A 54119-nucleotide genomic window follows, 5' to 3' on the forward strand; every position below is an offset into this window, starting at 1 on the left:
GCCTCGCGCTCCCGCCTGCCCCAACCCGTCTGATCCCCCATTTCATGCTTACTTCCGTTCTCTCCTGGATCTGGATCGGCAGCGGCGTGCTGCTCATCCTGCTCGTGCTGCTGCACAGCCCGAAGGGCGATGGCATGGGAGGGCTGGCTGCCAGCGGCAGCTCGATGTTCACCAGCGCCAGCAGCGCTGAAGCCACGCTGAACCGCTTCACCTGGACCTGCCTGGCGATCTTCCTCAGCCTGGCGGTGATCCTGAGTGCTGGCTGGCTGCGCTGACGTGCATCGGCGCCAGACTTCGCGCCATGCAAGAGCCAAGCGGTTCGAATGAAACAATCATCATGAAAAAACCCCCGCCGCAGCGGGGGTGAACTGTTGATGGTTGCGGAGTCGTCGATCAGTAGTCGAAGTCACCGCCGCCCATGCCGCCACCGGCAGGAGCTGCTTCCTTCTTCTCAGGCAGATCGGCCACGATGCACTCGGTGGTGAGCACCATGCCAGCGATGGAGGCAGCGTTCTGCAGACCGGAGCGGGTCACCTTGGCGGGATCGACAATGCCGGCAGACAGCATGTCGACATACTCGCCGTTGGCTGCGTTGTAGCCCTCGTTGAAGGGCTTGGCCTTCACGTTTTCTGCCACCACAGCACCGTTGACGCCAGCGTTCTCCGCGATGCGCATCAAAGGAGCGGTCAGGGCCGCTGCCACGATGTTGGCACCGATCAGCTCTTCGCCGCTGAGGTTGCCAGATGCCCACTGCTCCAGGGCAGGAGCGAGATGGGCCAGGGTGGTGCCGCCGCCAGGGACGATGCCCTCCTCAACAGCCGCCTTGGTGGCGTTGATGGCATCTTCGAGGCGAAGCTTCTTGTCCTTCATCTCGGTTTCGGTGGCTGCACCCACCTTCACCACAGCCACACCACCGGCGAGCTTGGCGAGACGCTCCTGGAGCTTCTCTTTGTCGTAGGTGGACTCGGTTTCGTCCATCTGCTTCTTGATCTGCTCGCAGCGCGCCTTCACGGCCACCTCGTTGCCTTCGGCCACGATGGTGGTGGTGTCTTTATTGATGGTCACGCGACGGGCGGTGCCCAGCATCTCGAGCTTGGCGTTCTCGAGCTTGAGGCCGGCGTCTTCGGTGATGAGCTGGCCATTGGTGAGCACAGCCATGTCTTCGAGCATGGCCTTGCGGCGATCTCCGAAGCCGGGAGCCTTCACGGCAGCCACATTCAGCACGCCACGCAGACGATTCACCACCAGGGTGGCGAGCGCTTCCTTCTCGATGTCCTCAGCGATGATCAGCAGGGGCTTACCGGTGCGAGCGATCTGCTCGAGCACGGGCACCAGATCCTGCACCAGACCGATCTTTTTGTCGGTGAGAAGGATGTAGGGCTCGTCGAGGACGGCTTCCATCCGCTCCGTGTCGGTGGCGAAGTAGGGGGAGATGTAGCCCTTGTCGAAACGCATGCCCTCGGTGACCTCCAGCTCGGTGGTCATCGACTTGCCCTCTTCCAGGGAGATCACGCCTTCCTTGCCGACTTTGTCCATGGCGTCGGCGATCATCCGACCCACTTCCTCATCGTTGCCGGCGGAAATGGTGCCCACCTGGGCGATGGCGTTGCTGTCGCTGATCGGCTTGGCGTGCTCCTTGATCTTGCCAACGAGGAAATCGGCAGCCTTGTCGATGCCCTTCTTGAGGGTGATCGCATTGGCACCGGCGGCCACGTTGCGCAGACCGGCCTTCACCATGGCGTGCGCCAGAACGGTGGCGGTGGTGGTGCCGTCTCCGGCGGCGTCGTTGGTCTTGGAAGCAGCCTGACGAATCAGGGCCACACCCGTGTTCTCGATGTGATCTTCCAGCTCAATCTCTTTGGCGATGGTGACGCCATCGTTGATGATCTGGGGAGCACCGAACTTCTTCTCGAGCACCACGTTCCGACCCTTCGGACCGAGGGTCACGGCCACAGACTCGGCCAGAATGTCGATGCCTTTCTCGAGCGCGCGACGGGCGTTCTCGTTATAGATGATGCGCTTGGCCATGGGAGGCGGAAATAAAAGAGGATGTGAAAACGGTCAGTCAAACGATCAGGCCTTCGCCGCGAGGGCTAAGCCTGTGGGGCAAAACCCTCAGTCCACGACGGCGAGAATGTCTTTTTCAGACAGCAGCACATACTCATCGCTGCCGAGCTTGATGTCGGTGCCGGCGTACTTGCTGTAGAGGACCTTGTTGCCCACGCCCACTTCCGGGGCTTGACGGGAGCCGTCGTCGTTGCGCTTGCCGGGACCCACCTGGACCACCTCGCCCACCTGGGGCTTTTCCTTGGCGGTATCAGGCAGAAGGATGCCACCGGCGGTCTTCTCCTCCGACTCAGACACTTTGACGAAAACGCGATCTCCAAGGGGTTTGACGGTGGAGACGCTGAGGGAAACAGCTGCCATGGGTGAATGCAGGAGCAGGAACAGGAGGCGCGAGGCGCCACGGGCCGGCACGAGCTGGCACTCGGGGCCGACGAGTGCCAACCTATGCCTCTGATCCAGGCCTCCGCCAGCACCTCGGCGTGCGGGTGACCGAACCCAGCCTCGACCGCCATTGCGGTGGTATGGTTGCGCCGCTCAGGAAGGGAATGCCTCCAGGGCATTGATCTTGCTCTCCGTTCCCTCGAACTCCTCCTTTCTTATGGCCGCTGCTGCTCCCGCCTCCGCCGGTACCAAGGGTGTTGTCCGTCAGGTGATCGGCCCGGTTCTGGACGTGGAATTTCCAGCCGGCAAGCTGCCCAAGATTCTGAATGCGCTCCGGATTGAGGGCACCAATGCCACCGGTCAGCAGGTGGCACTCACCGCCGAGGTCCAGCAGCTGTTGGGTGATCACCGCGTCCGCGCCGTGGCCATGAGCAGCACCGACGGGTTGGTGCGTGGCATGGAAGCAGTCGACACCGGTGCCGCCATCTCGGTTCCCGTTGGTGAAGCCACCCTCGGTCGCATCTTCAACGTGCTTGGCGAACCCGTTGATGAACAGGGTCCGGTGAACGCCACTGCCACAGCTCCGATTCACCGCGAAGCTCCCAAACTCACCGAACTCGAAACCAAGCCCAAGGTGTTCGAGACCGGGATCAAGGTGATCGACCTGCTCGCGCCCTATCGCCAGGGCGGCAAGGTGGGCCTGTTCGGTGGTGCCGGTGTCGGCAAAACCGTGCTGATTCAGGAGCTGATCAACAACATCGCCAAGGAGCACGGTGGTGTGTCCGTGTTCGGTGGCGTGGGTGAGCGCACCCGCGAAGGCAATGATCTCTACGAGGAATTCAAGGATTCCGGTGTGATCAACGCCGACGACCTCTCCAAGTCGAAGGTGGCTCTCTGCTACGGCCAGATGAACGAGCCCCCCGGCGCTCGCATGCGCGTGGGCCTGTCGGCTCTCACCATGGCTGAGCACTTCCGTGATGTGAACAAGCAGGACGTGCTGCTGTTCATCGACAACATCTTCCGTTTCGTTCAGGCTGGATCCGAAGTGTCCGCCCTGCTGGGTCGCATGCCTTCCGCTGTGGGCTATCAGCCCACCCTCGGCACAGACGTAGGCGCCCTGCAAGAGCGCGTCGCTTCAACTGTGGAAGGTTCGATCACCTCGATCCAGGCGGTCTACGTCCCCGCTGACGACCTCACAGACCCGGCACCGGCCACCACCTTCGCCCACCTCGATGCCACCACGGTGTTGAACCGTGCCCTGGCTTCCAAAGGGATTTATCCGGCTGTGGATCCCCTCGACTCCACCAGCACCATGCTGCAACCGGCTGTGGTGGGTGATGAGCACTACCGCACCGCCCGTGCTGTGCAGTCCACCCTGCAGCGCTACAAGGAATTGCAAGATATCATCGCGATTCTGGGTCTGGACGAACTGTCCGAAGACGATCGCCGCACCGTGGATCGCGCCCGCAAGATCGAGAAGTTCCTCTCCCAGCCCTTCTTCGTGGCTGAGATCTTCACCGGCATGCCTGGCAAGTATGTGAAGCTCGAAGAAACCATCGCTGGCTTCAATCAGATCCTGGCCGGTGAGCTCGACCACCTTCCTGAACAGGCCTTCTATCTCGTTGGCAACATCGACGAGGTCAAAGCCAAGGCTGAGAAGATCAACGCTGAATCCAAGTGATCGGTCGGGGGGTGTGATGCACACCCCTTGATTGCGATCCCTCGCCTGCTCACCCCTCCGATTCAAGGTTCATGTCACTCACCCTTCGCGTTCTGGCCCCAGACCAGAACGTTTTTGATGGACGTGCTGATGAGGTGATCCTCCCCAGCACCACCGGTCAACTCGGCATCCTCCCCGGCCATGTGTCGTTGCTTGCGGCACTGGATGTGGGAGTCTTGCGCGTCCGCGACACCAATGGCTGGCAATCCATCGCGTTGATGGGAGGCTTTGCCGAAGTGGAAGCCGATGAAGTGACGGTGCTCGTGAATTCGGCCGAACTAGGCAGCAGCATCAATGCCAGTGAAGCTGAAGCCGATCTGGAGCAAGCCCGAGCGGCCGTGACTCGCATGGAAGGTCAGTCACCGTCTCCAGAGAAGGTAAAGGCACAGCAGACCCTCGATCGAGCCCGCGCCCGCGTTCAGGCAGCCAAATAAAGTCCAATCTCCCTCCGGGGAGATTTTTTTTGCCCTTGGGTCGCGATCAGCAGTTGCGATCAGCCATTAAAAAACCGCCCGAACGGGCGGTGATGACTTGGTCGATGTATGCCCAAGAGGCAATGGCAATCCAAACTCAAGCGGTACCGCAGAAGGTGACTTCAGGGAACTTGAGCTTGGCCTCTTCGAGGCTCTTGCCCTTGCCCTCTTCCTGCCAGTAGTTGATCACCTCGGTGGCCTTGTTCAGGACCTCGACACGCTCGTTGTCCGTGATCCAGCTTTTGCCCTCCAGCTCGGTCTTGAGGGTTTCCCAGGCGTCCTCGCGAGGCCAGAAGAAGTAGGAGGTGAGTGGGCTCGGACCACCGCCCACGATCTGGTCAACGGCCAGAGCGACGTTGTCGGGAAGCCAGAGGATCTTCAGCAGAAAGCGCCCCTCGTCCGCTTTGGGGGTGTAACCGGAGGGAACACCATCGGCATCAATCGTGGCGGACGCCAGTGCCGCACTGCCTCCCCGCATCACCGGACGGCCTTCCGTGGCCTCCTGAGCCTGCTCGGCCGCCGCAGGTTCGGGAGCCGATTCGACTGCTGGTGCTGCGGTCGCGACCTCCTGGTCGGCTGCAGCGCCTTCGGAAACCGTCATGGTGTCAGCGCTCAAGAAATCAGGACAAACAACTAACCTACCAGCCACCCGCAATCACCCTTGCTGAACCGTCCCAAGGATCGGCCCCGCTGCCTTCTTCTCTTTGACATCGATGGCGTGGTCCGCGATGTGGCCGGCAGCTATCGGCGCGCCCTGCAGGCGACCGTGGAGCACTACTGCGGCTGGCGACCGGAGCCAGGAGTGATCGATGCCCTTAAAGGAGAGGGGCGATGGAACAACGACTGGGATGCCAGTCTGGAGCTGCTGCGACGGCGCCAGGATCAGGCTGGTGGGAACAACGCCTTCACCCTGCCACCCAGACCGGATCTGGTGGAGGTGTTCAGCCGTTTCTATTTCGGCGACCAGCCGGATGGCGATCCCCGTGCCTGGACCGGTTACATCACCGATGAACCCCTGCTGGTGGAACGGCAGTTCTTCAGCAACCTCACAGCGATGGCCGTGACCTGGGGCTTCGTGAGCGGCGCTGAGCCCCCCTCAGCCCGTTTTCTGCTCAGCCAGCGGCTGGGGCTGGAGTCTCCACCCCTAATCGCCATGGGCGATGCCCCCGACAAGCCGGATCCCACTGGCCTGCTCCGCCTGGCCCAGAGCCTTCTTCAGGCGCCCCTGGGTGCCGGCAGCCCCCCGATCGCCTACCTGGGCGACACCGTCGCCGACGTGCAGACGGTGGTTCAGGCACGCGAACGTTGCCCAGACCAGACCTTCGTGAGCCTGGCGGTGGCACCACCCCATCTGCATGGAGCGGAGCAGACCTCAGCGCGACGCCACTACGAACAACGCCTGCAGGATGCGGGTGCGGATCGGGTGCTGCCCAGCACCACGGCCGCCCTGGCCTGGTGTCACGCTCTGGAATCGCCATCAGCGCCATGAACGGAATGCCTTGGAGCGTGTTGCGCAGGGAGTGGTCCCTGCTGATCGGCACCGTCCTGCTGGTGACTCTGGAGGTCAGCCATGTTCTGGACTGGTTGGTGCTTCAGAACTCCGCGCTGGTACTGGGCGGGCTGCTGCTGCTCAGCCTGAGCGTGCTGTTGCTCGCCCGCCGAATCGCCCACCACGCCGATCACCTGGCGGAACACCTCGGCGAACCCCTGGGAACCCTGGTGCTCACCGGATCGGTGATCGTGATTGAACTGGCCCTCGTCTCCAGCACGATGCTCACGGGTGAGCGCAACCCCACCCTGGCGCGCGACTCGATGTTTTCCGTGCTGATGATCGTGCTCACCGGCGTCAAAGGGATCAGCCTGATCCTGGCGGCACGGTTCCAGAAACAGGGCCGCACCGTGCCCATGCAGCTGGAAGACATGGCCTCGCTGAATCAGGGCGGTAGCAGCGCTTACATCAACCTGATCACGACCATGAGTGTGCTGGTGCTGATCCTGCCCAACTTCAGCACCGACAGCAGCGAGGCCAACTACTCCGTACCGATCAACTGGCTGCTCACTGCAGTGTCTTTGGGGCTCTATGCCGCGTTCCTGCGTTTCCAGGTGGGCAGTTATCGCAACCTGTTCATGGAGATGCCTGAGCAACTGGCCCTCAGCCGGGAGACAACGTCCCAGGCGCCTGAGGGTGGATCCGGATCCAGCCCTGCGCTGCATCACGGTCTGCTGATGCTGATCGGCCTGGTGGTGCTGGTGCTGATCGCCGAATCCATGGGTCTGCTGATCGAAACCGGAATCACCGATCTGGGGCTTCCCAGCTCCCTGGGCGGGCTGCTGGTGGGTGTGCTGGTGGTGGCTCCAGAAGCGCTCAATGCCTTTCAATCCGCCAACCGCGGCGAGGTGCAGCGCTCCCTCAACACCCTCTACGGCTCATCACTGTCGACGCTCTGCCTCACCGTTCCAGCCGTGCTGATGCTCGGCGAATGGATTCACACCGATGTGGTGCTGGGGCTCGAACCGATGGAATCGCTGCTCCTGGCCCTGACGCTGGTGCTGGTGCGCCCGATCAGCGGCAGGGTGAGCGAATTGGATGGCCTGATGCTGCTCACCGTGGGGGTGGTGTGGGTTGCCCTGCAGGTTGTGTGATCGCCAGATGGTGGAATCGCCCCTCAGCGCTCCATCGCCGCCAGGCTCTTGGCGGCTGCGGCCGTGAGCACCTCATAGCCGCAGGCCACCTCAGCGCGATCGCGCACGGCCACGTCATCTTCAATGCGGATGCCGATGCCCTTCCAGCGCTCCTCGATCGCCGGCTGCCCCTCCGGCACGGGCAAGCGATCGCTCACGTAAAGCCCCGGTTCCACCGTGAGCACCATGCCCGGCTCCAGTTCCACCGGATGCTCACCGAGGCGATAGGCCCCCACATCGTGCACATCCAACCCGAGCCAATGGCCGGTGCGATGCATGTAGAGGTGGCGGTAGGCGCCCTGCTCAATCACGCCATCGACCTCGCCACACAGCAGACCGAGCTCCAGCAAACCCTCCACCAGCTGCCGCAGGGCGGTCTGATGCACATCCTCCGCGGTCGCACCCGGTTGCACCGCCGCCACTGCGGCCTCCTGGGCCGACAACACGAGTTCATACAACTGCCGCTGCTCCGCACGGAAGCGCCCGTTCACTGGAAAAGTGCGGGTGATGTCGCCGTTGTAGTAATCGGGAAGGGAACAGCCCGCGTCGATCAGCAACAGATCCCCGTCGCGCAAGAGATCCCGATTGTCGATGTAATGGAGCACGCAGGCATTGTCGCCACCGGCCACGATCGAGCTGTAGGCCGGCCCGCGGGCCCCGGCAGCGAGAAAATGCTGTTCGATCAGGGCCTGCACCTGTCGTTCGCCCATCCCCGGCTCCACAGCAGCGCGGGCCAGCTCATGGGCCTCCGCCGAAATGCAGCAGGCCTGCCGCAGACGCACCAGCTCCTCCGGCTCCTTGCGCAATCGCAGCCGATGCAGCATTGGGCAGGGAGCCACCAACCCGAGGGCAGCCGCACCGCTGCGCGGCGCCCGATCCAGCTGCTGGGCCCAGGCCTTCAGCACCAGGGGTTCCACGGCGGGGTGCCGCCCGACCCGAAAGGCGATGCCCTCCGCACCCTTGAGATACTCCGGCAGCCGCTGTTCCAGCTCATCACGGGGGTGGGCGATGTCCGCCCCGTAGTGCTCTACCGCTCCTTCACAGCCCCAGCGCCGCCCGGTCCACACCTCGGCGCCGGGCTCGCGCGGATTCACAAAAAGCACGTAGCGCTCACCCTCCGCGCGGTGGGGCAACAGCAGCGCCACGGCATCGGGTTCGTCGAATCCGGTGAGATACCAGAAGTCGCTGTCCTGCCGGAACGGCCACTCGCAATCGGCATGGTGGGTGACCAGCGTCGCCGCTGGGATCACCGCCGCCGCACCACCGAGCTCAGCGAAACAGCGCTCACGTCGCTGGGCATGACGCTGCTGGTCGATCACGGCGGAGACAGAGTGACAGGGAACCGTCAGGATGGCAGGCAAAGCACCCCGGCATGACCACCGACTTGCTGATCCTGCTGTTGATGGTGCTGGTGGTGCTGGCTGGATCCGCCGTCTGCTCGGGGGTTGAAGCGGCCCTGCTCACGGTCAATCCCGTGCGCGTGCACGAGCTGGCCGCACGGACAGGCCCGCCAGCGGGGGCACGACGGCTAGCCCAGTTGCGTCAACGCCTCGGCCGCACCCTCTCGGTGTTGGTGATCGCCAACAACGGCTTCAACATTTTCGGCAGCATGATGCTCGGCGGCTACGCCGCCTGGGTGTTTCAGAAAAACCAGTTCAGCGACGTGGCCCTGCCGCTGTTTTCAGTGGCCCTCACCGTGCTGGTGATTCTGCTGGGTGAAATTCTTCCCAAGGCGATCGGCACCCGTCTCGCCCTGCCCGTGGCCCTGGCCAGTGCGCCGGTGCTGCACTGGCTCGGGGTGCTGATGCGCCCCCTGGTGCTGCTGCTGGAGCGCTTGCTGCCGGCGATCAGTGAAGAGAACGAAATCAGCACCGACGAGAACGAAATCCGTCTCCTGGCACGCCTCGGCTCTCAGAAAGGACAGATCGAAGCCGATGAGGCGGCGATGATCGCCAAGGTGTTCCAACTCAATGACCTCACCGCCAGGGATCTGATGACCCCCCGCGTGGCCGCACCCACCCTGGAGGGTGCGGCCACGCTCGAGGCCCTCCGCCCCCAGCTGCTGGCAAATCCCTCGGCCTGGTGGGTGGTGCTCGGCGCCGAGGTGGATCGGGTGCTCGGGGTGGCCAGCCGCGACCAGCTGCTGAAAGCCCTGCTGGAGCAACGCGGTCAGCTCAGCGCCGCTGATCTCTGCGAGCCGGTGGAGTTCGTGCCCGAAATGATTCGGGCCGACCGCTTGCTCACCAGCTTCCGACGCGACAACAGCGGTGTGCGCGTGGTGGTGGATGAATTCGGTGGCTTTGTGGGCGTGATCGGGGCCGATGCGGTGCTGGCGGTGCTGGCCGGCTGGTGGCGCAAGGGTGCGGGCGTGGGGATACCGGAATGAAAGCCAGCGATCCCAGCCATGGCAGCGAAAGGAGACCATCCACCCTGAAACGCTGCCTGCAGCTGCTGGAGCAGTGGCGTGCGGAGCTGCACCTCACCCCGAGGGAAACCACGCTGCTGGCCGGCAACCTCAAGGCGCTGGAACGCCAACTCGATCGGCTGGCTCAGCGACGGCTGCGGGTGGCGGTGTTCGGGCGCGTGGGTGTGGGGAAATCGAGCCTGGTGAATGCACTGGTGGGGGAGGCCGTGCTGGCCACCGACGTGGCCCATGGCTGCACCCGCCAACAGCAGGCCGTGCCCTGGCCGATCGCTGTGCCGGGGCTGACGGGCGTGGATCTGGTGGACACCCCAGGCATCGATGAGGTCGCCGCCGCCGGCCGAGCCCGGCTGGCCGCTCGGGTGGCGCTGCAGGCCGATCTGGTGCTGTTGGTGCTGGATGGCGACATCACCCGTGTGGAACTGGAGGCCCTCGAGACCCTGCGCGACGGTGGCAAACCCGTGCTGCCGGTGCTCAACCGCAGCGATTGCTGGCCCCCACACGAGCTCGACGCCTTGCTGCAGAGCATCCAGCAACGGCTGCCCAAGGGAATGGTCCCCCCCGTGGCGGTGGCCGCCGCACCTCGAGAGGCGGTGCAGCTGGAGGACGGCCGGGTGCGCAGTCGTGCCGTGACCGCCCGGATCACGGCACTGGCCACAGGCCTGCAGCAGTGGCTGGAGGCCCAGGGGCCGGCCCTGCTCGCCCTCAACGCCTTGCGCCAGGCGGAACGACTGCAACAGGCGCTTGAGGCTGGTCGCCTGAAGCGCAGGCGTCAGGCGGCCCAGGGGCTGATTGGTCGCTACGCCGCCCTCAAGGCGGCGGGTGTCGCCGCCAATCCCTTGGTGCTGCTGGATCTGGCCGGAGGTCTCGCCTGCGACACGGCCCTGGTGGTGCAGCTCTGCCAGCTCTATGACCTGCCCATGGGGGGACCCGCCGCCCGCCGGCTGCTGCAGCGGCTCTCCGGCCACAACGCCCTGATCGGCGGGGCCCAACTGGGCATTCAGGTGGCCCTCAGCGGCGTCCGCCAGCTGCTGCTGGTGGCGGCCCCATTTACGGCCGGGCTCTCCCTGGCGCCAGCGGCACCGGTGGCCATGGCCCAGGCGGCTCTCGCCGTCCACACCACCCGCCGCACCGGACGACTCACTGCTCGCTGGCTGCTGGAGCAACGGGGCCGAGGCCGGCGGAGCCAACCACAACCCACCAGCCTGCTGAAACGGCTCGCCTGGCAGGACGCCACGCTGGGGAGACTTCTGATGGCGTGGCCCCAGCGCCAGGATCGGGGAAGCCTGCGAGAGCTGCTGCCATGACGGCAGCTCCTGGCCTTGCCCTGTTCGGCACCAGCGCCGATCCGCCCACCTGCGGGCATCAGGCCCTGCTGGAGGGACTAACCGATCGCTTTGCCCAGGTGGCCACCTGGGCGAGCGACAACCCCTCCAAGCAGCACGCCATCCCCCTGGAGCAGCGCCTCGAATTGCTCAGCACCCTCGTGCAGTCGATGCAGGCCCCCCGGTTGCAGCTGGTGCAGGAGCTCAGCAGCCCGTATGCGATCACCACCCTGCAACGCGCCGAAGCGCGCTGGCCCGGTTGCCCCCTCAGCTTTGTGGTGGGCAGTGACCTCACTGGCCAGATCCCCCGCTGGAAAGACGCGGCATCGCTGCTGCAACGCTGCCAGCTGGTGATCGTGCCCCGCCAAGGCTGGCCGATCCAGCACCAGGATCTCGATCAACTGCGCAACCTGGGCGGCCAGGTGGAGATCTTGCCGCTCACGATTCCAGCAACGGCCAGTTCGAGCATCCGGCAACGGCCGGCAGCGGACCAGATTCCAGCGGCCCTGCACCCCCTGCTGCTAAAGCACAATTTCTATGGTTTTGCCCCCGGCTCGGGCTGAGGATCCATGCGCATCGCCCTGGCCCAGATCAATCCACTGGTGGGCGATCTACCGGGCAATGCCGCGCGCATCTTCGCCGCCTGCCAACAGAGCCAGCAGCAGAGCGAACCGGCGGATCTGCTGCTGACGCCGGAACTCTCGCTCTGGGGCTATCCCCCGCGCGACCTGCTGCTCAACCCCAGCGGTGTGGCGCAGCAACAGACGGTGATGGACCACCTGAGCCAAGACCTGCACGACCTCGCCCCGGCGCTGGCCGTGCTGGTGGGCGTGGTGGAACCGGCCGGCGACAGCGCTCTGCCCCATCTGTTCAATGCCGTGGCCTTGATCCAGGGGGGACGGTGGCGGGTGGTGGGCCGCAAACAGCTGCTCCCCAGCTACGACGTATTTGATGAAAGCCGTTATTTCCGCGCCGCCAGCGGCCCCTCCTGCCTGACCCTCAACCTGGCCGGGCAGCCCTGGCGCCTGGGACTCACCATCTGCGAAGACCTCTGGGTGGAGCCCACGCTCCAGAACCAGCGGCTCACAGGCCCCGATCCTGTGGCAGCCCTGGAACCGCTCGGCGTGGATCTGCTGCTGAATCTTTCCGCCTCCCCGTTCGCCCAGGAGAAATCCCCCCTGCGCCGCGAGCTGGCCGCACGGGCCGCCGCCCGCCTCAACTGCCCGGTGATCTACGTGAATCAGGTGGGCGGCAACGATGAACTCATCTTTGATGGCGGCAGTTTTGTGATCGACCGCCCCAGGGATAAGGCCCAGGCCGCACCCACGCTCACCCTGCAGCTGCCGATCTGCAGGGAAGCGCTGGACCTCTGGGATGCCGGCAGCACAGCCGCCGCTTCTGAGCTCAGCCGCAAAGGTGCCGCAGCGATCGGGCACGATCACGTCGCCATGAGCCGCGAAGAGCAACTGCTCCGCGCTCTGGTGCTGGGGGTGCACGACTACGCCGGCAAATGTGGCTTCCAGCGCGCCCTACTCGGCCTGAGTGGAGGCATCGATTCCGCCCTGGTGGCCGTGATCGCCTGCGCTGCCCTCGGGGCCGATCGGGTGCAGGCCCTGCTGATGCCCTCCCCCTGGAGCTCCAGGGGCTCAATCGAGGATGCCGCTGCCTTGGCGCAACGGCTGGGCCTCCACACCGACACCACACCGATCGAGGCGCTCATGGACGGCTTCGCCGCCACACTGACGCCGGTGCTCCAGGGGCCGCCGGCGGATGTGACCGCCGAAAATCTCCAATCGCGCATCCGCGGCACCCTGCTGATGGCCGTGGCCAACCAGCAGGGCCAGTTGCTGCTCTCCACGGGTAACAAGTCGGAACTTGCGGTGGGGTATTGCACCCTCTATGGCGACATGAACGGAGGCCTGGCGGTGATCGGCGACCTCTACAAATCCACCGTCTTCGCGCTCTGCGACTGGCTCGACAATCCCGCCAGCCAGGCCTGCCGCCGCGAGCTGGGGCTGCCAGCCAGCGGTGAACTGGTGGGGCGCGCGATCCGGGAGAAACCCCCCAGTGCCGAGCTAAGGCCCGACCAGAAAGACAGCGATTCCCTGCCCGATTACGCCGTGCTCGATCCGCTGCTGCGCGACCTGATCGAAGAGCACTGCGGAGAGGAAGCGTTGCTGCAGCGTGGCCATGCCCCCGACACGGTCACCCGGGTGCTGCGCCTGTTCCGCCGGGCCGAATTCAAACGACGCCAGGCGCCACCGCTCCTGAAGGTGAGCCGTCAGGCTTTCGGCACAGGCTGGCGGCTGCCGATCGCCGCCGTCTGAGCCAGATTGAAGCAACAGCCCCGCAGCCATGGCACACTCCGTTCTCACCGCTCCGATGGCGAGCATCGGGGTTCCCACCGAAATCAAGGCGGATGAGCAGCGGGTAGCCCTCACCCCGGATGGCGTCAGGGATCTGGTCACCCAGGGGTTGGAGGTGCGCGTGCAGGCCGGCGCCGGTGATGGCGCAGGCATCGCCGATGCAGCCTTTGCAGCGGCCGGCGCCCAGGTGGTGGATCGGGACACGGCCTGGGCGGCCCATCTGGTGGTGAAAGTGAAGGAACCGCAGGAGGAGGAGTTCCGGTTCCTGCGGGATGACATGGTGCTGTTCACCTACCTGCACCTGGCCGCCTACCCGAAGGTGGGCCAGGCCCTGCTGGATGCGGGCACCACCGGCGTGGCCTACGAGACGGTGCAACTGGAAAACGGCAGCCTGCCCCTGCTGGCACCGATGAGCGAAATCGCCGGACGCCTCGCGGCTCAGGTGGGCGCGCGGCTGCTGGAGAGGCCGAACGGTGGTCGCGGCGTGCTGATCGGTGGCTGCACCGGCGTGCGCCCGGCCCGGGTGGTCGTGCTCGGAGCCGGCACGGTGGGCTGGAATGCGGCCCGGCTGGCGGCGGCGATGGATGCGGAGGTGATGCTGCTGGATCGCTCCCCCGAGCGGTTACGCAGCCTGGAAGCCGACCGGCGCGGGCGGCTGATGAGCGTGGTGAGCAGCCGAGGCCTGCTGGAACGGCTAGTGCCCACCGCCGACCTGCTGATCGGTGCCGTGCTCACCCCCGGCGGCCGTGCCCCCACGCTGGTGGATGAGGAGATGGTGCAACAGATGCAACCCGGCTCGGTGATCGTCGATGTGGCGATCGATCAGGGGGGCTGTGTGGCCACCAGCCGGGAAACAACCCACACCGATCCCACAGTGACCATCCATGGCGTGCAGCACTACGCCGTGGGCAACATGCCCGGTGCGGTGCCATTCACCTCCACCGAAGCACTGGTCAGCGTCACGCTCCCCTACATCCTCGGCATCGCCGGTCGCGGCTTGGAGGAAGCCGTCACCGAGCGGCCAGAACTGCTCTCCGGCCTGAACACCGTCCAGGGGGCGGTCTGCCATCCAGGCGTTGCCAAGGCGCTGGGCGTTCCCCCGAGGCACCCGATGGCTTGCCTGCGCTGAGTCAGCAACTCTCCTGCAGTGCCCGCAGCGGCCGCTGCAGCGCCGCAGGGGCAATCCCCTCCCGAAGGCTGAGCACCAACCCCGCCGCCTCGGCGTAACTCGCCGCCGGCAGCACCCGGTCCGCCAGGCCGAGCGCCGCCGCAGTCACCTGCAACAGAGAGGCATTGGCGACGGTGATCACCGGGATGCCTCGCTCAATACACGCCAGCACCGCCTCGCCGCCCAGGGCTCCTTCAGGCACCACCACCGCACCGAGATCCTCAGCCTGCAGCTGCAAGCCAGTCACGCCAGCGCGACCGGTTGGCTCCACCAGATCCGGCGCCCGGCTCAGTCCCACCAACACACAGGCCAAAAACGTGTACCCCAGCTCCTCTCCCGCCGCGCGGGGATCGAGCTGCGGATCAAGGGGCAATGGCGACAATGCCGGCGCGTGGGCGCAGGGGATCCGAAGGTGACGCACAAGCCCATGGCTGATCACCGCCTCCGCACCGGCGAGGGCATCCACACCACTGCCGTGGCGATAGGCCGCCAGAGCCTCGCTGTCGGGGTCCTCGGGAAAGCGCGCCACCACAGCGATCGCCGTGGCACCAGCATCTTTCAGGCGCTCTCCTGCCCGTAGCAGGGCATCGGGATGCTCCAGGCTTCCCCAGCTCACGCCGCTCTCCCCCAGCTCCAGATGGACCCCGAGCGGTTGGTCGGTGCTGAGCACAGGTCCGATCTCCAGCCCCAGCGTGGCCCGGCAGCCATCCGCCACCTGAAGATGGCGCTGGCGCAACTCCGGCTCAATCCCGGCATCCAGCAGGAGGCCAATCCGTTGCTGACGCACGGGTTGCAGGGCCCAGTCGCCGGCGGCAAAGCGATCGAGGGCGTAGCCCTCCACGTAATGGATACGGGGATCGCTCCAGTAGAGCGCGGCTCCGTTCATCACATTCGGATGGGTCACCAGGCAGCCAGAGGCCGCCGCCAACAGTCGCGCAGTGGGCAGGGCATCCCCGGCAAACCCACCGATCGCACAGCCGATGCCTGTGGGCACCACCAGCAGGGTGGGCAGAGACGCTGCCGTCACTGGATCCACACGGCCTCGAGACGCAACAGGCGGCTGTCGCCCTCGGCAGTGGGTGCCGCCGAGGTGATCGCCCAGCGCAGCGGCTCACCGTGGCGGCGCAGCTGATCATGCAACCAAGGCCTCAGCTGCGCTGCCGGCAACCCAGGAGGACTGACCAGAGTGACGTGACGGTGCAGCAGCGTCACTTCTGATACTGACCGAACTGGGCCTCATACAGCGCATCCTCCTGACCAGCGATCACCTTGAGATCGGAACGGGGGTAGGACACACAAAGAAGCGCAAATCCATCCTTGCGCAGCTCTTCTTTCACACCCATAGCGTCGGGCTGATGCACCTCGCCCTCAGTGATGCGGGCCGCACAGGTCGTGCAGACCCCGGCGCAGCAGGAACTGGGCAGCTGAACACCCGCCGCTTCGGCAGCGGCGAGCACCGTTTGCTCAGGGGTGCACGGAAAGGCGTGCTGCTGACCATCCAATTCAACGGTGATGGCGAAGGAGGGGGCCGCAGTGGAATCGCTCATCCTTGTTGAAACAGTGCCGGAAAGCAGCATCCTCTCAGGAGGGAGGGTCGGCGCGGCACGCTTGTCAGCTCTCAGGGCGCGGGCAGCGCTGCCAGTGCCCGGGATGGGGCGCCAGATATTCCGGGGGTTCGCCGCTGGCGGGTGCCGTCAGCACAAAATCAAAGCTGATCGACACCCGTAGCGCCTCGGCCTCCCCGTTCTCCTCAACACTGTGATCGAGGCGGGAGGGAAACAACACCAGCAACCCGGGCTTGGGCGCCAAGGTCCAACGGGATTGATTGCAGGGGTGATGGGGCGCAATCGGCGCGTCATGCCCCACCGCCAGGCCGGGAACGAGCTCATTGCACTGGCTCGGCGCATGCAAACAGAGGCAGCCATCGGCACCGGTGCCATCGCCACTGAGATACAGCACGGCACTGAGGTGGGCATTGGGATGGTGGTGGCGCCCCACCACCTGGCCCCAGTCACTCAGCACAGGCCAGCAGCGCTGGAGATGCAGCTCCAAACGGGTCAGGTCGAAACCGGTCGCGTCCAGATACCCCCAAACCCGTTGGATCACCTGCTCCATGATCAGCCGACAGGCGGGATGCTGATGCAGCTGCCACACACCGTTCAGATCGCCGGTCCAGGCACAGCCTGGATCGGGGTTGCCGCTGGCCTCGGCTCGACACTGCAGCACCGTCTGCAGGAGAGCCGCAAGCTCCAAAGGGTCGAGATCGAGATGATCGGTGGCGACCACGGTGGGGAAAAGGGCATGCAGCTCCAAGCAACTCCACCGGCAGATCCCCATCATCCACGGGCCTCGCACGCGAGTGCCACCACTCCACAGCAATAAAAAAGCCGACCCGAAGGTCGGCCTCTTGGAGAAGAACTGTCAGTGGAACCCTGGGTCAGACCATCGCAGCGGCACCGCCCACCACCTCAAGGATCTCCTGGGTGATCGCCGCCTGACGGGCCTTGTTGTAATCAAGAGTCAGGGTCTTGGCGAGGGCCTTGGCGTTGTCGCTGGCGTTGTTCATCGCCGTCATCCGGCTGGCGAGCTCAGAAGCAGCGGCTTCCTGCAGGGAACGCAGCAGCTGATTCTGCAGATAGAGCGGCAGTAGAGCATTGAGCAACTGCTCCGGGCTCTGCTCAAACACGATGTCGGACGGGAGGCTCGGCTGAGTGTTGGCAGGACCCGAACCCGTTTCCACCGTGAGGCGACCTTCCTTAGTGGTGAGACGGAAAATTTCGTCGTCGGCCTCAGCAATCCCCTGGGGGTCGAGGGGAAGCAGGGTCTGCACCACAGGCTTGCAGCTCACCAGATTGATGAATTTGGTGTAAATGATCTCCACACGATCAGTGGTATCAGAGAGAAACTCTGCAAACACTTCGTTGGCGATCGCACCGGCTTCATCGGCCGTGGGCACCTGCTCCAGACCAGTAAAGGTGGCCTGAATGGGGTACTGCCGATTGGTGAAATAGCTGATCGCCTTACGACCGATCAACACCAGATCAACTTTGTAACCCTGACCCTTCAGCTCTGCGAAGCGTTGTTCCGTGCGCTTGATGATGTTGGCGTTGTAGCCGCCACACAAGCCACGATCACCGGTGACAGCCACCAGGGTGATGGTGTCAACGTCGCGTTGCTCCAGGAGAGGAGCGTCGGCGTCTTCAAAACGCATGCGCGACTGGAGGTTTTCCAGCAGGCGTGCAAGCCGATCCGCGAAGGGACGGCTACGCAGCACCTGTTCCTGGGCCCGACGCACTTTGGCCGCAGCCACCAGACGCATGGCCTCGGTGATCTTGCGAGTGTTTTTGACCGATTTGATCCGGTCTCGGATCTCCTTCAGATTTGCCATGGCTCAGGCCCTCAGTTGGCGGTGGCCAGCATGGTGGAGGTGACTTCAGCGATGGCCTCCTTGAGCATGGTTTCGGCCTCGGGGCTGAGAACCTTCTCCTCCTGAATCTTCTGGATGTACTCCGGCTTGTTGCTCTTCAGGTATTCACGCAGCTCGCGGGAGAACTGCACCACCTGATCAACGGGAACGTCATCGATCAGCCCCTTGACACCGGCGTAAACAATGGCGACCTGCTCAGCCAGAATCAGCGGACTGAACTGGGGCTGCTTGAGCAGCTCGCGCAGACGCTTACCGCGACCGAGTTGCTTCTGGGTGGCCGCATCCAGATCCGAGGCGAACTGAGAGAACGCCGCCAGTTCATCGAACTGAGCCAGTTCCAGCTTCAGGGTGCCGGCAATCTTCTTGATCGCCTTGGTCTGAGCGGCACCACCCACCCGGCTCACGGAGATACCGACGTTGATGGCCGGACGCAGGCCTGAGTTGAACAGATCGGAACTGAGGAACACCTGACCATCCGTGATCGAAATCACGTTGGTGGGGATGTAAGCCGACACGTCACCGGCCTGGGTTTCGATGATCGGCAGTGCGGTCATCGAGCCTTTGCCCATGGCGTCAGACAGCTTGGCGGCACGCTCGAGCAGACGGCTGTGGAGATAGAACACGTCGCCGGGGTAGGCCTCACGACCGGGGGGACGACGGAGCAGCAGAGACATCTGGCGATAAGCCTGGGCCTGCTTGGTGAGATCGTCGTAAATCACCAGGGTGGCTTTGCCCTTGTACATGAAGGACTCAGCGATCGAGGCGCCGGTGTAAGGAGCCAAGTACTGGAGGGCCGCGGGCTCGGAGGCGTTGGCCGCCACCACGACCGTGTAGTCGAGGGCACCACGCTCACGCAGCACCTCGGTGACCTGGGCAACAGACGCTGCTTTCTGACCGACGGCCACATACACACAGACCACATCCTGATCCTTCTGGTTGAGGATGGTGTCGATGGCGATTGCGGTCTTACCGGTCTGACGGTCGCCGATGATCAGCTCACGCTGGCCACGGCCGATGGGGATCATCGCGTCGATGGCGGTGATGCCGGTCTGCATCGGCTCGTGCACCGATTTGCGCTGGATGATGCCGGGCGCAGGCGACTCGATCAGACGCGTTTCATTGGTCGCGAGGTCGCCTTTGCCATCGATCGGCTGGCCCAGGGGGTTGACCACCCGGCCCAGCAGGGCGTCACCCACGGGAACCGATGCGATCTTGCCGGTGGCCCGCACCGTGCTCCCCTCCTGAATCCCCAAGCCTTCACCCATCAGCACCGCGCCGACGTTGTCGTCTTCGAGGTTCAGAGCGATGCCCTCGGTGCCATCTTCGAACTCAAGCAGTTCGCCGGCCATGGCCTGCTGCAGGCCGTAGACACGGGCGATACCGTCGCCCACCTGGAGCACACTGCCGACGTTGCTGACCGAAACGGACTTGTCGTAGTCCTCGATCTGCTGTTTGAGGATGGCGCTGATCTCGTCTGGACGGATGGAAACCATGGCGGGAAATCCCTGGGGAGGGTGGTGAGTGGAGGAGCGGAGTAGGGAAAGAAGCCTCAGCTCGCTTTGGCGAGCGACAGACCGAGACGGCGAACTTGGCCAGCCAGACTGGCATCAATGACCTGGGAACCCAGGTTCACAACGAAACCACCGATCAGACTGGGATCGACGCTGAGGTCGAGTTCCACGGTTCCGGTGCCGACCATGGCCTGCACTTTCCCAGTGAGGGCCGCGAGCTGCTCGTCACTGAGGGCCTGGGCCGTGGAAACCTTGGCCAGAGCGATACGGCGGGATTCCCGATACAGCTCGAGGTAACGGAGCAACACCGCATCGAAAGCGGCAAGGCGATGACGGTCGGCCAGAACCTTGAGCAGATTGAGAAGAGATGGCTTCAACTGCTCAGCGAGAAGACTGGTCAGAGCCTGTTTCTTGCCGTCTGGTTCCAGCACGGGCGAGGTCATCGCCTCACGAAACTCCTGGGAGCTGTTCCAGAGGCCCAGAAGGTCTTTGCACTGCTGGGCGACGTCGTCAGATTCCTGACGTCCGTCGGTGACCTGCAGCAATGCTTCGGCGTAAGGGGTGGCCAGGGAATTGAGCAATGGCATCAGGCGTCCTCCAGATTGGCGATGGAGGCATCGATGAGACGGGATTGACCGTTGGCATCAAGGCGACCAGGCAATTCGGCCATGACCTTGTCGATCGCGGCCATGGCGGCTTCACGGCGAAGTTGCTCACTCAATCGGGCACCCTCGGCAGTGAGCTCGGAAAGAGCGTCCTGCTTGAGAGCAGCCATGGCTGAAATTGTGCGCTTCTCGCCATCCAGACGGATTGCCTCTGCACGGGCCTTGCCGTCGGCAAGAATCGTTTCAGCTTTCTGCTGAGCCGCAGCGAGGTCGGCCTGCGCCTTGGCGAGATCAGCCGTTGCTTTCTTCAGACGGGTCTCGGCATCGTCGAGATCGTGAAGGATCGCCTGGCGACGGCGTTCAAGAATGCCGCCGAGGAATCCCTTCAGGAACCAGCCCAGCACCCCGATCACAATGATCAGGTTGATCAGGTTGGTCTCGAACAGGTTCCGGTTGATCCCGAAACCTTCAGACGCGAAAAGCAAAGAGAACGTCATCATCAGGCCGCCAGCAATCGTTGAATGATCTGGGAGCTGAGTTGATCGACCTGGGCCATCAACTGGGCTGAAGCCTGCTCACGCTGTGACTCGATCTCGCGACGGGCCTGCTCGCGCGTGCGATTGGCTTCCGCCTCCGCTTCAGCGAGAGCTTCGCGATACAGACGGTCCACCTCCTGCTCGGCCTCCACGATGGCGGCCTGAGCGGCCTGTCGAGCGCTCCGAAGCTGCTCGGTGAGGTCGGCTTCCAGACGCTCAACCTGGGCCAGCTTCTGCTTGGCCTCGGCGCGGCTGGTGGAAATGTAACCCTCACGATCTTCCACGACCTTGCCGACCGGACGGAAGAAAAGGGAGTTGAGCAGGAAGGTGAGGAGCACCACCTGAACCGCCATCAGCGGCAGGGTGGCATCGAGGTCAAAAAGACCTCCCTCCGGTACCCCTGCTTCAGCGAGCAGAAGCCAGGTCATGAAAGAGGAGCGCTGGGTGGAAGCGAAACAGTGAACTCAGACGAAACCGCGGATCGCATCCCGGAGGATGGCGATCCGCGCTGCCTGAATCAGCCGGCGAAGGGGTTGGCGAACAGAAGCACCAGAGCCACAACCAGGCCGTAGATGGTGAGAGCTTCCATGAAGGCCAGGGACAGCAGCAGGGTGCCGCGGATCTTGCCCTCAGCCTCGGGCTGGCGGGCGATCCCTTCCACAGCCTGGCCGGCTGCGGTGCCCTGGCCGATGCCAGGGCCGATGGCGGCGAGACCCACCGCGAGGGCGGCGGCCAGGACGGAGGCGGCGGAGGTCAGATCACTCATTGGTGGAAAGCGTTGGGGTTGCGCAGGATGAGCGCGGAAAGGGCAGAGCGCGCCCGGGACACTCCCTGAAAGGAGTGGGCCCGGTTCCACCCGGACCTGCGCGCGATGTGTTTAGCAGATCGCCGGGGACCGGCGAAAGCGATAGGGAGACCTAGTGGGCCTCTTCGTGAACGGCTTCGCCGATGTAATTGGCGGCGAGAGTGGCAAAAATCAGAGCCTGGATCGCACTGGTGAACAGGCCGAGGAACATGGCGGGCAAGGGAACCAGGACAGGAACCAGGAAAGCCAGCACAGCCACAACCAGTTCATCCGCCAGAATGTTTCCGAACAGACGGAAGGACAGCGATAGAGGCTTCGTGAAATCTTCGATGATTTTGAACGGAAGCATGATCGGAGTCGGATCCACGTAGTACTCGAAGTAGCGCAGACCTTTACGACTCAGACCGGCATAGAAGTAAGAGAGAGACACCAACAGGGCCATGGCCACGGTGGTGTTGATATCAGCCGTTGGGGCGCCAAGCTCGCCGTTGGGAAGCTCAACAAGCTTCCAGGGAATCAGAGCGCCGCCCCAGTTGCAGACAAAAATGAACAAAAACAGGGTGCCGACAAAAGGCAGCCAGTCGCGGTAGGCCTTTTCGCCAATCTGCTCCCGGGCAAGATCGCGCAGATAATCCCAAAGGAACTCGAGGAGGTTCTGCACACCCCGGGGATCACGCTCCATTTTGCGGGTGCCGACGACCACGAGGGCCAGCAGCACACCGATCACAACCCAGGAGCTGAGAAACACCTGGCCGTGGAGGTTGAGATTGCCGATCTGCCAGTACAGATGCTGGCCCACCTCCAGTTCGGCGAAGGGAAGGGGGAGGGGCAACAGAGCCATGAAGTCAGGGGGTTGCGCGGACTCAGGCGTCAGTGACGGCCTGAAGGATCAAGGCGGGCTTGTAGAGAAGAAAACCGAAGAAGGCGGGAAGCAAGTCGAGCTGGGGAAGCCTGGCCGAGGCGACGATCAGGAGCATCGGCACAACCAGCTGAAATCGCCCCACCTGACGGGATCCTCCGCCGAGCCGGGCCACGCTGCGGGCGAGCAGACGCAGGTACAGAAGACCGGCGGCTGCTCCCACCAACAGGCTGCGGGCCACAAGGAGATCGAAACGGATGGCTGCGACAAGGGCCGCAACCAGTGAAACGATCAAGGTGGCCAGCATCAGTCGCCGTTGCAGTCGGGCGTAATCGTCCATTCCGTTGTCGGCTGGGCCGGAGGCCAGAGCCGCATCAGTGGAAGACAACGCCTGCAAACAGCTTCTGAGAAAGCGCGCGGAATCTATCACGCGTGCTCGGCTCATCCCCCTTGGGGAGCACGCAGGAGCAGCAGTCTCCGCCGCCAGAGATCCCGAACGATGGAGGCGTTGATCTCCAGGCCGGCCAGGGATTGCAGGGGCACCCCGGGCTGAGCTTCCACAGCACGCAGCACGGCGACCTCAGCGTCGCTGAGCGACAGGGGCTCGAGGTCCGGACCGAGCAGGCTCCCGGAAGGCCAGCCCCAGAGGCAGGGCTGAAGCTCAGCAGAAGCATTCAGCAACAGCCGATCGTCCAGCCATTGATTTGGCACCACCGGGCGCCGCGTCAGAAAAAACTCAAAATGACTGATGTCGGGATCGAGCTCCTCGACAAGAGCCCACTGCTCGCGAGGAGAGAGCGCAACGGCTCTCTCCAGGAGCTCACCGGTGAGAAGGCGGGATGGGTCCCACACCGCAGGATTGGAGAAACCGGCGAAATGAAGCCCCGCCGCTTCGATCAGAGCCATCAGCCGCTCCAGGTTGTAACTGGTCTCCTGGGGATGCAGATACATATCGGCGAAGTTGGCATCCGCGGCCGTGTCAAGCGCCCATCGCTGCTCGTGATGGCGCCGGAGCCGATGCTCTTCGGGAAGCACCTGAAAGAGTTCTCGGCCCAATCTCAGACCGCTCTCCCCCGTGCCCACCCCCAGGAGAGCGAGGGCCCGCTGACAGCGATGAATTTCCCAACGCCCCGCATCGGCGTAAAGAAACAGATGCAGAATTCCGTCCTCCGCCATCAGGTCAGCCAGGGAGCGCAGTCCGGCGAGGGGATCCCGGAGATGGTGGAGCACTCCCACGGAATTGATGTAGTCAAACGGCCCCTCGCCAGCGAGATCCAAGAGGCTGCGTTGTTCCTGGCGCAGTGCCACCACGCGCTCGCCTCCTCCGGAACGACGCAGGCGCTCCCGCGCCACCTCCAGGGCGCCGGCGCTGATGTCCACCGCCAGCACATCCGCCCCCGGATTGAGATGGCAGAGGTAATCCGTGCTGACCCCGGTGCCGCAACCGGCATCGAGTAAGCGCACGGGATGGGGGGCACCGCCGGACGGGCTCGGCAACTGCCCCCGCACAGCGGACTGGACGCTGGCCCAACACCAACGCCAGTTGTAACCAGGCGGGGGGCCATCCTGGAGCGGATCACCCGGGTAGGGGAAGCGGTCATAAAAGGCGCTCACCACTGGCGTGGCAGCGTCGCGGCGGGAGTCGGACATGCGGATGGGAGCAGACGGCAACACCGCTGGGGTGTGTCGCGAGCTTTTCATGCGCCATGGCGCCATTCCGGGCGCGCAGCCACGGCCTGCAAACATTTGTTCATGCCCTTCCTGGAGCCCAGAAGGCGACCCGTAACCTGGCCGGATCCGGCTTGCTTTCGTTCATGACCGTGACCGCCAGCAGCGGCAGCCCCAGGGTTTCCCCTCAGCTGTTCGACACCCTGCCGCTCTCCAGCGTTCGTCAGGCTGAACAACAGGACCGCTTTCCCGATGGAGCGGAGCTCGACAACCTGGTCACCTTCTTCCGCAGCGGTCAGGATCGTCTTGCTGCTGCCCAGGTGCTGGCCGCCAACGCCGAAGCGATCGTGGCTCGAGCCGCCAACCGGATTTTTGCTGGCGGTACGCCGCTGTCGTTCCTCGACGCACCCCTGAGCACGGGTGAGACCAGCGCAGCCGACGGCACACCGCTGGCATCGGATCAGGTGGCATTCGCTCAGTCAGTGCGCACCTTCACCGGTGCTGACGGCTCGGCCGGACGCGGCAACTTCCTCAGCCGCCTGCTCCAGGGCAGTGGAGAAGACGCTGACGTCCGCGTGGTGCTGCCGACCGGATTTGCTCCGATCAGCGTTGCGAAATACGGCCCTGATCGAATGCGGAAATCCATCCGCGATCTCGGCTGGTTCCTGCGCTACGTGGGTTATGCCCTCGTGGCGGGTGACCCCAGCATCCTTGCCGTGAACACCCGCGGCCTGCGCGACGTACTGGAAAAGGGCTGCTCCCTCGCCGCCACCAACGTGGCACTTCAGGAAATGCGTGCTGCCGCAGCCAGCCTGCTCAAGCAGCAGCCGGAAGCGCGACGCCTCACCGTGCAGTGCTTCAACGTGCTGCTCGAAGAACTGGCGATTCCAACACCTTCGGCCCGACAGCGCCTGGGCAGCCCCGAAAACCAGGGCCTGCAACTGCCGGCGATCTATGCCCTAGCCGCCAAAGGCAAGGCTCTGCGCTACACCATGAAGCCGGCCATGACCGGCGCCCAGAAAGCCGAGGTGGTTCGCGCCGCCTATCGCCAGGTGTTCGAACGCGACATCACCAAGGCCTATTCACAGAAGCCCTGCCCTGTGGAGGCCACCCAGGTGCGTCAGGGTGACATCTCCATGCGCGAATTCATCCGTGCCCTGGGCCGCAGCAAGGAGTACCGCCAACAGTTCTACGCACGCTTCTCTAACAGCCGGGCCGTGGAACTCGCCTTCCGCCACTTCCTCGGACGCGGGATCAGCTCCCGCGAGGAATTCACTCGTTATTTCGACATCGTCAGCACCCAGGGGCTGAACGGTCTGGTGGATGCGCTGATCAACACAATGGAGTATGCGCGCGTCTTCGGCGAGGAAACCGTTCCCTTCCTGAGGGATCTGGGCGAGGAAGCCCAGGAGAGTGCCGGCTGGGGCTCGAACCGCAAGCTCTTCCGCTTCAGCGCCCCCTTCGAAGGTGCACCCCAATACGTCACTCTCTATGCCTCCTACCGCCAGCCCTGCGGCGACCAGCATGCCTACGGCGGCGGCAATGACCCGCTAGGCATTCAGTACGGCGCCATCTTCCCCTCCGCCACCGCATCGGTTGCCACCCGCCCGGCCCCAGCCGGCTACGACAACCGCAGGATCCTCGTGGGTAATGGCATGCGGGAGCCCGGTCAGATGGCCAGCCCCCAGTTCCGTGGCAGCACGCCTCGCCGTGTTGGCCCCAGGGTCATGCGTCTCCAGCAGATCGCCACCGGCGGGAATTCCATCCCTCGACGGGCCGGCCAGCCAAGCATTCGCGGCACCGAATCCAGCACCCAGGCGGTGATCAACGCCGTTTACGTCCAGGTGCTGGGCAGCGCCGGCTACGAAGGCGAGCGCAACAAGGTGGAAGAGATCAAGCTGGAAAACGGCGACATCAGTCTGCGTGAATTCGTGCGCCAGGTCGCCCGCTCCCAAGCCTTCCGCCGTCGCTATTGGAGTGGCCTTTACCTCACCAAAGCGATTGAGGTGATGCATCGCCGCCTGCTCGGCCGTCCCACCTTCGGGCGCTGGGAGATCGATGCTCTGTTTGATACGGCAGCGCAACATGGTTTCTACGGCGTGGTGGATGCGCTGATCAACAGCAGCGAATACAACGACTGCTTTGGTGAAGACACCGTGCCCTATGAGCGGTTCATCACCCCCACCGACCTGCGCACGCGTCGGGTCCCGGCCCTCAAGCGTCCCGTTGACCTGATTGCAGCGGGCGTCGCTACCACCTATCAACGCCCCAACGTGTTGAAGCCGAAGGGCTTCCGTTCCAGCGCCGATCTCACGCGCCGCAATCTGGCCGACCGCCCAACCGTTCGCGGCAGCTGGACTGCCCAGCTCACCGGTGGCCAGGTGCAGGAGACGCGCCCGGCGCAACAGCAGGGCCCCGAAAGCCTGCGCAGCCAGCCCATACCCCGCCGGCGCTGGAGCGCACCGCGCTGGCAGCCCGGCGGTGGCCAAGCGCCCAGCTGGAGCAGCGCTTCTGCAACGGCGGCACCGATCGCGCCCAAACCCAGCGCCCTGGCAGGTGCAGTCCCCAGCTGGAGCAGCACCAGCAGCAGCGTCGGCTTCGGCCTCCCCGAAACGGCCGAAACCGCCATGCGCAAGGCTCTCGCCGGTGCCATCCCCACCGGGCTCCGCCGGCGTGAGGGGCTCGATCGCCCCCTGCGCCTGGCGGAGGCTGCGACCGGGAACGAAATCGACGCCGCGATTCAGGCGATCTATCGCCAGCTGCTCAACCGCATGCCAGTGGAGTCGGAACGTCTCAGCGATGCGGAATCCCTGTTCCGTCAACGCCGCCTCAGCGTGGCCGAATTTGTTGGCCGCGTGGCCGCCAGTGAGCTTTTCCAGCAGCGTCTCTGGCGCATGGCCCCACTGCGGGCCGCGACGGCAGCTCATCTGGCGCTACTAGGTCGGGCGCCGCTGCCCCGCGAAGTGAGCGTGTTCCTGGCCACGCGCGTCAAGCAGGGCCAGCAGGCCGCTATCGATCGCTTGCTGAGCTCCGAGGCTTACGCCAATGCCTTCGGTGCCGATCAGATTCCGAGCTACCAGGGCATGAACAGCCAGGACGGCATCACGATGGCCAGCTTCAACCGTGGCGCAGCGCTGTATGGCGGCAACGCCGGCCTCAATCCTCCGCTCAAAGGCGCCATCTGATCCAAAGCCTGCGCCACATGCGCCGGCGTCGGATCTGCCGAACAAATCACCCCATGCACTCACCTGTGCATGGGGCTTTTTCTTGGGTTTGTTGTCATCAATAGAGCGCAAAATTGATGGCGATTGTGTTGATCAATGCTGCGATCGCCCCATGGACAGCCCCCCCGCAGACTCCTTGCGCTGCAATGACTCTTAAGGATTCAGGGCGGAGTGAAGAACTGTTACCGGCTCCGGGGGAGATTCTCAACGCTGCCACAGAATGCTGGGGCGATCAGGCACACTGGTCGCGTCAACCACTCACCGGATATCGGTCTCCTTCGGGCGGCCGCTTGTTTCGAGGCAGAACTGCATGAGCATCGTCTCCAACTCGATCATCAACGCGGACGCCGAAGCCCGCTACCTCAGCCCTGGCGAACTCGACCAGATCAAGGCGTTCGTCGCCGGCGGTCAGCGTCGCCTCCGCATCGCCCAGGTTCTCAGCGAAAGCAGGGAGCGCATCGTCAAGCAGGCCGCTGGCCAGCTCTTCCAGAAGCGCCCTGACGTCATCTCCCCCGGCGGCAACGCCTATGGCGAAGAAATGACCGCCTCCTGCCTGCGCGACATGGACTACTACCTGCGTCTCGTCACCTACGGCGTGGTCGCTGGAGACGTCACCCCGATCGAAGAGATCGGCGTGATTGGCGCTCGCGAGATGTATCGAGCCCTGGGCACTCCCCTCGAAGCCATGGCTGAAGCGATCCGCGAAATGAAGGCGGTGGCCATGGGCATTCTCACCGGCAGTGATGCCGAAGAAGCTGGCACCTACTTCGACTACGTGGTGGGCGCTCTCGCCTGACCTTCGTCGACTTCTCGCCTTCTCGCCCCCCTTCACGGATCCATGCAAGACGCCATCACCAACGTCATCAACAAGTCTGACGTTCAGGGTCTCTATCTCGACTCTGCGTCGATGAGCAACCTTGAGAGCTATTTCGCCAGTGGCGAACTGCGCGTCAAGGCCGCTGCCACCATCAGTGCCAACGCCTCCACCATCATTAAAGATGCGGTCGCCAAGGCTCTTCTCTACTCGGACATCACCCGTCCTGGTGGCAACATGTACACCACGCGCCGCTACGCCGCCTGCATCCGCGATCTGGATTACTACCTCCGGTATTCCACCTACGCCATGCTCGCCGGCGACACCTCCATCCTGGATGAGCGTGTGCTGAACGGCCTCAAAGAGACTTACAACTCTCTGGGTGTGCCCATTGGCGCCACTGTGCAAGCCATCCAAGCCATGAAAGAAGTCACCGCTTCGCTGGTCGGCCCCGATGCCGGGCGTGAAATGGGCGTGTACTTCGATTACATCTGCTCCGGCCTCGGCAACTAAGTCCCATGCGGTTGTTCAAAGTCACCGCCTGCATTCCAAGCCCTGAAAAGACTCGGAGTCAGCGCGAACTTCAAAACACCTTCTTCACGAAGTGGGTGCCTTACGACAGCTGGTTCGCTGAACAGCAGCGCATCATGAAGCAAGGTGGACGCATCCTGAAGGTCGAACTCTGCAGTGGGCGTCCTCAGGTGAACGTCGGCAATTGAGCCTCCATCAGTCCACCAATTTCAAGGTGTTAAGCCCGACGCCAAGTCGGGCTTTTTTGTGGCTTGGCAAAGTCGCCCTCAGGCGTCTGAATGGGAGGTCATGACTCGATGGCGTTGCGCAGTTCCCGTGTCCTCACCCGTAGAAGCCAGCCAGCCGAACGGGCAACCGAGCGGTCTGCCGGTTTCTGGCAGCGTCATCTGCCCCTCGATTGGTCGCTCTGGCCTGCTGAAGCCAGGCTATTGATCAGCCTCACCGCCATCTGGAGCATCGCCGGCCTGCTGATCCTGGCCTCCGCCAGCTGGTGGGTCGCAAGCCGGGAAATGGGCGAAGGGGCCTACTACGTGAAACGCCAGCTGATCTGGATGGGTGCCAGCTGGATGCTGCTGATCAGCGCGATCAGCACCGATCTCCGGCGCTGGATGAAGATCGCCGGTCCTGCGCTCTGGCTGGGAATCCTGCTGGTGGGAGCGACCCTCGTGTTCGGAAGCACGGTGAACGGCGCCAGCCGCTGGCTGGTGATCGGCCCGATTCAGATCCAGCCCTCCGAATTGGTGAAACCGTTTGTGGTGCTCCAGGCCGCCAGTCTGTTTGCGCACTGGAAACGCAGCGCCGCTGATCAGAAACTGCTCTGGCTCGGCAGCTTCGGAGCCCTCATCCTGCTGATCCTCAAACAACCGAACCTGAGCACCGCAGCACTCACCGGACTCCTGCTGTGGCTGATGGCCTTCTCAGCCGGTCTCCGCCTGCGAACCTTGTTCGGCACAGCGCTTCTGGGAGGGGTGCTGGGCTGCGCCAGCATCATGATCAATGACTATCAGCGTCTCCGGGTGATCTCCTTCCTGGACCCGTGGCAGGACCCCCAGGGCGACGGCTATCAACTCGTGCAGAGCCTGCTGGCGATCGGCTCGGGTGGTCTGTTTGGCGAAGGCTTCGGCCTCTCGACCCAGAAACTGCAGTATCTGCCGATCCAAAGCACCGATTTCATCTTTGCCGTGTATGCCGAGGAATTCGGCTTCATTGGCTCCTTGATGCTGATCCTGTTTCTCATGCTGGTGGGCTTCCTCGGCCTGCGGGTGGCACTGCGCTGCCGCAGCAATCAGGCCAGGCTCACGGCGATCGGCTGCACCAGCCTGTTGGTAGGGCAGTCGGTGATGAACCTGGCCGTGGCCTCCGGCTCGATGCCCACGACCGGTCTGCCTTTGCCAATGATCAGTTACGGCGGCAATTCCCTGCTGTCGAGCCTCTTGATCGCTGGGCTGCTGATCCGCTGCTCCCTCGAGTCCACCGGTCTGGTGGGATCGCGTCGATTGAAACGATCGAGCGACAGGTCACCCCAGGGCGGTCCTGCTGCTCGATAAGGTGAATTTTCCTCCCTCAGGCGATCATCAACCTCGATCTCCCCGGACTTGCCCAAAGCAGTGAGCAGCTGCTATCTCAGGCCCTCACCCAGCCGGGTCCGGTCACGGTAGGCCTGGTGTTCGCCGGCGGTGCCCTCACCAGCCTCGGCCCCTGCTCCCTCTCACTGCTGCCGGTGACCCTCGCTTACCTGGCGGGCTTTGAAGGGCGCCAAGCCCCCTTGCAGCGCAGCCTGCTCTTCTGCTCCGGCATCGTGTCGGCGCTGGTGATTCTGGGGAGCCTGAGCGGCCTGCTAGGGCGCATCTACGGACAAGTGCCCGATGCGCTCCCCACCGTGGTGGCCGTTCTCGCCCTGGTGATGGGCCTGAACCTGCTCGGCCTGGTCCGGCTCCCCCTTCCGGCAGGGCCCGATCCCCAGCACTGGTCCGAGCACGTGCCGGCCCCTCTGGCTCCGATCGCGGCAGGACTGGCCTTCGGCCTGGCCGCATCGCCCTGCACCACCCCCGTGCTCGCCGTGTTGCTGGGCTGGATCGCCACCAGCGGCAGCCCCCTGATCGGTGTGGTGTTGCTCACCAGCTTCGGCTTCGGCCAGGTGATGCCCTTGCTCCTGGCTGGCAGTGCCGCCGCCAGTGTTCCGGGGCTGCTCGCCCTGCGGCCGATCGGCCGCTGGGTTCCCCCCATCAGCGGCATGGTGCTCATCGCCACCGGTGCTCTCACCTTGTTCTCTCACTGGATCTGAACCGATGCCTGCCTTGCGCCGCCTGGCTGCCCTGCTGTCAGACCTGCGACTGGCGATCGGACTGCTCCTCCTCATCGCCCTGGCCAGCGCCATCGGCACGATCCTGCCCCAGGGCGAGGCCCCTGAGCTCTATCTGGAGCGCTTCAATGCCAGCCCCTGGCTGGGCCTGATCAACGGCGACTGGATGCTGACCCTCCAGCTCGACCACGTGTACAGCAGCACCTGGTTTCTGAGCCTGCTGGCCTGGCTGGGATTGGCGCTGATGCTCTGCAGCTGGCGCCGGCAGTGGCCGGCCCTGCAGGCGGCTCTGCGTTGGGTGGATTACAGGGAACCACGCCAGTTGAGCAAGCTGGCGCTGGCACAGAGCATCAGCCTGCCCGATCCCGATGCGGCCCTTCTGAGGCTCAGCCACACGTTGCGGCAATCGGGCTGGCAGGTGCAGGAGGGAGAGAAGCGCATCCAGGCCCGTCGCGGCACCATGGGTCGGGTCGGGCCACTTCTGGTGCACACCGGCCTGGTGCTCCTCATGCTGGGTGCCGCCTGGGGATCCCTGGCGGGTCACCGGCTGGAACGGTTCCTGGCTCCGGGCCGCAGTCTCGACCTGCTCGACCGCTCCGGCAACAGTCAACTCACTCTCACGCTGGAAGACTTCGCGATCGATCGGGACCCGGCCGGCCGGCCGGAACAATTTCGTTCGCGGCTGCTTCTGCAGGGCCCCGACGACGTCAACAGCGAACGGCAGATCAGCGTCAACCATCCGCTGCGCTACCGCGGCATGACGGTGTACCAGGCCGATTGGTCACTGGCCACAATCACCGTTCAGCTTGGCAACAGCCCGAAGCTGCAGCTGCCCCTGCAGAGCTTTCCCGAGCTGGGAGAGCAACTCTGGGGCCTGGTGCTGCCGACCCGGCCGGATGGCAGCGAACCAGTGCTGCTGACAGTGAGCAGCGAACAGGGACCAGTGCAGGTGTTCGGCGCAGGAGGAGAGGCTCTCGCGACCCTGCGCCCTGGAGGCGAGGCCACAGAGATCAACGGTCTGCCGATGCGAGTGTGGAGCATTCTTCCCGCCAGCGGGCTCCTGCTCAAGCGCGATCCAGGTGTGCCCCTGGTGTATTTGGGCTTTGGCATCACCCTGCTCGGGGGCGGCCTGAGCATGGTGGCCACCCGACAGCTGTGGGCGATTCAGGATGTTGATGGGCACCAGCTGCATGTGGCTGGCCTCTGCAACCGCAACCTTGGGGGCTTCGCCCGGGAGCTGCCGGAACTGATCAGCACGGCTGTCGCGAGCCGTGCGTGACGCGCACCACGGTGTGCACATTGCCGCGCGGATGAAAATCTGCCTCAAGCTGCATCCAGACCGGGTCGCAGGCCGCCACCAGGTCGTCGAGGATCCGATTCGTCACTTCCTCATGGGAAATCGTGCGATCGCGATAGCTGTTCACGTAGAGCTTGATCGCCTTGAGCTCCACCACGCGGGGCCCGGGCTGGTAGAGCAGGCGCAGAACGGCGAAATCGGGATAACCGGAAAACGGGCAGAGGCAGGTGAACTCCGGCAGCTCAATCGCAATCTCATAAGGCCGGCCGGGCCGGGGGTTCTCAAAGCAGATCAACTCGGCTTCAGCGATGGCGCGTTCGCCATACAGGGGCGTGCGCGTGGAGGAGGAGCCAGAGGGGACGTTGGCAGGGGAGTTAGACGCGGAGTCGGAGGCGGTGGACAAACGCATCACGTAGACGCAAGAGCATCATCACGCTACAAACTCACAAACTTTTCACAAACAAACAGGCAAACTGTTCACCATGAACAGCGTTGGTGGGGTAGAAATGCATTGAAGGACAAAACGTTGAGCTTGACGGGTGCTCCGCATCTGTCGTTCAGCTGGAAGTAGCCCCTCCGCAAGGCGAAGCAACGCTCCTTCCATCGAAGCGGCCCCGATCCATCGGGGACTTTCCAACCCCTTCGAGGCTCCCACCATGACTGTTCAACAACGCACCTACCGCGGCGTCGCCTACGACGCCAGCCAGCACGAGCAACCCAGCAAGCAGGCGGTGGATCACACCTACCGCGGTCAGCACTATGACGCCCCCCTGCGTCATGACGCCGCCGCTGCCGAGACCGGCGTTGAGCTGCACTATCGCGGCGCCACCTACGAGCACCGCCAGGCTGAGGCCCAGAACCAGGTCAACTCCTGATTCGGTTGCAAAAAGCACAACTCAGACCTGGGTGAAGCGCCGTAATGGACACATCACCCGGGTCTTTTCATGGATCTTTGCCTTTACAGCTCCAGCCCATCGATCCGCCTGCGCCCGGGGACCATTCACGGCATGCTCTGGCTCCAAATCCATTTTGAAGCGGAACACTGGGATCTTCTCGCCGATGGGCTGGTCACCCTTCCCACTGCCGATGCGGAAGCCCTGCGCCACGACGCCATTGCCGCAGGTCTGCAGGTGAGTCAGCTTCCGGCCCTTTCGGCAACCAAACGGATCTGACACACTTCCCCTGACTGAACGCCACCCCCGCTGCAATCACATGAAAAAAGTTGAGGCAATCATCCGCCCTTTCAAGCTGGAAGACGTGAAACTGGCCCTGGTCAACGCCGGAATCGTGGGCATGACCGTGAGCGAAGTTCGAGGCTTCGGCCGACAGAAAGGCCAGGTGGAGCGCTACCGCGGTTCGGAATTCACCGTTGAGTTTCTCCAGAAGCTCAAGGTTGAGGTTGTCATTGACGATGCAAGGGTTGACACCGTGGTGACCGCCATTGCGGAAGCCGCCAAAACCGGTGAAATCGGCGACGGCAAAATTTTCATCTCTCCAATCGACACCGTGGTGCGCATCCGCACCGGCGATCGCGACGGCTCCGCTCTCTGAGCGTCAACCGTTACCCAGCCAGCGTGGTGCGCACGAGCGTCTCGATGGCCTGGAGCTGAAGGGGAGTCTGGGGCTTCCCTTCAGACAACCAGAGCAGATATTCATGGTTGCCGGCGGGGCCGGTGATTGGGGAAGCCACCAGACCGTGGGGGCTCCAACCCAGCGGCTCTGCTGCTGCGATCACCCCCTTCAGGGCCACAACGTGGGCGTCGGGATCACGCACAACACCACCTTTACCGACCCGCTCTCGCCCCACTTCAAACTGCGGTTTCACCAACACCACAGCCTCGGAGCCCTCAGCTTGCAGCAAGCCGCGTAATGCCGGCAGCACCAAACCCAGTGAAATGAAAGACACGTCCGCCACCGCCAGGGTCGGTCGCGGATCCCCTGGGTCGAACAGATCCTCCGGCGTCAACCGCCTGAGGTTGGTGCGTTCCCGCAGGATCACCCGATCGTCGGTGCGCAGGCTCCAGGCCGTCTGCCCGTAGCCCACATCAATGCCATAGACCCGAGCGGCCCCATGCTGAAGGAGGCAGTCGGTGAAGCCGCCGGTTGAGATGCCGCCATCGAGGCAGATCCGACCCTCGAGCTTCAGGGGAAAGGCTTCGAGGGCAGCCAGAAGCTTCTCCCCACCGCGGGAGACAAAGCGTGGTGGCTGCTCGACGTGCACCTCCAGATCCGTCGGCACATCCTGGCCTGGTTTATCGAGCAGCTGACCGCGGCCATCCCGCACCCGACCGGCACGGATCAACTGCTGGGCCTGCTGTCGGGACGGCACCAGCCCCAGCGTCAGCAGATGTAAATCCAGGCGGTTCTTACGGGCCATTTCGTCATAAAAGCAGAGGGGAAAACCGAACAAAACCAGAGGTTCCCCCCAGCGCTGCAGGAACCGCCAGGAAGATCAGTCCAAGCCGCCCGCAGGGACGTGTCCGCTCAACAGCCCCCCCGATCCAACCAGCGTCGTCGCTCGTCCCATCGGCCCCATCTGCAGAGCGTGCCGAAGCAGGACGCCACACCCGTTCTCGAGCTGCTCGCTCCAGGCACGTTCGTGACTCTCGACAACCATCCCAATGATCTCCCCCCTTTTCAGGTGATCCAATGCCGGGGAGGGCGGTGCTGGGTGCGCCAGCAGGCCTGGGGACAACATGTGCAATGGGAGGTGGAGCACAACCGCCTCACCTCGGCCTGACGTCACAGCCACGATCGTCCGCCTCAGGCCACGCCATACATTGGTTGGGTTGTTGTCACGCGCTGGCCCTTGATCGAGCGCTACACCCTGCCCGAGATGGGCGAGCTCTGGACGGACAGGGCCAAATATCAAAGCTGGCTCGACGTGGAAGTCGCCGCCTGCGAAGCCAATTGCAGCCTCGGTCGCGTTCCCGAGTCAGCCATGCAGGAGATTCGCGCCAAAGCGCGTTTCGAGCCCGAGCGGATCCTCGCCATCGAAGCGGAGGTACGTCATGACGTGATCGCCTTCCTCACCAACGTCAACGAACACGTTGGGGATGCAGGCCGTTACATCCACGTAGGGATGACCAGCAGTGACGTGCTCGACACCGGTCTGGCGCTGCAGCTGAAAGCCTCCGTCGCCCTGCTGCGCAAGGAGCTGTCAGCACTGGATCAGGCCATTGCCGCGCTGGCTGCCGAGCACAAGGGCACCGTGATGATCGGCCGCTCCCACGCCATCCATGGCGAACCGATCACATTCGGCTTCAAGCTGGCCGGCTGGCTCGCGGAGACGCGGCGCAACGCCGAGCGCCTCGAGCGGCTGGAACGGGATGTGGCCGTCGGCCAGATCAGCGGCGCGATGGGCACCTACGCCAACACCGATCCCGAGGTGGAGCGCCTCACCTGCGAGCGCCTCGGTCTCAGCCCAGACACCGCCAGCACCCAGGTGATCTCCCGTGATCGTCACGCCGACTATGTGCAGACCCTGGCATTGGTGGGCGCATCCCTGGATCGCTTCGCCACCGAAATCCGCAACCTGCAGCGCACCGACGTTCTTGAGGTGGAGGAAAGCTTTGCCAAAGGCCAGAAGGGCAGCTCGGCCATGCCCCACAAACGCAACCCGATCCGCAGTGAACGCATCAGCGGCCTGGCCCGGGTGCTGCGCAGTTATGTGGTGGCAGCCCTCGAGAACGTGGCCCTCTGGCACGAGCGTGACATCAGCCACAGCTCCACCGAACGCATGATGCTTCCCGACTGTTCGGTGACCCTGCATTTCATGCTGAGGGAAATGACAGCCGTTGTGGCGGGCCTCGGGGTCTACCCCGACAACATGCGCCGCAATATGAATGTCTACGGCGGTGTGGTGTTCAGCCAGCGCGTGTTGCTGGGCCTAGTGGACGCCGGCATGAGCCGGGAGGACGCCTATCGGGTGGTGCAACGCAACGCCCACAGCGCTTGGAACAGCAACGGCGGCGACTTCCGCGCCAACCTGGCGGCGGATCCGGAGGTGACCGGCAAACTCAGCGCCGAGCAGCTAGCTGACTGCTTCAGCACCGACCTCCATCAGGCCAATCTCGGCGTGATCTGGGATCGCCTCGGCCTTTGAGTCGCACAAGGCGATGTTCTGGACCCCCTACGCCGACTGGATCTACGTGGGCATCAGCCTGAGCGGCCTGCTGCTGATCATCACGCTGGTGCTGCGGAGCAACCCGAAGCCATGACGCATGCAATCCGGACTGATCACGACAGCATGGGGCCTGTGGAGGTGCCAGCTGAGGCTCTCTGGGGCGCTCAGACCCAACGCTCGCTCCAGAATTTCGCCATCAGCCAAGACACCGTTCCCCTGGAACTGATCCACGCCCTGGCACGGATCAAACAGGTGGCCGCCGTGGTGAACACCCGCCTGGGCGTTCTCGATCAGGAGCGTTGCGCTCTGATTGTGGAGGCGGCGGCGGCGGTCGCCGAAGGCCAGCACGATGCCCACTTCCCCTTACGGGTCTGGCAGACCGGCAGCGGCACCCAGACCAACATGAACCTCAATGAGGTGATCAGCAATCTCGCGGCCCTATCCGCTGGCGAGCCCCTGGGGAGCCACAGGCCGGTGCATCCGAATGATCACGTCAATCGTTCGCAATCGACCAATGACGCCTTCCCGGCCGCCATCCACGTTGCAACCGCCGAAGGGATCAGCCGCCGCTTAGTGCCTGAACTGCAAAGACTGCACAAGGCCTTGGCCAAGAAAGCCGACGCCTGGAACGGGATTGTGAAAATCGGCCGCACCCACCTGCAGGACGCGGTACCGCTCACCCTGGGCCAGGAAGTGTCCGCCTGGCGCGACCAGGTCGGCACAGCAACCGAGCGGATCGATGCCTGCCTCGTCGAAGTGCTGCCTCTCCCCCTTGGCGGCACGGCCGTTGGCACAGGCCTGAACGCACCCGATGGCTTTGCGGAGCAGGCCGCCGCCGAGCTTGCACGCCTCACCGGCCTGCCCTTCCGCTCAGCACCAAACAAATTTGCCGTGATGGCCAGCCATGACGGCCTGGTGCATGCCATGGGTCAGCTGCGGCTGCTGGCGGTGACACTGCTGAAGATCGCCAACGACATCCGCTTGCTGGCTTGCGGCCCCCGCGCCGGCCTGGCCGAACTCCATCTGCCGGAAAACGAACCCGGCAGCTCGATCATGCCCGGCAAGGTGAATCCCACCCAGTGCGAGGCGATGGCGATGGTGTGCACCCAGGTGATCGGCCTCGATGCCGCTGTGGCCATGGCGGGAGCCGGTGGGCACCTGCAGATGAACGTCTACAAACCGTTGATCGGCTTCAATCTGCTCCAGGCGATCACCCTGCTCACGGATGCCTGCCGCTGCTTCCGGGTGGCGATGGTGGAAGGGATGGAACCGAACCTCAGCCGCATTCAACGCGACGTCGAGCAATCCCTGATGCTCGTGACGCCCCTGGCACCGGTGATCGGTTACGACAAAGCCTGTGCCATCGCCAAATATGCCCATGAGCAGGGCACGAGCCTTCGCGATGCCGCCCTGGAGCTGGGCTACGTCAGCGCTGATGATTTTGACCGGATCGTGGATCCGGCCGCGATGACCGTGCCGCACGGATAACCCCTGAAGCGGCCCGTCAGGCGGCCCGTTCCGTCGCCGGATTGAGGCCACCCGCCTCCGCCGCCTTGAGCAGATCCTCGGCTTCCGCCACCGGGAAACGGTTGATCGCTTTTAACGCCTGGCGGGCATGGCGCCGCAGCTGCTCACTGATCGCTTCGCAGTAGGGCACCTGGGCGAGCAGATCCACCGTGCGCCGCATGATCCTCACCACATCCCCCTCATCCAGGGAGGTATTGGCAATCAGATCGTTCCAGGCCGTGCCGCTTGCCCAGGCCTCCACCAGTCCCATCAGCTCCGGTTCCCACCAGGCGGGCACCACCACCTGGGCCCGCTCCTGGGCCCGCAGCAGCTCGCGACGGATCCCCATCAGGTCATGCAGAGCCTCCTCAGCCCGCGGCGGCGGCGGAAAACCGCTCCAGAGATCGGGGCGGTTCACCTCCGTGCTGATCACCTCGAACACCGCTGCCAGTTCCGCTGGCTGCAGCTCATCCAGGTGCCCACTCATTAGCGCCAGCCCCAACCAGAGTTCGTTATCACCGCGCAGGGCCGCCACGGTCCGCCCGATTTCGGTGGGTTCCAGATCATCCAAGCAGCCGAAGTGCTGCAGGATCTCAATCAAGGCCAGAAAGGTCTCCCAGTGCCGGTTGGCCCGGTGGTGAAGCATCTGCTGTCGCTCACGGATTTCCAGCTCCAGTTCCTCCATGCGGCGCCGGTGCTTCTTCAACTGACGGCGATCACCCCAGCGATGGGCGGGATGGGCCTCCAGGTCAGCCTCCAGCTCCTGCACCAGACGCGCCTGGGAAAGCACCTCACCGGCCAGGTCGTACTGGGGCGTGGTCATGTCGTGGCGTTGGGCCATGTGCCCCACCGCCAGGGCCAACCCACCGCTCTGCTGATCACCATGCCGCAGTTCACCGGCACGGCGCAGCTCCGGTGGACTCACCCCCTCCACCTGAAGGCAGCTCAGTTCCGCATGCAGGCTCACCACGGCCTGGCAGGGCAGCAGCAGCCAGACGTTGTCGTCGGTGAGGCACAGCAGCAGGGGGAACTGACCGGGGCCATCGCATTTCTCGACGATGACCGCGGGCGTAACCCCCCCCCGAAGCTGGGGCGCCTTGAGGCTCACCAGGGTGCCGACACTGGCGAACTGCAGCGCCAGCGTGAGCTCGTGGGCCAGGGTTTCTTCCGCTTGTTGCTGCAGGATCCTGAGCAAGCGACGCTCCTCGCGTAAGCGACCACGCCGTTTCTCGTACTCCTCGAAGTCTTCCCAGGGCACATCCCCCGCCGTGCCCTGCAGCTGACCGAGCTGGAGGCGCAGCTGGGTAAGGATCTCTTCCTCCTCGACCAGATCGAGGCTGGCGAGGTAACGGCCGAAACTGCGCTCCACCAGCTCCCGCGCCTTCGCCAGATCGTGGCGCTGCAACAGATTCAGCACCATGCCGTAACTCGGGGTGAACTGACTCACGAGCGGATCGGAGGGGCTGGTGGCCAGCTGCCCGGCCTCACGCACCCCCTCAAACCGGCTCTGCACCGTCACCACATAGCCCTGGGAATCGAGACCTCGCCGACCGGCGCGACCGGCCATCTGCAGAAACTCGCTCGCCATCAGCGGCCGATGGCCCCGCTCGGTGCGCTTGGACAACGCCGCGATCACGGTGCTGCGTGCCGGCATGTTGATACCCGCCGCCAGGGTTTCTGTGGCAAACACCACCTTCACCAACCCCTCCTGGAAGAGCTCCTCGATCAGCTCCTTCCAGGCGGGAAGCACGCCGGCATGGTGAGCGGCGATGCCGCGCAGGAGAGCGTCCGCATGCACCCCATCACGCACCGCCTCCGGATTGGCACTGGCGTAGGCCTTGAAGCGCTCGCGAATCCTCGCCTGCTCGTTCTCATTCACGAGGCATTGCGCACCGAGATCGCGCACCGCCTTGTCGCAACCGCGCCGGCTGAAAATGAAATAGATGGCCGGAAGCATGTCCCGTTCGGCCATCTGAGCGACCACGAAACTGATCGGCGGTGGCTCGGGCTGGGGCGGCTTGGGGGAGCGGCCTTTGCGTTTGCTCCCCTTCGGAGCACGCCAGACCTTGCAGTTGGGATGAAGACCGGTGCCCTGATCGTTCAGCAGCGGGTGCAGACCCTTGGCACTGCAGAAACTGAACTGCAGGGGAACGGGCCGATGATCACTCAGAACGAGCCGGGTGGGGCCATGCACCCGCTCGATCCAGTCGGTGAGTTGCCCGGCATTGGCCACCGTGGCGGAAAGGGCCACCAATTGCACCGAAGGCGGGCAGTGAATGATCGACTCCTCCCAGACCGTGCCCCGCTGGGAGTCGTTCATGTAGTGGCATTCATCGAGCACCACCGCCTCCACATCCGCCAACGGATCGTCATGCTCATCCGCCTCGGCGTAGAGCATGTTGCGGAAGATCTCGGTGGTCATCACCACGATGGAGGCCTCCCGGTTGACGCTGAGATCACCGGTCATCAGGCCCACGTTCTCCGCCCCGAACTGGGCGCGGAAATCGCGCAGTTTCTGGTTGGACAACGCCTTGAGCGGCGTGGTGTAAAACACTTTCTGGCGATGCGCGATCGCCCGATAGATGGCGTATTCGCCCACCAGGGTCTTGCCCGATCCCGTCGGTGCACTCACCACCACGGAATGGCCCTGATTGAGGGCCTCAATGGCCTCCAGCTGGAACCCGTCGAGAGGGAAGGGGAAAATCTGCGCCGGATCCGGCGACCCCACGCTTGCGGGCTCAGCAGCCAGGGTGTCGGTCTCGGCCATAAAGGCGATCCTAGGGACGCCGCCGCCACCAGGCCGCCAGGGCACTGCCAAGCAGGGAATGCACCACAGCGGAGATCGCCCCGGGCAGGGCCGTGAGCGGACTGGCGAACCCACCCGCCCGGGCCAACACCACCGCCAGGCCTGAGTTCTGCATCCCCACCTCCAGGCTGATCGTGCGGCGTGACGACGCCCCGTCTCCGAGCAGAGCCGGCACCAACAGCCCCAAGGCGAAGCCGCCGGCATGGAGCAGCACTGTGGCCAGAAGCAACAGCAGGCCCTGACTGAGCAACGCCTGGCGCTGGCCTGCCAGGATCCCGGCCACGATCAAGGCGATGGCGACCACGGCAATGGGCGGCATCAACGGTTCGATCCGCCGCGCCAGCCCCGGCTGCCCCTGCTTCAAGGCAACACCGAGTGCCACCGGCACCAGCACCACCTGCAGCACATTGATCAACAGGGTCCAGCCCTCCACGGGCACATAGCGCCCGGCCAGCAGGCTGGTGAGCAATGGCGTCAGCACCACCGCCAGACCCGTGCTCAGGCTGGTCATCACCACTGAAAGGGCCACATCAGCCCTGGCGATCAAGGCCACCACGTTGCTGGCCGTGCCACCGGGGCAACACCCCACCAGAATCAACCCCACCGCCAGAGGGGGGTCCAACCGCAGCCCCCAGGCCAGCAGGGCCGCCAACGACGGCATCACCAGAAACTGCAACGCCACACCGATCAGGGCGGAGCGGGGCCGAACCAGCACCCGGCGAAAGTCAGCCGGGGCAAGCCCAAGTCCCATGCCGAGCATGATCAGGGCAAGGCCCCAGGTGATCACGGGCCCCGCCACCCAGGCGAACAAGCCCGGCACCGCCAACGACAGTCCTGCCGCCAGCAGGGTCCAGAGCGGGAACAACAGGGTGAAACGCTCCAGCGACGGCAGCGATGGGGACGACGACACGAGCTCGGAGCGGCGACACGCCATCCTGCAGGCCGCGGTGATCGCCAAACTGGTCGGCATGTCGATCCCTCCGGCCCGTCGTCGTCGCTTGCGCAGCTTCACCAGCCCGCCCGGCAGCAGCCGTCTGCAGGTTGAAGGCTGCCATGACAGCGACTCCGGGCTCGTGGATCTGGCCAGCAACGACTATCTGAACCTGAGCCGCGACCCAGCCCTGATCGCCGCGGCCCAGCGCGAACTGGAGTGCAGCGGCGTCGGCGCAGGAGGATCGCGTCTTATCAGCGGCAGCAGGCCGGTGCATGCCCGCCTGGAATCGGCCTTGGCCGATTGGCTCGGCCGGGAGCGGGTCCTGCTCTTCCCCAGTGGCTTCCAAGCCAACCTGGCCGCCATCGCCGCCCTCGCTGACCGGCACACCACCGTGGTCGCCGACCGGCTGATTCACCATTCCCTGCTGGTGGGGGTTCGCGCCAGCGGCGCCCGGCTGAAACGCTTCGACCACAACGACCTCCAGGCCCTGGAGCGACGACTGCAGGTCTGTGGACCTCACCACCATGGGCATCCGCCCCTGGTGGTCACCGAAAGCCTGTTCAGCATGGAGGGCACGAGCCCGCCCCTGGGGGCCATGCTGAATCTCTGCCAGCAGCATGGAGCACGCTTGCTGGTGGACGAGGCCCATGCCCTCGGCGTGCTCGGCCCCGAGGGGCGAGGGCTGACCCATGGCCTCCGCGAGGTGGCGATGCTCAGCGGCACCTTCGGCAAGGCTTTCGGCAGCGGGGGAGCCTTTCTGGCCTGTGATGGAGACCTCGGCGAGGCGCTGCTGCAGAGCAGCGGCGCCTTCCGCTACACCACGGCCCTGGCCCCGCCCCTGGCGGCGGCCGCCCTGGCGGCGCTCAGCCAGATCCAGGCGAACCCCCAATGGGGTGCGCAGCTGGTGACCCGGAGCGAGCAATGGCGAGACCGACTCCAGATCGCCGGCTGGAAGCGCCCTGATGGCCAGGGGCCGATCCTGCCACTGCTGGTGGGCGATGACCAGGCAGCCCTCGATCTCCAGGCGCAGTTGGAGCAGGCCGGACTGCTCACGGTGGCGATCCGGCCACCCACCGTGCCGGAGGGAACGGCACGGCTGCGCCTGGTGCTGCATCGCCGCCAGAGCGATGAGACATTGGAGATCCTGCTGAAGGCGCTTGCGTGTGGCTGATCCAGCGCACAACCAGGTGATCGCCATGCACGGCTGGAGCGGCGACAGCTCCGCCTGGCAGCCATGGCAACGCCATTTCGAGCAGCATGGCTGGCATTGGCAGAGTGGCGAACGGGGCTATGGAGCCTCCCGCCCCGTCCGGCCCCGCTGGCAGGAGACGACTGGATGCACCGCAACGCGGAGGGTGGTGATCGGCCACTCCCTGGGCCCCCATCTCGTGGAGGCGGAGGTTCTCGGCAGTGCCACGGATGTGGTGTTGCTCACTAGTTTCGGCCGCTTCGTGCCAGCCGGCACCGCCGGTCGCCCGCTGCGCGCCGCCCTGATGGGGATGCACAACGCCCTGGGGAGCGATGGGGAGCGAGCCATGCTCGAACGCTTTCTGGCGCGTGCGGCCCTGCCCGCCCCGGCCTCGGCCCTGCCGCCGGGTCCACTGCAGACAGGGCTGACCCCGGACGGGCGGCGACGCCTCGATCAGGACCTGCTGCGGCTGCTGCACACCAGCGGTTTACCGGCGGGATTCCCCAGGACGGCTCGGGTGCTGGTGGTGGACGCAGCGGATGATGCGATTGTGGCGCCGGAGGCCCGTCTGGAGCTACTCGAGCGACTTCAGGACCATCTCGACAGCCCCCCCGTGCACTGGACATTGCACGATGCGGGCCACGCTCTGCTGGTGCCCGACCTGCTGGTTCGGGTGCAGCACTGGCTGGACGCACCGCCGGCGACGGGGCCGACGACGTGATGGAGCTCTCCCCCGGGGAGCAACCCTGGCGACACCAGGTGCTGCAGCGTTTTGACCGCGCTGCGCCTGATTACGTCGAGCATGCTGGACTGCAACGGGCCGTGGCCTGGCGTCTGGCCGGCCTCTGCCGGCGCCAACCGTTGCCACGAGGACGCTGGCTGGATCTCGGGGCGGGTACGGGGATGCTGGCCGATGCCCTCGAGACCTTGCATCCGGGCCAGTCCGTTGGCCGCCTCGATGGCAGCGAAGCGATGCTGGCGCTCCAGAGCCAGCGGCAAGACACGCTGACGTGGGACCTGCAACAGGGGCTCCCATCCTGGCCTGAACGCCCCCAGGTGCTGGCCTCCAGCTTCTGCCTGCACTGGCTCGACGATCCCTGCCTGCGCATGCAGCAATGGTATGGGGCGCTCGCCCCTGCCGGCTGGCTCGCCCTGGCCCTGCCGGTGCACGGCAGCTTCCGGCAGTGGCATCAGGCAGCCAGTGCATCCGGCCAGACCTGCACCGCCCTGCCTCTGCCAGCCGCCACCAGCCTGCTCGAAGCTGTCCCGGCCAGAGCCGTGCGGCACCGGTCCCTGCATCGCTTCACCACACAGGCCCGAACCGTGGCCGCCCTGCTTCGACCGATGCGCCGCGTTGGAGCCGGCAGCACCCCGGTGGAACCGCTGGGGGTGCGTGCCTGGCGACAGCTGAGCCGTCACTGGCCCGTCCCGGAGTCCGACGGACAGTTCAGACTGACCTGGACGATTCAGATCCTGCTGCTGCAGCGATGAGTGAGCGCCCTCGCAGTGCACGCCGGCTGGTGGTGTGCGGCACCGACACCGATGTGGGCAAAACCGTGGTGAGCGCCCTGCTGGTGCAGGGGCTGGGGGCCTGGTATTGGAAACCGGTGCAGAGCGGCCTGGAGCAGGGGGGGGATCGCGCCTGGCTGACGACTGTGCTCCAGCTACCGATGGAACGACAGCTGCCGGAGGCCTATGCCTTTCAAGCGGCCGTCTCGCCCCACTGGGCTGCCGAGATGGAAGCGCAAACGATCGATCCGGACCGCCTCGTGCCACCCGAGACGAACGGCCACCCCCTGGTGATCGAAACCGCTGGGGGACTGCACGTGCCCCTCAATCGCCACTGGCTGCAGATCGATCAGCTGGAACGGTGGCAACTGCCGGTGGTGCTGGTGGCGCGCAGCGGACTCGGCACGCTGAACCACACACTCTTGAGCCTGGAAACGCTGAAGCGACGCGCGATCCCGGTGCTGGGCCTGTTCCTCAACGGCCCGCTGCATGCCGACAACCCGCGCACCCTGGAACAGTTCGGCGGCGTTCCGGTATTGGCCCAGATGCCCAGGCTTGATCCTCTCGATGCCGCCAGCCTGCAGGACACATGGCACCGACAGGAGCTGGGGCCTAAGTTCGAGCGACTTCTGCTCTGACAGCACCCCCTTCCATGACCAGCCGCCAGACCTGGGCCACCGTGGCCGTGATCCTTCTTTGCGGCGGCATTCTGGTGCTGTTCACCGACGTGGAGGTTGGCCTGGTCCGCTGGTTCAACTGTGGGCCGCTGTCAACCAGCTCCGAAGACAGGAGCGAAGTCTGCCGCTGAAGCGGTCAGCCCAGAGGCCTGGACCGCAGTGGACAGGCCCCATGGCGCATGGCCACGTGACGCACCGCCATCGGCAGCGTCCAGCCCTGGCGGAGCTGTTCATGGATCTGGTCGATCTGGGACGGTGACCAACCGGCCATTTCCAGGCGCACCTTGATCGAGGGCCAGAGGCCTTCAGCAAAAAGATCCCGCCGTCCGTAGACACCAGATTCCAGAGGTCGTGCTGTGCTCGCCACCCGGGCAGCGGGCGTGATGAACCGCTTGGACAGGCGGGGGGAGGTTGTGGTTGCGGCCATGACGATCGGCCCGGTCAACGCCCCCATCATGACGCCCCGATCAGGGACCGGCCCGCATCGCCGCCTCCACATCCAAACGGGGCAATCCGTAGGGGAAGGTTCGCTGTGAGCTATGGCCCGAGGCCTGCCAACTGACGCAGAGATCCTCCTGCTCAAGACGAATCTCCGCCGACCACTCCGGCTGATGCCAGCTCCATACGCAGGGATCGTCACCGCTGCGGCTGGCCCCAAGGCTCTCCAACCAGAGTTCTAGAGAGCGCAAGGAATGCTGATTCAGAGGGGTCTGGCCCGGCGGCAGGGCGGTCATCACGTAGGGAAAGCGGTTCCAACTGATCCCAAGTCTGCTCCTGCTGCAGCCAACTCGGCGCCACTTGGAGCTCCACACCCCGAAGCCAGGCACCGCCCACACCGAGCAGCAGGCAAAGCAACAGAGCCGCCACCAACATCACAATCGACAGCCATTCCCCTCCCGAGAGAGGGCGGCGCACGCCGACGCTCCCCCAGCCGGAATCCGCAGAGGCAGCATCGGGAGACGGCACAGGGGCAACGCTGACCGTTGCCTGCAGACCCGCGTCGTAACGGCGGCGCTGCACCGGATCGGAAAGCTGGGCGTAGGCCTCACAGAGGCGCTGAAACTCCCGTGCCGCCTGCTCCTGGGGTAATGCGGTGGTGTCGGGGTGCAGCGCCTTGCTGCGGCGGCGAAACGCACGGCGCAAAGCATCAGAATCGGCCTCTGGAGGCACGGCCAACACGTCGTAGAGGGTCCGGTTGTCTGCCACGCCCGGCTCAGAGCCTTCCACCGGCAGGCATCCTAGGGAGAACCGCCGTACGGAACGCCATGGCGACACCGTCCCGTTTTGACGGTCCCGGTCCCGATCTGTGGCAAGCCCTCGGCTGGACGCCGTCTCCCCAGCAGCTGGAGCAGTTCGTCACCTTGCAGGAGGAACTGCGCAGCTGGAATCAACGCGTCAATCTCACCCGCCTGGTGGAGGGGGCTGATTTCTGGGTGGCCCAGGTGCTCGATAGTCTCTGGCCCCTGCTTAACGAACTTCAAGCCCCCCAGACCCCGCTGCGCTGCATCGATGTGGGAACTGGCGGTGGCTTTCCCGGCCTGGCGGTGGCGATCGCCCTGCCCGGAGCACGGCTCACCCTGGTCGATTCCGTCGGTCGCAAGACCGCCGCAGTGATGGCCATGGCCGACAGCCTTGGTCTGGCTGATCGGGTGCAGGTGCGAACCGAACGGATTGAGCGCACGGGTCAGGATCCCGCCTGCCGCGGCCGCTTCGACCTGGCGATGGCGCGGGCCGTCGCCTCCGCCCCCGTGGTGGCGGAATATCTGGTGCCTCTGCTGCAGAAGGACGGCGAAGCGCTGCTCTACCGCGGTCGCTGGAGCGAAGCCGATGCCCACCAACTCGGCAACGCCCTGCAGCCGCTCAACGCCAGCCTGCTGGCCTGTCAACAACGCGACCTTCCAGCCGACAAAGGACCGCGCCACCTGTTGCGGCTGCGTCCGCTGGCGACCTGTCCAGCCACCTATCCGCGCGCCGTGGGGATGCCTGCCAAGCTGCCTCTCGGCACCTCAGCGGATTGACACCCCGACAAACGACGGTGCGGCGGTGCTCAGGCGCTGGACAGCCTCTCGCTCACGGCACCACCCACCCGGGTCCGTAGAGACCGGAGGATGGAGGGGATTTCCCTAGCCCAGGGACTGGCGCCGAGCACAGCGAGCAACTCCGCTTCCGACACGTTCTGATCGAGCGGATCAGCATTGGCACCGGGAAACCAATGGCTGCCTTGGCCGAGGAGGCCATAGCGGGCGCGGGCATAGCCCTCCAGCCCCCAGGCCTCCACCAGCCCATGCAGCCAGAGCAGCACCGGCACATTGATGCCTCCAGGTGTCTGATCCCAGGGCGGCAGGCCCCGATGCCAGCTCTCCAGCCAGGCGGATCCGAGGGCCTGCCTGGCGGCATCCTCCAGGCGTCGCTCCACCGGGGGCAGCAGCTGATCCACCTGATCGAGCCGGGCCACCGCCTCCAGATGGAGGTCGAGATCATCGGGGCGGGCGGCGCCAACGCTGATCGTGTGGACACGGGGATCCCGCAGGCAGAACAGATCGTTGAACACGATCGGATGCAGCGGTTCACACAACGCCTGAAGACGGGCCGATGGCGTGTGCAGATGCCCGCCTTTGTCGGTGGGGCTGATGATGAACACCCCCATGTCGTGCTGCGCTGCCGCCTCGATCGCCGGTTCGTTGTCCTGGCGGATGTAATACCAATGCAGATTCACATAGTCGAAGGCATCGGTGCGAATCGCCTCGACGATCAGATCGGTGGGTCCATGGGTGGAGAACCCCACATGGCCCACCCGGCCCAGCTGTTGCCAACGCCGCACCACCTCCAGACACCCACCCGGGCGGAGGGTGTGCTCCAGGTGGTCCGGCCGGTTGATGCCATGAATGGCCAACAGATCGATCCGGGCACCGCCCAGTCGTTCCACGCTCAGGCTGAGCTCCTGCTCGAAGGCCGCCGCATCCTCTCCGGGGGTAATCTTGGTCTGCAGAATCCGTTCCGCATCGGGCACCTGAGGCAGCGCCCAGCCCAGCTGGCGCTCGGAGCTGCCGTAATGGCGCGCCGTCTCCACATGGTGAAATCCGCAGGCCACGGCCCGGCGCAGGGTGGCCTCCAGCTGTTGCTGCGACGCATGCGTGATCGCATCAGCGGCCAGATCGGTCCAACTCTGCTGAAAGCGCATGCCTCCCAGGGAGAGGATCGGCATCGGCAGCTCCGTCCGGCCGAAACGCCGGGTGGGCAGAGCGTGACACCCCACGGTGTCGCTCATGAGGCTCGGGGCCGTTGACGCTTCGGGCGCGCCGGCGAAGGAAGTCCCATCGGTAGCAGCTCCATGGCATCGAGGCGGGCCTTGAGCGCATCAAGCTCTTCAAAGGCGACCCAATGAATGCAGTCCACCGGACAGGTGTCGATCGCCTCCTGAATGCAGGCGGTGCTGTCGCCGTCCTGCCGGATCGCGCGGGAGCGTCCGAGCCGCGGTTCAATCGCAAACGTATTGCTAGCGACGTGGGCGCAATAACGACAGCCGATACACACGGCTTCATCCACCCAAACGGCTTTCTCTCGAAGCGCTCCCCCCAGCAGCGGCTCATGACCGCTGCGGGACTCAGGAACAGTGACCGGGGCGCGATAGGCAGCCGATGGCTCGATCGAAGAGGACACCGAGGAAAAGCCGGCTCAGGCGTCCCAACGGGTCACCACCAGCTCGATGGAACCGTCCTGACAGCTGCGCTGTTCACTCACCGTGAAGCCTTCATCCGTGCTTGCCGTCAGCACGGTGTTGAGGGCATACCGCTGAGTGAGCCGGGAGAGGAAGCGCTCCACCGGCACGGGCTGGCGCCAGAGGTCGAGGTCTGTGACCAACTCGTAGGCCCCGGTCGCCGCATTCCAACGGAAACCGAGATCGCCACCATCCTGCAGGGTCACGGCCAGGTCAGCGTCGATGGTCTGGCCGCGATAGCCGCGCACAGGGCGGGACCCGGCTTCCGGCTCGTAACCCAGATCGCGCAGGGCAGCCATCAGCGGTTCACGCTGACGGAGCTCGGTTCTGACGGTGCTGAAGTGGGACATCAGACGTGCTCGACAGGGACGGTTTGGATCTGTTGGGCGTTGGTGCTGTAGGCCTCAGGGGTGGATTCACGACGCACCACCGAGCCAAGTGCCGCTTCAAGGCGTTCCGTGAGAGCGAGGCAGGCCTCACCCTCCACTCCTTCGACTCGCTCTTCGACCCGACCATCCGCATGGATCCGGAATCGGAGTGTGCGCTGGGGCATGCACCATCACCATGTCAGCCAGGATGCTAGGCAAACTCAATCCGGGCTGACGCTCAGCTGTAACAGGAGCAGGCTTCAACGCCATCCGGCTTCTTCCTGTTGAGTCAGAGCAACCCTTCGTCCACCAAAGTTTGCAGCCGTTCGAGGATGTCAGGGTTCTCGAGCTGCTCTAGAGCCGTCCGGGCCTCATCACGCACCGACGTTTCCTGATCGTGAAGCAGGGCATTCACCAAGGCTTCCACCACATCGGCGCGACGCGGTTCCACCAGCTGATCCACCAGACGACCGAGCGCCCAGATGCAGTTGCTGCGCACCACCGGTTCACTGTCGATCCGCAGACTGATGAGCAGCTGCCCTGCGGCCAGATCGGCCTTGGCGGGTGAGGTGATGCCCGCCTCCGCCAATGACACGGAGGCCCACAGACGCACCGAGGCCACATCCACCTGCAGGGAACGGATCAGGGGATTAAGGACGGGAGCATCGGGGTAGTTCCCCAGGCTCCAGGCCGCGGCTTTGCGCACATAGGCGTTGCTGTCGACCTCCAACAGCTGGAGCAGTGAGACCACAGCCAGTGGCGATGGATTACGCCCCAGGGCATACACGGCACTCATGCGCACCACCGGACAGGCCTCACGCAGCAGTGGCAAGAGCAGTGGTACGGACCGGGGATCCCGGTGTTCACAGAACACCCTCAGACCCTGCAGACGCTGCTCATGCCCCTGCGCAAGCCAGAGCAGGCCTTCATCGCATTCTCGGGCGATGTGAAGCGCATCATCCTCAAGGTCTTCGACATCGATGTCGTCGAGGGGGTCCCCGAGGAGCTCCGCCGCCAACTCACGCGCCAACACATCGGGATCAATCGACAGGTTGGCCAACCCGTCATCAGCGTCTGCAGTGCGTCGCTCAGCCATGGCGCTGATCGTAATCTCAGCCGATCGGGGCCGGAGCCAGCATGTCGCCGGGGAGCCAGATGCGAGCGCTCACGGCGAAAAGGGCCACAGCAAACAGGGCCACGATCAGCACGGGCAACAGGGTGGTGCGAAAAAAGGACACGGCGGCAATGTTTTCGACCATTCTGCGCGGACAGCGAGCAGCAGCATGAGCGTCAGCACTGGCGAACGGCCCCCTTCCGAGGCACTTCAGGCGGGTGCCTGGCGTCGCATCCTGGCCGTCGGGGTGGAAGGCTTCGCCAGTGGGCTGCCCCTGATGTCGATCAGCACCCTGTTGCAGGGGTGGCTGACTGCCAGCGGTGTCCCCGTCGCCATGGTGGGCCTGCTGGGGCTGACGGAGCTGCCCTACACCCTGAAGCTGTTCTGGGCCCCGTTGATGGATCGCTGGGCGATTCCCTGGCCCGACCGGCGGCGGGGCTGGATGGCCCTGCTTCAGGTGCTCCTGGGGATCGGTCTCCTCAGTTTCACCCGTCTGCAGCCAAGCGCCTCGCAGGCGGTCGTGCTGACGATCGGACTCACGGCCCTGGGGGTCGCCATCCTCAGCGCCTCCCAGGATGTGGTGCTGGATGCCTATCGAACCGATCTGTTGCCTCAGGCGGAACGGGGAGGAGGAGCGGCGGCGGCGACGCTTGGATATCGCGGTGCGATGTTGTTTATCGGCGCCGGTGGGTTCCTGATCGCCGGCCGTTTCGGCTGGCAGGCCGCCTTCGCCACCGCCGGCCTTCTGATGCTGGTGATCGCACCGATCACCGTGCTGGCGCCTCGGTTGCAAGCGATTCACCATCCCGTGCCCAACCTGCGCGAAGCCGTGCTCGGGCCAGCCCGTGAATTTCTCGGCCGCACCGGACCACGACGGGCCCTCCAGATCCTGGTGCTGGTGATGCTCTATCGCTGGCCCGATGGACTGCTGGGGCTGATGGCGGTGCCTTTTCTGATCCAGAGCGGCTTCGCTCCCGAAACCATCGGGGCCGTTCAGGGGGGCTGGGGGATCGGTGCCGCCATGGCCGGCACGGCGGTGGGCGGTGCCTGGTTCTCCCGGCTTGGCCTCAACCGGGCACTCTGGGTGTATGGCGTGATCGGTGCCTTCAGCAATCTGGCCTACTGGGCTCTGGCCCGTTTCGGAGGAGGCTTCAAGGGTCTGTTGGTCACCGTGAGTGTGGAGAACTTCTGCAGCGGCATGGTGGTGAGCGCCTTCCTGGCTCTGCTGATGAGTCTGTGCAACCCGCGCTTTTCAGCAGCCCAGTACGCCCTGCTCTCAGGGATCTATGCCCTCAGTCGCTCCGTTCTCTCCACTCCGGGAGGTCTGATCGCCTCTCAGGTGGGCTGGAGCAGCTTTTTCGGCCTCACGGTCGCAGCCGCGGTGCCCTCGCTGCTACTGCTCACGGTCGTGGCGCCCTGGCGAGAGCAGCTGCCGCGGGGAGCCTTCGATCCCAATCGGGATGACACCTGAACCTCGCTCAGAGCGAGCGACGGCGGAGTTGACCGCAGGCGGCGTCCTGGTCGAGCCCACGACTGGCCCGGAGGCTGACGGCGACGCCTCGGCGCTCCAGAACCCGCCGAAACCCATTGATGCGCTCTGATGATGGGCGTTGAAAGTCACCCTCCTCAATCGGGTTGTAGGCGATCAGATTGACGTGGCTCTGAAAACCACCCACCCGGTCGGCCAGCTCCTCGGCATGGGCAGGAGCGTCATTGAGACCACCGAGGAGGATGTACTCGAAACTGACTCGTCGCCCGGTCAGCTCCAGGTAATGGCGACAATCCTGCAGCAGCTCGTCATAGGGGTAAGCGTGGGCGGTGGGGATGAGCTCCTCCCGCAGAGCCTGATTGGGGGCATGCAAGCTGACCGCCAGCGTGAACTGGGCTCGGCCGAGGCGAGCCATCGCCAATTCAGCGAGCTGGGGCAGGGTGCGGGGCACCCCCACCGTGCTCACGGTGATGCGGCGCTGCCCGATGCCGAGATCGTCATGCAGACAACGGATCGCCCCCAACACCGCGTCGATATTGAGCAGGGGCTCGCCCATCCCCATGAACACCACGTGGGAAGGGCGGCGATCCATGACCGCACGAACACTGAGCACCTGGTCGACGATTTCGTGGGTCGCCAGAGAGCGCTGCAACCCACCCTGACCGGTGGCGCAGAAACGACAGGCCATCGGACAGCCAACCTGGCTGGAGACACAGACCGTGAGTCGTTGGTCGGTAGGAATGCCGACTGTCTCGATCGATTCACCGTCATCGGTCTGCAACAGCAGTTTGGTGGTGGCATCGGCCGCCACACGCCGCTGTTGCTCCCTCAGGCGACCGATCCTGACCCCCTGCGCCTCGAGGGCGAGACGCCAGGCCTTGGGCAGCACGGTGATCGCAGCAAGGTCTTCAGCCCCCTTGGTGTAGAGCCAGTCATGCAACTGCCGACCACGAAAAGCCGGCTGCCCCTGGGCAACGGCCCACTGCTCGAGGTCCTCGGCACTGCGTCCGAGCAAGGTGTCAGGCCGCGGCGAAGCACTCACCAGATCAGCAATCCATGCCCGAGCTTGAACTCCACAGCCACAAGGGCGATGAACCCGAGCATGGCGAGGCGGCCGTTCAGTTTCTCGGTATGACCATGAAAGCCGTAACGGGGCAGACGCCGCGTTGGACTTCGTGAAGGCTCAAGCATGGCTGGTCAGCGACGCAACCACCAGTCTGGACGGGGCAAGAGCTCGGTTGTGAGCTCCGCAGGAGAGCGGCTCACTCATCACTGAGCAGCCCCTCTTCCTGCAGACCTTCCACCGCTTCCGCATCCACCACCTGTTCCTCAGCCAACTCCTCATCGCCGACAGGGCGAGCGAAGGCAGCGAAGTTACTGGAGGCATCGATGCCGTGGCGGCTTCGGGTCGCCTCCAGATCCTCATCGCTGGGATCATCCAGCACCGCAGAGGCATTGGTGGTGGATGCGGCCGGCATCTCCACGGTGTAGTCGGGACGCAGGTTTTGCATCCGGCGATAGCCGGCCGGATCTTCCGCGAGGATGTCGGGATGGGGGCCGGCCTCGGCACGCAACTCCTCCTCAAAGCCACTGAAGCCAGTGCCGGCAGGAATCAGGCGGCCGATGATCACGTTCTCCTTGAGACCGCGCAGCCAGTCGCTCTTGCCCTCGATGGCTGCTTCAGTGAGCACGCGGGTGGTCTCCTGGAAGGAGGCCGCAGAGATGAAACTGTCGGTGTTGAGGGAGGCCTTGGTGATACCGAGCAGCACCGGGGTGAACTCGGCCGGAGCGCCGCCGGTGATCGCCATCGCCTGATTGGTGTCTTCCACCTGGCGCAGTTCAATCAGCTCACCCGGCAGCAGAGTGGTGTCACCGGCATCTTCGACACGCACCTTGCTGGTCATCTGACGCACAATCACTTCAATGTGTTTGTCGTCAATCGACACACCCTGAGACTTGTAGACGTTTTGCACTTCGGTCACCAGACGGTGCTGAAGATTGGCAATCGCCTCCTGGGCTGCATCCATCAGAGGCTTACGACTGCGCAAATCCTCAAAGAAGCACTCGAGCAATTCGTGGGGATTGATCGGACCATCAGTGAGCAACTCACCGGCCGTGACCTGCTGGCCGTCGCTCACCATCACATTGCGACCGAGAAGAATCGGATATTCAGCCACAGCATCATCGGCTTCGATCACCGTGACGGTGGTGGATTCATCGTCTTCTCCCTGCTTGATCTCCACCGTGCCGGGCTTCTTGCAGAGAATCGCTGATTCGCGCGGACGCCGCGCCTCCAGCAATTCCTCAATCCGGGGCAGACCCTGCACGATGTCACCGGTCTTCTGACGTTCAAACACCAGCAGGGCGAGTCCATCGCCGCGTTGCACAAGATCACCGTCACGAACGTGCAACACCGAATCGGGCGAAATCATGTAGGGACGCCCCAGGCGCAGGGTCACGGACTGCCCCTCAACCGCCTCAACTTCACCGCAGCAGCCAG

Annotated in this window: 64 protein-coding genes (2 of these 64 only partly in view); 32 read left to right on the top strand and 32 right to left on the bottom strand. The window is 64.6% G+C overall.

All coding sequences use genetic code 11. From position 1 onward, the window contains the following. Both gpmI and secG read left to right on the top strand, forming a co-directional pair. Positions 1–33 carry the 3' portion of a 2,3-bisphosphoglycerate-independent phosphoglycerate mutase gene (gene gpmI, locus SynWH8101_RS11345; protein WP_130129854.1) on the top strand. It extends 1596 nt beyond the left edge of the window, so the window shows 33 of its 1629 coding nt (coding positions 1597–1629); the start codon falls outside the window, past its left edge; the stop codon is at positions 31–33. Positions 34–44: 11 nt separating this feature from the next. Further along, entirely contained in the window at positions 45–275 is a 231-nt protein-coding gene (gene secG, locus SynWH8101_RS11350) for a preprotein translocase subunit SecG (RefSeq protein WP_007101659.1), read from the top strand. 118 nt (positions 276–393) lie between these two features. Here the strand turns inward: secG and groL are convergent, their stop codons facing one another. Both groL and groES read right to left on the bottom strand, forming a co-directional pair. Next, positions 394–2028, bottom strand: coding sequence for a chaperonin GroEL (groL, locus tag SynWH8101_RS11355; protein WP_130129855.1), 1635 nt, complete (start codon positions 2026–2028; stop codon positions 394–396). Between the two features lie 87 nt (positions 2029–2115). Beyond that, positions 2116–2427, bottom strand: a complete 312-nt coding sequence (gene groES, locus SynWH8101_RS11360) for a co-chaperone GroES (RefSeq protein WP_130129856.1) — start codon at positions 2425–2427, stop codon at positions 2116–2118. Between the two features lie 238 nt (positions 2428–2665). Between groES and atpD the strand changes: the two genes are divergently transcribed. Continuing rightward, the gene (gene atpD, locus SynWH8101_RS11365) at positions 2666–4129 is read left to right on the top strand and encodes a F0F1 ATP synthase subunit beta (protein ID WP_130129857.1); all 1464 of its coding nucleotides are present in this window, start codon (positions 2666–2668) and stop codon (positions 4127–4129) included. 71 nt (positions 4130–4200) lie between these two features. Beyond that, complete coding sequence (gene atpC / locus SynWH8101_RS11370; RefSeq protein WP_130129858.1) at positions 4201–4602, top strand: ATP synthase F1 subunit epsilon; 402 nt, start codon at positions 4201–4203, stop codon at positions 4600–4602. Positions 4603–4738: 136 nt separating this feature from the next. On the opposite strand, the gene SynWH8101_RS11375 is transcribed toward atpC, so the two are convergent. Then, entirely contained in the window at positions 4739–5242 is a 504-nt protein-coding gene (locus tag SynWH8101_RS11375) for a 30S ribosomal protein PSRP-3 (protein ID WP_038001120.1), read from the bottom strand. A 60-nt stretch (positions 5243–5302) separates the two neighbouring features. Between SynWH8101_RS11375 and SynWH8101_RS11380 the strand changes: the two genes are divergently transcribed. Both SynWH8101_RS11380 and SynWH8101_RS11385 read left to right on the top strand, forming a co-directional pair. Continuing rightward, positions 5303–6130 carry a TIGR01548 family HAD-type hydrolase gene (locus tag SynWH8101_RS11380; RefSeq protein ID WP_255423171.1) on the top strand — a complete coding sequence of 276 codons (828 nt, stop codon included), beginning with the start codon at positions 5303–5305 and terminating at the stop codon, positions 6128–6130. After that, positions 6097–7284: a calcium:proton antiporter gene (locus tag SynWH8101_RS11385; protein ID WP_254427953.1), complete on the top strand. Its 1188-nt coding sequence runs from the start codon at positions 6097–6099 to the stop codon at positions 7282–7284. The genes SynWH8101_RS11380 and SynWH8101_RS11385 overlap by 34 nt, the downstream gene beginning before the upstream one ends. Positions 7285–7307: 23 nt before the next feature. On the opposite strand, the gene SynWH8101_RS11390 is transcribed toward SynWH8101_RS11385, so the two are convergent. After that, positions 7308–8642 carry an aminopeptidase P N-terminal domain-containing protein gene (locus SynWH8101_RS11390; RefSeq protein ID WP_130129859.1) on the bottom strand — a complete coding sequence of 445 codons (1335 nt, stop codon included), beginning with the start codon at positions 8640–8642 and terminating at the stop codon, positions 7308–7310. A gap of 53 nt (positions 8643–8695) precedes the next feature. On the opposite strand from SynWH8101_RS11390, the gene SynWH8101_RS11395 reads away from it, so the two are divergent. The 5 genes from SynWH8101_RS11395 to ald are packed head-to-tail and all read left to right on the top strand — an operon-like array spanning position 8696 to position 14565. After that, entirely contained in the window at positions 8696–9709 is a 1014-nt protein-coding gene (locus SynWH8101_RS11395; RefSeq protein ID WP_130129860.1) for a CNNM domain-containing protein, read from the top strand. After that, positions 9706–11052, top strand: a complete 1347-nt coding sequence (locus SynWH8101_RS11400; protein ID WP_130129861.1) for a GTP-binding protein — start codon at positions 9706–9708, stop codon at positions 11050–11052. Before SynWH8101_RS11395 ends, SynWH8101_RS11400 begins: the two co-directional genes overlap by 4 nt. Next, positions 11049–11633: a nicotinate-nucleotide adenylyltransferase gene (locus tag SynWH8101_RS11405; protein ID WP_130129862.1), complete on the top strand. Its 585-nt coding sequence runs from the start codon at positions 11049–11051 to the stop codon at positions 11631–11633. The genes SynWH8101_RS11400 and SynWH8101_RS11405 overlap by 4 nt, the downstream gene beginning before the upstream one ends. 6 nt (positions 11634–11639) lie before the next feature. Next, positions 11640–13397 carry an NAD+ synthase gene (locus SynWH8101_RS11410; RefSeq protein ID WP_130129863.1) on the top strand — a complete coding sequence of 586 codons (1758 nt, stop codon included), beginning with the start codon at positions 11640–11642 and terminating at the stop codon, positions 13395–13397. Positions 13398–13425: 28 nt separating this feature from the next. Further along, a complete protein-coding gene (gene ald, locus SynWH8101_RS11415) occupies positions 13426–14565 on the top strand; it encodes an alanine dehydrogenase (RefSeq protein ID WP_130129864.1) in 1140 nt (379 codons plus the stop codon). Position 14566: 1 nt separating this feature from the next. On the opposite strand, the gene SynWH8101_RS11420 is transcribed toward ald, so the two are convergent. The 12 genes from SynWH8101_RS11420 to SynWH8101_RS11480 form a co-directional block, all read right to left on the bottom strand. Continuing rightward, positions 14567–15631 (bottom strand): DUF3326 domain-containing protein, encoded by a 1065-nt coding sequence (locus tag SynWH8101_RS11420; RefSeq protein WP_130129865.1) that lies wholly within the window; start codon positions 15629–15631, stop codon positions 14567–14569. Between the two features lie 181 nt (positions 15632–15812). Continuing rightward, complete coding sequence (locus SynWH8101_RS11430; protein ID WP_130129867.1) at positions 15813–16151, bottom strand: 2Fe-2S iron-sulfur cluster-binding protein; 339 nt, start codon at positions 16149–16151, stop codon at positions 15813–15815. 64 nt (positions 16152–16215) lie between these two features. Then, entirely contained in the window at positions 16216–16917 is a 702-nt protein-coding gene (locus SynWH8101_RS11435) for a putative 2OG-Fe(II) oxygenase (RefSeq protein ID WP_130129868.1), read from the bottom strand. A gap of 124 nt (positions 16918–17041) precedes the next feature. After that, complete coding sequence (locus tag SynWH8101_RS11440; protein ID WP_130129869.1) at positions 17042–17992, bottom strand: F0F1 ATP synthase subunit gamma; 951 nt, start codon at positions 17990–17992, stop codon at positions 17042–17044. 11 nt (positions 17993–18003) lie between these two features. Next, the gene (gene atpA / locus SynWH8101_RS11445; protein ID WP_130129870.1) at positions 18004–19524 is read right to left on the bottom strand and encodes a F0F1 ATP synthase subunit alpha; all 1521 of its coding nucleotides are present in this window, start codon (positions 19522–19524) and stop codon (positions 18004–18006) included. A 56-nt stretch (positions 19525–19580) separates the two neighbouring features. Continuing rightward, complete coding sequence (atpH, locus tag SynWH8101_RS11450; RefSeq protein WP_130129871.1) at positions 19581–20129, bottom strand: ATP synthase F1 subunit delta; 549 nt, start codon at positions 20127–20129, stop codon at positions 19581–19583. Then, positions 20129–20647 carry a F0F1 ATP synthase subunit B gene (locus SynWH8101_RS11455; protein ID WP_130129872.1) on the bottom strand — a complete coding sequence of 173 codons (519 nt, stop codon included), beginning with the start codon at positions 20645–20647 and terminating at the stop codon, positions 20129–20131. The genes atpH and SynWH8101_RS11455 overlap by 1 nt, the downstream gene beginning before the upstream one ends. Next, positions 20647–21111, bottom strand: coding sequence for a F0F1 ATP synthase subunit B' (locus SynWH8101_RS11460; protein ID WP_130129873.1), 465 nt, complete (start codon positions 21109–21111; stop codon positions 20647–20649). Before SynWH8101_RS11460 ends, SynWH8101_RS11455 begins: the two co-directional genes overlap by 1 nt. Before the next feature lie 89 nt (positions 21112–21200). Next, a complete protein-coding gene (gene atpE / locus SynWH8101_RS11465) occupies positions 21201–21449 on the bottom strand; it encodes an ATP synthase F0 subunit C (protein ID WP_006911576.1) in 249 nt (82 codons plus the stop codon). 151 nt (positions 21450–21600) lie between these two features. Then, complete coding sequence (gene atpB, locus SynWH8101_RS11470) at positions 21601–22329, bottom strand: F0F1 ATP synthase subunit A (RefSeq protein WP_007101636.1); 729 nt, start codon at positions 22327–22329, stop codon at positions 21601–21603. 22 nt (positions 22330–22351) lie between these two features. Then, on the bottom strand, positions 22352–22687 hold the full coding sequence (locus tag SynWH8101_RS11475; protein ID WP_130130506.1) for a hypothetical protein: 336 nt from the start codon (positions 22685–22687) through the stop codon (positions 22352–22354). Between the two features lie 101 nt (positions 22688–22788). Beyond that, a complete protein-coding gene (locus SynWH8101_RS11480) occupies positions 22789–23997 on the bottom strand; it encodes a bifunctional 2-polyprenyl-6-hydroxyphenol methylase/3-demethylubiquinol 3-O-methyltransferase UbiG (RefSeq protein WP_130129874.1) in 1209 nt (402 codons plus the stop codon). Between the two features lie 164 nt (positions 23998–24161). Between SynWH8101_RS11480 and SynWH8101_RS11485 the strand changes: the two genes are divergently transcribed. The 7 genes from SynWH8101_RS11485 (at position 24162) to SynWH8101_RS11515 (ending at position 32165) form a co-directional block, all read left to right on the top strand. After that, a complete protein-coding gene (locus SynWH8101_RS11485) occupies positions 24162–27200 on the top strand; it encodes a phycobilisome rod-core linker polypeptide (RefSeq protein ID WP_130129875.1) in 3039 nt (1012 codons plus the stop codon). Positions 27201–27549: 349 nt separating this feature from the next. Then, positions 27550–28035, top strand: coding sequence for an allophycocyanin subunit alpha (locus SynWH8101_RS11490; protein ID WP_007101632.1), 486 nt, complete (start codon positions 27550–27552; stop codon positions 28033–28035). A 42-nt stretch (positions 28036–28077) separates the two neighbouring features. Then, a complete protein-coding gene (gene apcB / locus SynWH8101_RS11495) occupies positions 28078–28566 on the top strand; it encodes an allophycocyanin subunit beta (protein WP_007101631.1) in 489 nt (162 codons plus the stop codon). A 5-nt stretch (positions 28567–28571) separates the two neighbouring features. Next, entirely contained in the window at positions 28572–28772 is a 201-nt protein-coding gene (locus SynWH8101_RS11500) for a phycobilisome linker polypeptide (protein WP_007101630.1), read from the top strand. Between the two features lie 90 nt (positions 28773–28862). Next, positions 28863–30131, top strand: coding sequence for an FtsW/RodA/SpoVE family cell cycle protein (locus SynWH8101_RS11505; RefSeq protein ID WP_254427954.1), 1269 nt, complete (start codon positions 28863–28865; stop codon positions 30129–30131). A gap of 68 nt (positions 30132–30199) precedes the next feature. Then, on the top strand, positions 30200–30868 hold the full coding sequence (locus SynWH8101_RS11510; RefSeq protein ID WP_130129876.1) for a cytochrome c biogenesis CcdA family protein: 669 nt from the start codon (positions 30200–30202) through the stop codon (positions 30866–30868). A 4-nt stretch (positions 30869–30872) separates the two neighbouring features. Then, a complete protein-coding gene (locus SynWH8101_RS11515) occupies positions 30873–32165 on the top strand; it encodes a cytochrome c biogenesis protein ResB (protein ID WP_130129877.1) in 1293 nt (430 codons plus the stop codon). Here SynWH8101_RS11515 and queF read toward each other — a convergent pair. Continuing rightward, positions 32137–32592 carry a preQ(1) synthase gene (queF, locus tag SynWH8101_RS11520; protein ID WP_254427955.1) on the bottom strand — a complete coding sequence of 152 codons (456 nt, stop codon included), beginning with the start codon at positions 32590–32592 and terminating at the stop codon, positions 32137–32139. The two genes, SynWH8101_RS11515 and queF, sit on opposite strands and share 29 nt — an antisense overlap. 247 nt (positions 32593–32839) lie before the next feature. On the opposite strand from queF, the gene SynWH8101_RS11525 reads away from it, so the two are divergent. From SynWH8101_RS11525 to SynWH8101_RS11535, 3 genes are all read left to right on the top strand, one after another. Beyond that, the gene (locus SynWH8101_RS11525) at positions 32840–33058 is read left to right on the top strand and encodes a DUF4278 domain-containing protein (protein WP_130129878.1); all 219 of its coding nucleotides are present in this window, start codon (positions 32840–32842) and stop codon (positions 33056–33058) included. Positions 33059–33127: 69 nt separating this feature from the next. Next, on the top strand, positions 33128–33355 hold the full coding sequence (locus SynWH8101_RS11530) for a hypothetical protein (protein WP_130129879.1): 228 nt from the start codon (positions 33128–33130) through the stop codon (positions 33353–33355). 40 nt (positions 33356–33395) lie between these two features. Then, positions 33396–33734 (top strand): P-II family nitrogen regulator, encoded by a 339-nt coding sequence (locus SynWH8101_RS11535; protein ID WP_007101622.1) that lies wholly within the window; start codon positions 33396–33398, stop codon positions 33732–33734. A 10-nt stretch (positions 33735–33744) separates the two neighbouring features. Here the strand turns inward: SynWH8101_RS11535 and SynWH8101_RS11540 are convergent, their stop codons facing one another. Next, complete coding sequence (locus SynWH8101_RS11540) at positions 33745–34560, bottom strand: TlyA family RNA methyltransferase (RefSeq protein ID WP_130129880.1); 816 nt, start codon at positions 34558–34560, stop codon at positions 33745–33747. Positions 34561–34659: 99 nt separating this feature from the next. On the opposite strand from SynWH8101_RS11540, the gene SynWH8101_RS11545 reads away from it, so the two are divergent. The 4 genes from SynWH8101_RS11545 to fumC all read left to right on the top strand — a co-directional run bounded on the left by SynWH8101_RS11545 (position 34660) and on the right by fumC (position 37797). After that, positions 34660–34923, top strand: coding sequence for a hypothetical protein (locus tag SynWH8101_RS11545; RefSeq protein ID WP_370586998.1), 264 nt, complete (start codon positions 34660–34662; stop codon positions 34921–34923). 69 nt (positions 34924–34992) lie between these two features. Then, a complete protein-coding gene (purB, locus tag SynWH8101_RS11550) occupies positions 34993–36288 on the top strand; it encodes an adenylosuccinate lyase (protein ID WP_130129881.1) in 1296 nt (431 codons plus the stop codon). A gap of 13 nt (positions 36289–36301) precedes the next feature. Then, positions 36302–36403 (top strand): adenylosuccinate lyase, encoded by a 102-nt coding sequence (locus SynWH8101_RS11555; RefSeq protein WP_130129882.1) that lies wholly within the window; start codon positions 36302–36304, stop codon positions 36401–36403. Next, entirely contained in the window at positions 36400–37797 is a 1398-nt protein-coding gene (fumC, locus tag SynWH8101_RS11560; RefSeq protein ID WP_130129883.1) for a class II fumarate hydratase, read from the top strand. The genes SynWH8101_RS11555 and fumC overlap by 4 nt, the downstream gene beginning before the upstream one ends. Before the next feature lie 16 nt (positions 37798–37813). Here the strand turns inward: fumC and SynWH8101_RS11565 are convergent, their stop codons facing one another. Then, a complete protein-coding gene (locus tag SynWH8101_RS11565) occupies positions 37814–40582 on the bottom strand; it encodes an RNA helicase (protein WP_130129884.1) in 2769 nt (922 codons plus the stop codon). A gap of 10 nt (positions 40583–40592) precedes the next feature. After that, a complete protein-coding gene (locus SynWH8101_RS11570; RefSeq protein WP_254427956.1) occupies positions 40593–41531 on the bottom strand; it encodes a bile acid:sodium symporter family protein in 939 nt (312 codons plus the stop codon). A gap of 58 nt (positions 41532–41589) precedes the next feature. Between SynWH8101_RS11570 and SynWH8101_RS11575 the strand changes: the two genes are divergently transcribed. Genes SynWH8101_RS11575 through SynWH8101_RS14195 form a run of 5 tightly spaced genes read left to right on the top strand, consistent with a single transcriptional unit; the run spans position 41590 to position 45061 of the window. After that, positions 41590–42726 (top strand): aminotransferase class I/II-fold pyridoxal phosphate-dependent enzyme, encoded by a 1137-nt coding sequence (locus tag SynWH8101_RS11575; RefSeq protein WP_130129885.1) that lies wholly within the window; start codon positions 41590–41592, stop codon positions 42724–42726. Next, positions 42719–43465, top strand: a complete 747-nt coding sequence (locus tag SynWH8101_RS11580) for an alpha/beta hydrolase (RefSeq protein ID WP_130129886.1) — start codon at positions 42719–42721, stop codon at positions 43463–43465. Before SynWH8101_RS11575 ends, SynWH8101_RS11580 begins: the two co-directional genes overlap by 8 nt. Continuing rightward, positions 43465–44235, top strand: coding sequence for a methyltransferase domain-containing protein (locus SynWH8101_RS11585; RefSeq protein WP_130129887.1), 771 nt, complete (start codon positions 43465–43467; stop codon positions 44233–44235). Before SynWH8101_RS11580 ends, SynWH8101_RS11585 begins: the two co-directional genes overlap by 1 nt. Further along, positions 44232–44891: a dethiobiotin synthase gene (gene bioD / locus SynWH8101_RS11590; protein WP_130129888.1), complete on the top strand. Its 660-nt coding sequence runs from the start codon at positions 44232–44234 to the stop codon at positions 44889–44891. The genes SynWH8101_RS11585 and bioD overlap by 4 nt, the downstream gene beginning before the upstream one ends. A gap of 14 nt (positions 44892–44905) precedes the next feature. After that, the gene (locus SynWH8101_RS14195; RefSeq protein ID WP_007101609.1) at positions 44906–45061 is read left to right on the top strand and encodes a hypothetical protein; all 156 of its coding nucleotides are present in this window, start codon (positions 44906–44908) and stop codon (positions 45059–45061) included. A gap of 5 nt (positions 45062–45066) precedes the next feature. On the opposite strand, the gene SynWH8101_RS11595 is transcribed toward SynWH8101_RS14195, so the two are convergent. The 3 genes from SynWH8101_RS11595 to SynWH8101_RS11605 are packed head-to-tail and all read right to left on the bottom strand — an operon-like array spanning position 45067 to position 46136. Next, the gene (locus SynWH8101_RS11595) at positions 45067–45357 is read right to left on the bottom strand and encodes a hypothetical protein (protein ID WP_254427957.1); all 291 of its coding nucleotides are present in this window, start codon (positions 45355–45357) and stop codon (positions 45067–45069) included. 40 nt (positions 45358–45397) lie between these two features. After that, complete coding sequence (locus SynWH8101_RS11600; RefSeq protein WP_007101607.1) at positions 45398–45598, bottom strand: DUF3143 domain-containing protein; 201 nt, start codon at positions 45596–45598, stop codon at positions 45398–45400. Next, positions 45567–46136 carry a J domain-containing protein gene (locus SynWH8101_RS11605; protein WP_254427958.1) on the bottom strand — a complete coding sequence of 190 codons (570 nt, stop codon included), beginning with the start codon at positions 46134–46136 and terminating at the stop codon, positions 45567–45569. The genes SynWH8101_RS11600 and SynWH8101_RS11605 overlap by 32 nt, the downstream gene beginning before the upstream one ends. 59 nt (positions 46137–46195) lie before the next feature. On the opposite strand from SynWH8101_RS11605, the gene rsmG reads away from it, so the two are divergent. Next, on the top strand, positions 46196–46948 hold the full coding sequence (gene rsmG, locus SynWH8101_RS11610; RefSeq protein WP_130129891.1) for a 16S rRNA (guanine(527)-N(7))-methyltransferase RsmG: 753 nt from the start codon (positions 46196–46198) through the stop codon (positions 46946–46948). A 29-nt stretch (positions 46949–46977) separates the two neighbouring features. Here the strand turns inward: rsmG and SynWH8101_RS11615 are convergent, their stop codons facing one another. The 6 genes from SynWH8101_RS11615 to SynWH8101_RS14200 form a co-directional block, all read right to left on the bottom strand. Further along, positions 46978–48198, bottom strand: a complete 1221-nt coding sequence (locus tag SynWH8101_RS11615) for an aldo/keto reductase (RefSeq protein ID WP_130129892.1) — start codon at positions 48196–48198, stop codon at positions 46978–46980. Further along, complete coding sequence (locus tag SynWH8101_RS11620; RefSeq protein WP_130129893.1) at positions 48195–48590, bottom strand: ferredoxin; 396 nt, start codon at positions 48588–48590, stop codon at positions 48195–48197. The genes SynWH8101_RS11615 and SynWH8101_RS11620 overlap by 4 nt, the downstream gene beginning before the upstream one ends. A gap of 15 nt (positions 48591–48605) precedes the next feature. After that, positions 48606–48998 (bottom strand): DUF1257 domain-containing protein, encoded by a 393-nt coding sequence (locus SynWH8101_RS11625; RefSeq protein WP_130129894.1) that lies wholly within the window; start codon positions 48996–48998, stop codon positions 48606–48608. After that, the gene (locus tag SynWH8101_RS11630; RefSeq protein ID WP_007101601.1) at positions 48998–49201 is read right to left on the bottom strand and encodes a DUF2997 domain-containing protein; all 204 of its coding nucleotides are present in this window, start codon (positions 49199–49201) and stop codon (positions 48998–49000) included. The genes SynWH8101_RS11625 and SynWH8101_RS11630 overlap by 1 nt, the downstream gene beginning before the upstream one ends. A 104-nt stretch (positions 49202–49305) precedes the next feature. Beyond that, positions 49306–50112, bottom strand: coding sequence for a HEAT repeat domain-containing protein (locus tag SynWH8101_RS11635; protein WP_130129895.1), 807 nt, complete (start codon positions 50110–50112; stop codon positions 49306–49308). Between the two features lie 16 nt (positions 50113–50128). Next, positions 50129–50275 (bottom strand): hypothetical protein, encoded by a 147-nt coding sequence (locus SynWH8101_RS14200; RefSeq protein ID WP_165380883.1) that lies wholly within the window; start codon positions 50273–50275, stop codon positions 50129–50131. A 24-nt stretch (positions 50276–50299) separates the two neighbouring features. On the opposite strand from SynWH8101_RS14200, the gene SynWH8101_RS11640 reads away from it, so the two are divergent. Further along, complete coding sequence (locus SynWH8101_RS11640) at positions 50300–51601, top strand: MFS transporter (protein ID WP_130129896.1); 1302 nt, start codon at positions 50300–50302, stop codon at positions 51599–51601. A 7-nt stretch (positions 51602–51608) separates the two neighbouring features. Here the strand turns inward: SynWH8101_RS11640 and rlmN are convergent, their stop codons facing one another. The 3 genes from rlmN to SynWH8101_RS11655 all read right to left on the bottom strand — a co-directional run. Further along, positions 51609–52661, bottom strand: a complete 1053-nt coding sequence (rlmN, locus tag SynWH8101_RS11645) for a 23S rRNA (adenine(2503)-C(2))-methyltransferase RlmN (RefSeq protein WP_130129897.1) — start codon at positions 52659–52661, stop codon at positions 51609–51611. Beyond that, positions 52658–52810 (bottom strand): high light inducible protein, encoded by a 153-nt coding sequence (locus tag SynWH8101_RS11650; RefSeq protein WP_130129898.1) that lies wholly within the window; start codon positions 52808–52810, stop codon positions 52658–52660. Before SynWH8101_RS11650 ends, rlmN begins: the two co-directional genes overlap by 4 nt. Positions 52811–52881: 71 nt before the next feature. After that, positions 52882–54119, bottom strand: partial view of a DNA-directed RNA polymerase subunit beta' gene (locus tag SynWH8101_RS11655; RefSeq protein WP_130129899.1) — the 3' end only. 2857 nt of this gene lie beyond the right edge of the window; the window shows 1238 of its 4095 coding nt (coding positions 2858–4095); the start codon falls outside the window, past its right edge; its stop codon occupies positions 52882–52884.

The sequence above is a fragment of the Synechococcus sp. WH 8101 genome, assembly GCF_004209775.1.
In the GTDB taxonomy this organism is placed as follows: Bacteria; Cyanobacteriota; Cyanobacteriia; order PCC-6307; family Cyanobiaceae; genus Synechococcus_C.

Excerpts from the sequence above, each read along its gene's own strand:
- SynWH8101_RS11485 (WP_130129875.1), top strand. The coding sequence starts at position 24,162 with ATGACCGTGACCGCCAGCAGCGGCAGCCCCAGGGTTTCCCCTCAGCTG.
- atpB (WP_007101636.1), bottom strand. The coding sequence starts at position 22,329 with ATGGCTCTGTTGCCCCTCCCCCTTCCCTTCGCCGAACTGGAGGTGGGC.
- SynWH8101_RS11640 (WP_130129896.1), top strand. The coding sequence starts at position 50,300 with ATGAGCGTCAGCACTGGCGAACGGCCCCCTTCCGAGGCACTTCAGGCG.
- SynWH8101_RS11480 (WP_130129874.1), bottom strand. The coding sequence starts at position 23,997 with ATGTCCGACTCCCGCCGCGACGCTGCCACGCCAGTGGTGAGCGCCTTT.
- SynWH8101_RS11400 (WP_130129861.1), top strand. The coding sequence starts at position 9,706 with ATGAAAGCCAGCGATCCCAGCCATGGCAGCGAAAGGAGACCATCCACC.
- SynWH8101_RS11490 (WP_007101632.1), top strand. The coding sequence starts at position 27,550 with ATGAGCATCGTCTCCAACTCGATCATCAACGCGGACGCCGAAGCCCGC.
- SynWH8101_RS11615 (WP_130129892.1), bottom strand. The coding sequence starts at position 48,198 with ATGAGCGACACCGTGGGGTGTCACGCTCTGCCCACCCGGCGTTTCGGC.
- atpE (WP_006911576.1), bottom strand. The coding sequence starts at position 21,449 with ATGAGTGATCTGACCTCCGCCGCCTCCGTCCTGGCCGCCGCCCTCGCG.
- secG (WP_007101659.1), top strand. The coding sequence starts at position 45 with ATGCTTACTTCCGTTCTCTCCTGGATCTGGATCGGCAGCGGCGTGCTG.
- groES (WP_130129856.1), bottom strand. The coding sequence starts at position 2,427 with ATGGCAGCTGTTTCCCTCAGCGTCTCCACCGTCAAACCCCTTGGAGAT.
- SynWH8101_RS11410 (WP_130129863.1), top strand. The coding sequence starts at position 11,640 with ATGCGCATCGCCCTGGCCCAGATCAATCCACTGGTGGGCGATCTACCG.
- SynWH8101_RS11440 (WP_130129869.1), bottom strand. The coding sequence starts at position 17,992 with ATGGCAAATCTGAAGGAGATCCGAGACCGGATCAAATCGGTCAAAAAC.
- SynWH8101_RS11430 (WP_130129867.1), bottom strand. The coding sequence starts at position 16,151 with ATGAGCGATTCCACTGCGGCCCCCTCCTTCGCCATCACCGTTGAATTG.
- bioD (WP_130129888.1), top strand. The coding sequence starts at position 44,232 with ATGAGTGAGCGCCCTCGCAGTGCACGCCGGCTGGTGGTGTGCGGCACC.
- rsmG (WP_130129891.1), top strand. The coding sequence starts at position 46,196 with ATGGCGACACCGTCCCGTTTTGACGGTCCCGGTCCCGATCTGTGGCAA.
- SynWH8101_RS11625 (WP_130129894.1), bottom strand. The coding sequence starts at position 48,998 with ATGTCCCACTTCAGCACCGTCAGAACCGAGCTCCGTCAGCGTGAACCG.
- SynWH8101_RS11475 (WP_130130506.1), bottom strand. The coding sequence starts at position 22,687 with ATGGACGATTACGCCCGACTGCAACGGCGACTGATGCTGGCCACCTTG.
- atpH (WP_130129871.1), bottom strand. The coding sequence starts at position 20,129 with ATGCCATTGCTCAATTCCCTGGCCACCCCTTACGCCGAAGCATTGCTG.
- SynWH8101_RS11565 (WP_130129884.1), bottom strand. The coding sequence starts at position 40,582 with ATGGCCGAGACCGACACCCTGGCTGCTGAGCCCGCAAGCGTGGGGTCG.
- SynWH8101_RS11500 (WP_007101630.1), top strand. The coding sequence starts at position 28,572 with ATGCGGTTGTTCAAAGTCACCGCCTGCATTCCAAGCCCTGAAAAGACT.
- SynWH8101_RS11650 (WP_130129898.1), bottom strand. The coding sequence starts at position 52,810 with ATGCTTGAGCCTTCACGAAGTCCAACGCGGCGTCTGCCCCGTTACGGC.
- ald (WP_130129864.1), top strand. The coding sequence starts at position 13,426 with ATGGCACACTCCGTTCTCACCGCTCCGATGGCGAGCATCGGGGTTCCC.
- SynWH8101_RS11505 (WP_254427954.1), top strand. The coding sequence starts at position 28,863 with ATGGGAGGTCATGACTCGATGGCGTTGCGCAGTTCCCGTGTCCTCACC.
- SynWH8101_RS11630 (WP_007101601.1), bottom strand. The coding sequence starts at position 49,201 with ATGCCCCAGCGCACACTCCGATTCCGGATCCATGCGGATGGTCGGGTC.
- SynWH8101_RS11375 (WP_038001120.1), bottom strand. The coding sequence starts at position 5,242 with ATGACGGTTTCCGAAGGCGCTGCAGCCGACCAGGAGGTCGCGACCGCA.
- fumC (WP_130129883.1), top strand. The coding sequence starts at position 36,400 with ATGACGCATGCAATCCGGACTGATCACGACAGCATGGGGCCTGTGGAG.
- atpC (WP_130129858.1), top strand. The coding sequence starts at position 4,201 with ATGTCACTCACCCTTCGCGTTCTGGCCCCAGACCAGAACGTTTTTGAT.
- SynWH8101_RS11540 (WP_130129880.1), bottom strand. The coding sequence starts at position 34,560 with ATGGCCCGTAAGAACCGCCTGGATTTACATCTGCTGACGCTGGGGCTG.
- SynWH8101_RS11585 (WP_130129887.1), top strand. The coding sequence starts at position 43,465 with ATGGAGCTCTCCCCCGGGGAGCAACCCTGGCGACACCAGGTGCTGCAG.
- apcB (WP_007101631.1), top strand. The coding sequence starts at position 28,078 with ATGCAAGACGCCATCACCAACGTCATCAACAAGTCTGACGTTCAGGGT.
- SynWH8101_RS11535 (WP_007101622.1), top strand. The coding sequence starts at position 33,396 with ATGAAAAAAGTTGAGGCAATCATCCGCCCTTTCAAGCTGGAAGACGTG.
- SynWH8101_RS11575 (WP_130129885.1), top strand. The coding sequence starts at position 41,590 with ATGTCGATCCCTCCGGCCCGTCGTCGTCGCTTGCGCAGCTTCACCAGC.
- SynWH8101_RS14200 (WP_165380883.1), bottom strand. The coding sequence starts at position 50,275 with ATGGTCGAAAACATTGCCGCCGTGTCCTTTTTTCGCACCACCCTGTTG.
- SynWH8101_RS11395 (WP_130129860.1), top strand. The coding sequence starts at position 8,696 with ATGACCACCGACTTGCTGATCCTGCTGTTGATGGTGCTGGTGGTGCTG.
- queF (WP_254427955.1), bottom strand. The coding sequence starts at position 32,592 with ATGCGTTTGTCCACCGCCTCCGACTCCGCGTCTAACTCCCCTGCCAAC.
- SynWH8101_RS11555 (WP_130129882.1), top strand. The coding sequence starts at position 36,302 with ATGTTCTGGACCCCCTACGCCGACTGGATCTACGTGGGCATCAGCCTG.
- SynWH8101_RS11455 (WP_130129872.1), bottom strand. The coding sequence starts at position 20,647 with ATGATGACGTTCTCTTTGCTTTTCGCGTCTGAAGGTTTCGGGATCAAC.
- SynWH8101_RS11530 (WP_130129879.1), top strand. The coding sequence starts at position 33,128 with ATGGATCTTTGCCTTTACAGCTCCAGCCCATCGATCCGCCTGCGCCCG.
- SynWH8101_RS11405 (WP_130129862.1), top strand. The coding sequence starts at position 11,049 with ATGACGGCAGCTCCTGGCCTTGCCCTGTTCGGCACCAGCGCCGATCCG.
- SynWH8101_RS11595 (WP_254427957.1), bottom strand. The coding sequence starts at position 45,357 with ATGGCCGCAACCACAACCTCCCCCCGCCTGTCCAAGCGGTTCATCACG.
- SynWH8101_RS11460 (WP_130129873.1), bottom strand. The coding sequence starts at position 21,111 with ATGACCTGGCTTCTGCTCGCTGAAGCAGGGGTACCGGAGGGAGGTCTT.
- atpD (WP_130129857.1), top strand. The coding sequence starts at position 2,666 with ATGGCCGCTGCTGCTCCCGCCTCCGCCGGTACCAAGGGTGTTGTCCGT.
- SynWH8101_RS14195 (WP_007101609.1), top strand. The coding sequence starts at position 44,906 with ATGACCAGCCGCCAGACCTGGGCCACCGTGGCCGTGATCCTTCTTTGC.
- SynWH8101_RS11515 (WP_130129877.1), top strand. The coding sequence starts at position 30,873 with ATGCCTGCCTTGCGCCGCCTGGCTGCCCTGCTGTCAGACCTGCGACTG.
- SynWH8101_RS11525 (WP_130129878.1), top strand. The coding sequence starts at position 32,840 with ATGACTGTTCAACAACGCACCTACCGCGGCGTCGCCTACGACGCCAGC.
- SynWH8101_RS11635 (WP_130129895.1), bottom strand. The coding sequence starts at position 50,112 with ATGGCTGAGCGACGCACTGCAGACGCTGATGACGGGTTGGCCAACCTG.
- groL (WP_130129855.1), bottom strand. The coding sequence starts at position 2,028 with ATGGCCAAGCGCATCATCTATAACGAGAACGCCCGTCGCGCGCTCGAG.
- atpA (WP_130129870.1), bottom strand. The coding sequence starts at position 19,524 with ATGGTTTCCATCCGTCCAGACGAGATCAGCGCCATCCTCAAACAGCAG.